Raw genomic sequence first — 55,741 nt, 5'->3', positions numbered from 1 at the left:
CCTCGAACGCCGCGTAGGCGAAGATCAGCGGAACGCTCGGCGTCTTCTTGAACGCGTTCACGAGGCCGAGGATGCCGCCGCCGATCATGCCGATGATCCACGGCATCATCGACGCGTTGGCGAGGTTGTTGGTCGCGATCGCCGGCGCGAAGGTCCAGAAGTAGCCGATCGTCGCGAGCACGAGCATGACCGCGAAGAGGCCCACGGTCTTCCAGATCGTGTCCTCGACCGTCATGCGGCCGGTCTCGCGCGCGCCGGCCGGCGGCGCGGCGAGCATGCCCTCCATCTTGGCGTTCGCCGCGGCGTCGACGCCCATGTGGGCGAACTGCCCGGCCTGGACGCCGGCGGGCGGCGGGGTGGTGGGCGTTCCGTACTGCGCGGCCTGCGGGCCACCGGGGTAGCTCTGAACCGCGCGCGGATCGGGGGAGAAGACGGGATTGTTGAAACCGGGGCTGGCCATGATGCGGTCACTCCTATGGTCTGCTGACGGCGCGGTCTCATCGTCGAGCTTCGCGGAAGCCCCACGATGATGCTGTCCCTCCAGAGTAGTCACGCGATGCTATGGGAGGGCTGTGATTCGGAAAGCGTTCACGCGCGGCGAAATCCCGGTTCCCACGCGCTGGCTAGCCTTCTCGTATGCCCCGTCGCCATCCGCTCGTCATCGGCCACCGCGGAGCACCGGGGTATCGGCCCGAGCACTCGCGCTCGTCCTACGCCCTCGCCTTCGCGATGGGCGTCGACGCCGTCGAGCCCGATGTCGTCGCCACGCGCGACGGCGTGCTCGTGGTCCGGCACGAGAACGAGATCTCCGGCACGACCGATGTCGCCGACCATCCCGAGTTCGCCGATCGTCGGACGGTGAAGGCCGTCGACGGCGAGCGGCTCGACGGCTGGTTCACGGAGGACTTCACGTGGGACGAGCTCGCGACGCTGCGCACGCGCGAGCGGATCCCCGACCTGCGGCCCGCGAGCGCGACGTTCGATGGGGCCGAGCCCATCCTGCGGCTGGACGAGCTGCTCGAGCTCGTCCGCGCGGCGTCCGCCGAGTACGGGCGCGAGATCGGCGTCGTGCTCGAGATCAAGCACGCGACGTACTTCGAGCGGCTCGGCCTCGATCTCGTGCCCCTCATCGAGCGCGACCTCGCCACCGCGGGCTGGCTGGACGGGTCGCTCCCTCTCATCGTCGAGGCGTTCGAGGAGACGGTGCTGCGGCGGCTGCGTGCGCGCGGCGTGCCCGGGACCTACATCCACCTGCTCGAAGCCCGGGGGACGGCCTTCGACCTCCTCGTGCGCGATGGCGATGCGGCGCGAAGCTACGCGCAGACCGCGACGCCGGCCGGTCTCGACGAGCTCGTCGGCGTGGTCGACGGCATCAGCGTCGACAAGCGCATAATCCTCCGCCCCGACGGCGCGGGGCGCGCGACCGGGCCGGGTCGGCTCGTCGCCGACGCGCACGACCGCGGGCTGCAGGTGTTCACCTGGACCTGCCGCCCCGAGAACGCCTTCCTCGTTCCGGAGTTCCGCGGCGCGGGCGGGCGCGCGGCGTTCGGCGACTACGCGGCCGAGTGGGAGCTCGTGCGCGCGAGCGGAGTGGACGGCGTGTTCGTCGACCATCCCGATCTGGGGGCGGACGTGTTCCGCGCCCCCGTCGTCAGCTGACGGAGGAGCTCATGTCGGCCCGGAAGATCCGACCGAGGCACCGCTCTGCGGTGCGGGCGTCGGACGCCTGGATGGCCGTGGCGACCTCGCGCGCGCGTGCCGCGATGAACTCCGGAGGGTTCAGCAGCGGATGGCCGCCCCGCGTGCTGCGCATGAGCTCACCCCATGCGCGGTCGAAGGACACGCGCAGGAACGGGTTGCCTGCGGCCTCGATGGTCGCATCGAAGGCCACCCGCGCGGCCCCGTAGAGCACCTCCGGCGTGTGCTGGCCCTCGTCGCACAGTGCGGCGAGCGCGCGGAACAGCTGCGCCAGGCGGACCCGCGCGGCGCTGTCGACGCGCGCGAGCGCGAGATGGAGGCCGATCCCGACCTCGATCCCCAGGCACTCCATCGCGATGTGGAAGCGGTCGGGGGCGTGCTCGGCGACACGGTAGAAGCGGCTGCGGGTCTCGCGGACGAGCCCCACGCGCTCCAGCTCGCGCAGCGCGACGCGCACGATCGCGCGCGGGATCCCGAGCTCGTCGGCGATCACCGCGTCGCGGATCCGTGCCCCCGGCGGCAGCGCTCCTGTCCTGATCGCCTCGCGCACGTGCTCCGACGTGCGCTTCATCTCCCCGGCGTGCTCGACGACACGCACCTGCCCCCTGTATCGCTGCATGGCAGACCCCCTTGGACACACGGTAGCGCCAGAGGCGCTTCGTGCAACAGGGTGTCGTGGGGTCAGTCGCGCGAGGTCGTGGCGTCGAACAGCTCGAGGATGCTCTGCTCGGCCCGCAGCGCGTCCGCGCTCTCGATCGCGTCGCGCAGCTCGTCGAAGAGCGCCGACACCGCGTCGTCCACGGCGATCGCGAAGCTGCCGCTGCGGATGTTGCGCTCGAGTGCGAACCGCGCGTCCATCGTGACGGAGCGGAAGACCGGGTTCTCCGTCTGGTCGACGAGGAACAGGAAGCACGCGAAGTAGCTCTCGCGCGCGCGGTCGCGATCGCCGGCGGCGAGTGCCGTTCGCAGGTCCTCGAGCAGCTCGAGGCTGCGCCTGCGCGCGGCGTCGTCCATCCGCTCCACGGCCATCCGCGCGGCCACGCCGGTCTGGTAGCGCGCGAACTCGATGCTCGCGGTCACCATCTCGGGCGTGATCTCGGTCACGCGCGTGAAGCGGCTCGCCGACATCTCGATGAGCCCCTCCCGCTCGAGGCGCTGCAGAGCCTCGCGGACCGGCATGCGCGAGACCCCCAGGCTCTCGGCGATGTCGAGGTCGCGGATGCGCTCTCCGGGCGCGAAGGAGCCGTCGACGATGGCCGCCGCGATCCTGTCGTACACGGCGTCGCCCAGTCGTGTCGGCGATAGGTCGAGTTTCCCAGTGAAATTCGGCATCGTAACCTCCCCAGTCGATGCGAACGGATGAACACTACTCCTCGCACCTGCGATATGTCGCTCTCACCAGCTGTGTTGTTCCTCCGGAATACGGGTACATCTGCCCTTGTCAGGGGCCCGCCCTACACTCGAAGGGACATGACAGACGCGCTCTTCCCCCTCTCCGCCGCCGCCGACGACGATCTGCTGAAGGGGCTCAATCCGCCGCAGCGCGAGGCCGTCGAGTACCGCGGCCCCGCTCTGCTCATCGTGGCGGGTGCCGGGTCGGGCAAGACGCGGGTCCTCACGCACCGCATCGCCTCGCTCCTGCGCAGTCGGGAGGCATGGCCGAGCCAGATCCTCGCGATCACCTTCACGAACAAGGCCGCGGGCGAGATGCGCGAGCGCGTCGAGCAGATCGTGGGCGACAGCGCGCGCGGCATGTGGATCTCGACGTTCCACTCGGCGTGCGTGCGCATCCTGCGCCGCGAGGCCGAGCAGTTCGGCTTCACGAAGGCGTTCACGATCTACGACTCCGGCGACTCGCGCGCGCTCCTCAAGCGCCTCGTGCGCGAGCGCGAGGCCGACGCGCTCGGGCTCACCCCGGCCGGCGTGCAGTCGCGCATCTCCAAGCTCAAGAACGAGCTCGCCGACGCCGAGTCGTACGCGCGCGACGCCAACATGAACGACCCCGCCGAGCGGAAGTTCGTCGAGATCTTCGGCGACTACCAGCGCGAGCTGCAGAAGGCGAACGCCTTCGACTTCGACGACCTCATCGCGCAGACCGTCTTCCTCTTCCGTGCGTTCCCGCACGTCGCTGACGTCTACCGCAAGCGGTTCCGCCACATCCTCGTCGACGAGTACCAGGACACGAACCACGCGCAGTACCAGCTCATCCGCGAGCTGACGCGGCCCGTGCAGGCGGAAGCGGCCGGCGGCATGCTGTTCGAGGACGAGCCGGCGGCCTCCCTCACGGTCGTCGGCGACTCGGACCAGTCGATCTACGCGTTCCGCGGGGCGGACATCCGCAACATCACCGAGTTCGAGCGCGACTTCCCCGGCGCGAAGGTCGTCCTCCTCGAGCAGAACTACCGGTCGAGCCAGAACATCCTCGACGCGGCGAATGCGGTGATCCGCAACAACTTCGACCGCAAGGACAAGCGCCTCTGGAGCGACCAGGGCGAGGGCGAGAAGATCGTCGGCTTCACGGGCTACTCGCAGCACGACGAGGCGCAGTTCGTCGCCGACGAGATCGAGAAGCTGCGGCGCTCGGGCATCGACTATCAGCAGATGGCCGTGTTCTACCGCACGAACTCGCAGTCCCGTGCACTCGAGGAGATCTTCATCCGCGCCGCGGTGCCCTACAAGATCATGGGCGGCACGAAGTTCTACGACCGCGCCGAGATCAAGGACGCCCTGGCCTATCTCGTCGCCGTGGCGAACCCCGCCGACGAGATGGCCGTGCGGCGCATCCTGAACAAGCCCAAGCGCGGCATCGGCGACGTCACCGAGACGACGATCGCGCGATTCGCGGCCGACAACGGCCTGTCGTTCCGCGACGCGCTCGCGCACCCCGCGGAGATGGGGCTCGGCCCCAAGCTGCAGAAGGCGATCGCCCAGCTCGACGAGGTGCTCCGCGAGGCGAGCGGGATCCTCTTCCCCGCCTCGGGGGAGCAGGCGCCGCCATCCGCGGTCACGGAGGGCCTGCAGGTGCTCCTCAACAAGAGCGGCTACCTCGACACGCTGCGCATGAGCCGCGATCCGCAGGACGAGGCGCGCGTCGAGAACCTCGACGAGCTCGTCGCGGTCACGCGCGAGTTCGCGCGGAACAACCCCGAGGGCACGATCGTCGACTTCCTCACCGAGGTCGCGCTCGTCGCCGACACCGACGACCTCGACGACGAGTCGGGTGCCGTCTCGCTCATGACGCTGCACACGGCGAAGGGGCTCGAGTTCGACGCCGTGTTCGTCACGGGCGTCGAGGAGGACCTCATCCCGCACCGCATCTCGGCGGGCGAGCCGGGCGGCCCGCAGGAGGAGCGGCGCCTGTTCTACGTCGGGATCACGCGGGCCCGCAAGCGCCTCTACCTGTCGCTCGCGATGACCCGCGCGCAGTTCGGCGAGGTCACCGTCGCGATGCCGAGCCGGTTCCTGCAGGAGATCCCGGCGGCCCTCATCGACTGGAAGCAGTCTCCCGGCGACGTGAACTCCCGTGGCGGAACCCAGTCGCGCGCCCTCAACGCGCGCCGACCCGGCGGATCGAGCGACCGCTGGGGTGTGAAGCCGCTGCCGGCCGGCGGGGGCCTCAAGCCGAAGTCGACCGCGATGGACCGCTTCCCCGGGCTCGTCACGAACAAGGTGCGCGACAACGGAGACCTCGAGCTCGCCGCGGGCGACCGCATCCGCCACGACGACTTCGGCGAGGGGACCGTCGACGCGATCACGGGGGAGGGCGCCAAGCGCATCGCGCACGTGCGCTTCGACGAGGCCGGAGCCAAGAAGCTCCTCATCAAGGTCGCGCCGATCGCCAAGCTCTAGCCCGCGCTCGGCTCCGCGCCGCCGTCGACGATCGCCATCCCGCGGCCCCGCAGGCGGCGCCGCTCGCCCTCGAGGAAGCCGACGAGGCGCTCGCGTGTGCCGCGCGCGTGCGCTGCGACGAGCGCCGTCGCCGTCTCGGCCTCGCGCGCGAGGATCGCATCGAGGATGGCCGCATGCTCGTCGCGCGCGTGGGCACGCGCCTGCGGCGTGCGCACCTCGAGCCATCGCGTGCGGCTCAGACGCGTCATCACGTCGGCCAGCGCGTCGGCGAAGAACGCGTTGCCCGACAGGCGCGCGAGGGCGACGTGGAAGTCGCCGCCGTCGCGGACGCCCGCCTCCTCGTCGTCGTGCTCGGGTTCCTCGGCGAGCGCGCGGAGCGCCGCGAGGTCGTCGTCCGACGCCCGGTCGACGACGAGGGCGACGGCCCCGGTCTCCACGGCCTCGCGGAACTCCATGGCCGCGCGCACCTCGCTGAGGTCGATCGGCGCGACCCGCCACCCGCGACCATCCCGTCGCGTGAGCCCCTCGCCCTCGAGGCGGAGGAGGGCGGCGCGGATCGGCGTGCGCGATGCGCCGGTCAGCGGCTCCAGCCCGCGCTCGCTGAGGGACTCGCCGGGGAGCAGATCGAACGACAGGATGGCCGCGCGCAGGGTCGCATAGGGGGCGCGGTCGTCGGTGTGCGGCATGGCATCCTCCAGTGGTATACCAGTACGGTACACCGAGGAGGAGCCATGACCGACATCATCACCCGCGCACCTGTCAAGGCCTGGCGGATGCTCGTGCTCGGCGTGCTCGCGCAGGCGGCCGGGACCATGCTCGTCAGCACGCCCGCGTACCTCATCCCGCTGCTGCACCTCGAGCGCGGCATGTCGCTGGCCGAGGCCGGCGCGCTCGCCGCCGCGCCCACCCTCGGCATGGTGACGACGCTCGTGCTGTGGGGGCACCTCGCAGATCGCCACGGCGAGCGGTGGGTCATCGCCGGCGGGCTCGCCCTGACGGCGGTCTTCGCGCTCGCGGCTTCGGCCGTCTCCGACGTCCTCGGCTTCGGGGCCCTGCTCCTCCTCGGCGGGGCCGCCTCGGCGAGCGTGAACTCGGCGAGTGGACGGATCGTCGTCGGCTGGTTCCCGCGCCGCCGCCGGGGCACCGCCATGGGCATCCGCCAGATGTCGCAGCCGCTGGGCGTCGCGGTCGCCGCGCTCGTCGTGCCCGGGCTCGCCGACGTCGGCGGCATCGCGGCGCCGCTTCTCGTGTCGGCGGCCGCGACCGGCCTCCTCGCCGTGCTGTGCGCCCTGGGCGTCGAGAACCCGCCCCGGACCCCGGCCGTGCCAGGAGCGCCCGCGGGCGCGAACCCGTATCGCCGCAGCGGCTTCCTGGCCCGCGTGCACGCGGTGTCGCTGCTTCTCGTCTTCCCGCAGTTCCTCCTGTCGACGTTCGGGATGGTGTGGCTGATCGCGGGGCTCGGATGGGACGCCGCGGCGGCCGGCGCGCTCATCGCCGCGTCGCAGTTCGTCGGCGCGTTCGGGCGGATCGCGGTTGGCGCGCTGAGCGATCGGGTCGGCAGCCGCATGCGCGTCCTGCGCTGGGTCGCGGTGAGCGGCGTCGTCGTCATGGCCGCGCTCGCCCTCGTGGCGGCGCTCGAGGCGGGTGCCGCCGCGGCGGTCGTCCTCGTCATCGCCACGAGCGTCACGGTCGCCGACAACGGCCTCGCGTTCACCTCGGTCGCGGAGGCGGCCGGATCGGCGTGGTCGGGGAAGGCGCTCGGCATCCAGAACACGGGGCAGTTCGTCGCGGCATCCGCCGTCGGCCCCGCGATGGGCGCGCTCATCACGGCCGTCGGCTTCCCGCTCGCCTTCGCGCTCACGGCGCTCGTGCCGCTCGCGGCCTATCCGCTCATCCCGCGGCACGACGAGCACGCCGCCTGAGCAACGAGGATGCGCCGCGAGTGCGGATGCGCCACGCAACCTGGGCAGGGGGTGCGAAGCGGCCGGAGGGCCCGTCGGCGACCCGTAGGCTGGGCGCATGGGCCTGTTCTCGAGGAAGAAGAAGACCGACCCCGCGACGGAGGAGGCCGCTTCGACCCCGGTCGAAGGCGAGGGGGCCGCTGCGGCGGCCGACGCTCCCGCCGAGCCGGAGGCTCCCACCGAGCAGACACCCGAGGTCGGCATCTCGTTCTCCGCGTTCCGCGGCGTGGGAGCGCCCTCGGGGCCCGAGATCGCCCCGCCGTCCGACGAGCCCGCGCCCGCCCCGGCCGCGTCGTCTGCGCCCGCTCAGCCCGGGCCATCCATCACGCGCCGCCCGGCGCCCGAGCCGACCCCGCCCGCGCGCCCCGAGCTGCCCAAGGCGCCCGCCGCTCCGCCCACCCAGCTCGAGACCGTGCCGGGCCTGCGCGACAACGCTCTGCTGCGCGACGCGCTCGCGGCGCTCCCAGAGAAGCCGACCGGCCCGCAGGTCATGGGCGTGCTGCGGCAGATGCTGCAGGGCCACGTCTTCCTGCGTGTGAAGGGCGATGCGCGCCAGCAGATCGCGGAGGGGAAGCCCGTCACCTTCGGCATCGCGCGCGTGGGCGACCAGAACTTCATGGTCGCGTTCAGCTCGGGCAAGGCCCTGCGCGATGCCGTCCAGAGCGATGGCGACACGGAGACGTCGGCGGTCGCGCAGCCCGTCGCGGCGCTGCTCACGCAGCTGCTCAAGGGCGACTTCGGCGGCATCATCATCGACAACAACTCCGCACCGCACCGCGTCGTGCTGCCGCGCGACATCATCGAGCAGGCGATGAACCAGGCCGACCCGGAGTTCCGCCTCAAGGCGCTGCTCACGGCGCCGCGCGAGGCCGACACCCCGCACAAGGTCGCCGCGCTGCTCGCGGAGGCCCCGCCGCTCTGGGTCGCGGTCGGCTCGCTCGCGGAGGACCAGACGAAGATGGGGATCGCCGAGGCGCGCCTGGCCGACGGCACGCGCCTCGTGCAGCTGCACTCGCACCCCCTCGAGGTCGTCGCGCAGGGCCGCGGCGAGAAGGCGCTCCCGATCAAGGTCGTCAAGCTCGCGAAGATGCTCCGCGACCACGAGGAGCTCGGCGGCGTGCTCATCGACCCGGCGGGGCCGCTCATCACGCTCACGCGCGACGAGCTCGCCCCGGTGCTCGCCCTCGAGGAGGAGTAGGGGCGGGCTCAGTACTCCGCGCGCGCCGCGAACGTCTCGAGCAGGCGCTGCAGCGAGTCCAGGCGCGGCGCGGGCAGCCGGCGCTCCGCGACCGCCTCATTGAGCGCGCAGTCCGGCGCGTCGGGCAGGTGCGTGCACCCGCGCGGGCACTCCTCGGCGACCGCGTCGAGATCGGGGTACGCCCGGAGGATGTTCGCGGGGTCGACATGGCCGAGCCCGAACGAGCGCACGCCCGGGGTGTCGATCACCCATCCCTTGCCCCGTCGGCCCTCGTATCGCAGCGACACCGTGGAGGACGACGTGTGCCGGCCGCGGCCGGTCACCTCGTTCACATGCCCCGTCGCGCGGCCGGCGCCGGGCACGAGGGCGTTCACGAGCGTCGACTTGCCGACGCCGGAGTGCCCGACGAAGACCGTCGAATGGCCCACGAGCGCCGCTCCGATCTCGGCGACCGGCGTCTCGCCGCGCGCGCTGCGGAAGACGCGCAGGTCGGGAAGGCCCTCGAAGTGCGCGAGGAACCCCTCGGGGTCGGCGAGGTCGGTCTTCGTGACGACGAGGAGCGGCCGGATGCCGGCGTCGAGGGCCGCTACGAGGTAGCGGTCGACGAGGCGCGGGCGCGGCTCGGGATCGGCCGCGGCCACGACGACGAGCATCTGGTCGGCGTTCGCGACGACGACCCGCTCGACCTGGTCGGTGTCGTCGGCGCTGCGACGCAGGAGCGACGTGCGCTCCTCGATGCCGACGATGCGCCCCAGCGTGCCCTCACGGCCCGACGTGTCGCCCACGACGCGCGCGCGGTCGCCCGTGACGATCGGCGTGCGGCGCAGCTCGCGCGCGCGGGCGGCCGTCGCCTCGTGCTCGTCGGGGCCGTCCTCGTCGATGAGCAGGGTGTAGCGCCCGCGGTCGACGCCGAGCACCCGCGCGATGCGGGCGTCCTCGTGTGCGGGGCGCCGCTTCGTGCGCGGCCGGTTGGCCTTCGGGTTCGGCCGCACACGGACATCCGACTCGTCGAACTCGTCGTCGAGGTCGTCGGAGTCGCCGAGCCAGCTCACGCCGAGGTGCTCCTCGACCTCGTGCCGACGAGGCCCTCCCACAGCTGGGCGAACTCCGGCAGCGTCTTCGCCGTCGTGCCGATGTCGTCGACGACGACACCCGGGGTGCGCAGCCCGATGAGTGCGCCGGTGGTCGCGATGCGGTGGTCGTGGAACGCGCGCCACGTGCCCGCGCGGAGGGGCCGGGGGAACACGCGGATGCCGTCGGGAAGCTCCTCGGCCTCGCCGCCGACCGCGCGGAGGTTCTGGGCGAGCGCGGCCAGGCGATCGGTCTCGTGCCCGCGGATGTGCGCGATCCCGCGGAAGGTCGACGGTCCGTCCGCATACGCCGCGAGCCCGACGAGCGTCGGCGTGAGCTCGCTCACCGCCGAGAGGTCGAGGTCGACGCCGTGCAGGCCCTTGCCCGCGGAGACCGTGAGCGCGCCCGAGCGCCGCGTCACGCGCGCGCCCATGTGCGCGAGGATCTCGGTGAGGTGCGCTCCCGGCTGGGTCGAGTGCACGGGCCATCCGGTCACCGTCACGTGGCCGCCCGCGATCATGGCGGCCGCGAGGAACGGCGCGGCGTTCGACAGATCGGGCTCGATCGCGATGTCCTTGGCGCGCACGGGGCCGGCCGGCACGATCCACTCGCCGTGGCCCGAGCGCTCGACGAGCACGCCGCGCCGCGCGAGCGACTCGATCGTCATGTCGATGTGCGGGACGCTGGGCAGGCGGGCGCCGACATGGCGCAGGCGCAGGCCGACGTCGAAGCGCGGGGCGGCGAGCAGGAGGCCCGAGACGAACTGGCTCGACGCCGAGGCGTCGATGTCGATCTCCCCGCCGCGCAGATGGCCGTGTCCGTGCACGCGGAACGGGAGCGACCAGCGCCCCTCGTCGTCGATGTCGACGCCGAGGTCGCGCAGCGCCTTGATCATCTCGCCCATCGGACGGTGCAGCGCGCTCTCGTGAGCGGTCACGAGCACGTCGCCGTCGGCGAGGCCCGCGAGCGGGGCGACGAACCGCATCACCGTGCCGGCCTGGCCCGAGTCGACCGTGCCGCCGCCGCGCAGGGGAGCGGCAGGGGTCACGTGCAGGTCGGGCCCGAACGGGCTGTCGCCCTCGACCTCCTCGATCCCGACACCCAGCTGGGTGAGCGCCTCGATCATCCGGCGGGAGTCGTCCGAGTGCAGCGGCCGGTGCAGGGTGCTCGGCCCGTCTGCGATGGCCGCGAGCACGAGCTCGCGGTTCGTGAGCGACTTCGACCCGGGCACGGCCAGGGTCGCGTCCAGCGCACGCTCGGCGACGGGCGCCTCGTACGCGCCCTGCGGTCTGTTCACGGCGCCATGGCCGTCGGGGGAATACCCACGGGCAGTCATCGCGTTCCACCCTACTGAATGCACGAGAGGAGCCGGATGTTCGCCACCCTTGCGAATCCGCGTGAGGACGTCGACGCGGGGCCCTGCGGCGGCGCCGACGCGGCGCGCCTAGACTTGCCGATCATGAGCGACGCACAGCCCTCCCCGGCAGACGCGCGCGCGCAGTTCGAAGAGCAGGCGCTCCCCTTCATGGACCAGCTCTACGGCGCGGCGATGCGGATGACCCGGAACCCGCCGGATGCGGCGGACCTCGTCCAGGAGACGTTCGTCAAGGCGTTCGCGTCGTGGTCGTCGTTCACGCAGGGGACCAACCTCAAGGCGTGGCTGTACCGCATCCTCACGAACACCTACATCAACACGTACCGGAAGAAGCAGCGCGAGCCCTACCAGGGCACGATCGACGACCTCGAGGACTGGCAGCTCGGCGGCGCCGAGTCGACGACCGCGATGAGCAGCCGCTCGGCCGAGGCCGAGGCGATCGACCGCATGCCCGCCTCGGTCGTGAAGGACGCTCTGCAGTCCATCCCCGACGACTTCCGGATGGCGGTGTACCTCGCCGACGTCGAGGGCTTCGCCTACCAGGAGATCGCCGACATCATGAAGACCCCCATCGGCACCGTCATGAGCCGCCTGCACCGTGGCCGGCGGCTCCTGCGCGGGATGCTGACCGAGTATGCGGCCGAGCGCGGGATCTCGGCCGCCGAGACAGGAGCGAAGAAATGACCGACTGCGGCTGCGAGAAAGCACGGCGCGACCTCGAGGCGTACCTCCGAGGCGCGATCGAGCTGTGCCGGACCGAGCACTCCGACATCAAGGAGCACATCGACAGCTGCCCGAGCTGCCAGGGCGAGGTCCTCGTCGAGCGCACGCTCACCGAGGCCATCCAGCGCTCCTGCCGCGAGGAGGTCGCCCCCGAGGAGCTCCGCGACCACGTCCTCGCCCAGCTGCGCGCGGCGCAGGCGGCCCACACAGCGGTCTGAGACCGCCCCCTGAGACCGTGGCGTCGAGCACACAGTCTCGGGGTGGACAATAGACGTCGTGGAAGAGCTCTTCGTCCTCCTGCTGGTGGTCGTCACCGCCCTGGCATTCGACTTCACCAACGGGTTCCACGACACGGGCAACGCGATGGCCACGTCCATCGCGACCGGGGCTCTGAGACCGAAGGCGGCTGTCGCCCTGTCAGCCGTGCTCAACCTCGTCGGCGCGTTCCTCTCGATCGAGGTCGCGAAGACGGTCGGCGGAGACGTCGTGGACCTGAACCAGGCGCAGGGCGAGGAGCTGATGCTCATCGTCTTCTGCGGCCTCGTCGGCGCGATCATCTGGAATCTCGTGACCTGGCTCTTCGGCCTCCCGTCGTCGTCGAGCCACGCGCTCTTCGGCGGGCTCGTCGGCTCGGCGTTCGTCTGGGGCATCGCGAACGGCGCGAACGGCGTCGTGTGGGCCGGCATCGTCGGCAAGGTGCTCATCCCCGCCGTGCTGTCGCCGCTCATCGCGGCCCTCATCGCAGGCGTCGGCACCGTGCTCGTCTACCGCATCACCGCCCGCGTGCCGGCGGAGAAGTCCGAGCGCGGCTTCCGCTGGGGCCAGCTCGGCTCGGCGTCGCTCGTCTCGCTCGCGCACGGCACCAACGACGCCCAGAAGACGATGGGCGTCATCTTCCTCGCGCTCATCGCATACGGGGCGGTGAACCCCGAGGACGACGTCCCGTTCTGGGTGAAGCTGACGTGCGCCCTCGCGATCGCGCTCGGAACCTACCTGGGCGGATGGCGCATCATCCGCACGCTCGGAAAGGGCCTCGTCGAGCTGTCGGCGCCGCAGGGGATGGCCGCGGAGACGTCGAGCGCGGCGATCATCCTCACCTCGAGCCACCTCGGCCTCCCGCTGTCGACGACGCACGTCGCGACCGGATCCATCCTCGGCACCGGTCTGGGGCGCAAGGGCGCCGAGGTCCGCTGGAAGCTCGCGGGGCGGATGGGCATCGCGTGGATCATCACGCTGCCGGCCGCGGCCGCTGTCGGCGGCGTGTGCTGGTGGATCGGCTCCGCGTTCCCCGGCCTCATCGGCGTCCTCATCGTCTTCGCCCTGCTCATCGGGCTGTCCGGCTACATGTACTGGCGCTCCACGCACAATGAGGTGTCGCACCACAACGTCAACGACGACTGGAAGGACGACGGCGTCACGGTCGACACGTCGAACGTGACGAGCGTCGTGAAGGTGGTGCGCTGATGCCCATCGACGTCTCCGCGATCCTCGGCTCCGTCGGCCAGGTGCTCGTCGCCGGGCTCCTGCTCGGCGCCGGCCTCCCCGCGCTGTTCGCGCTCGGGGTCCGCCTCCTCGCGACGGCCCCCGAACCCGGAGCCGGCGGCTTCTCGGGTGCCCGCGTCGGCGCGTGGGCGTGCTTCGGGCTCTGCATCGCCGCCGCCCTGTTCGGGATCGTCGTCATCGTCTTCGGGAAGCAGATGTTCGGGGCCTGAGGCCCTCGGCAGCCATCCCGCTGGGCCCGCGCGTTCACGCGCACGTCACCCCCGCGCATCCCTCCGGCCACCGACGCGCGCGTGTCGCGTCATCCCGCCTCCGTACGGTCGCGCCTGCGCGCACCCGAGCGCGCTTCCCTGCCGCACCTTCCGGAGGTCCCCATGTCACCACGCCCTGCCCTCGCCGCCCTCGGCCTTCTCGCCGCGACGTCGCTCGCGCTCGCGGGCTGCGCCCCCGCCGGCTCCGACAACGCCGCTGCGTCCGACGGCATCGATGCGGCGTCCGCGACGAGCGTCGAGGACTTCGGATCGTTCGAGGCGCTCGAGGAAGCCGCGAAGGCGGAGGGCGCGCTCAACGTGATCGCCCTGCCGCGCGACTGGGCGAACTACGGCGAGATCCTCGACCTGTTCGCCGAGCGCTACCCCGAGATCGCGATCGAGGAGCAGTCGCCCGACGTCTCGAGCGCCGAGGAGATCCAGGCCGCCGAGGCGAACGCCGGGCTCGACACCGCACCCGATGTGTTCGATCTCGGCCTCACCGTCGCTCTGCAGAACACTGACGCGTTCGCGCCGTACCGCGTGCAGACGTGGGACGACATCCCCGACGAGCTCAAGCACCCGGAGGGCCTCTTCGTCGGCGACTACGGCGGGTACATGTCTATCGGGTACGACGCGTCGTCGTTCGACGCGCCGACCTCGCTCGACGACCTGCTCGGCTCGGAGTTCGCCGGCTCCGTCGCGATCAACGGCGACCCCACTCAGGCCGGCGCGGCGTTCGCCGCCGTGGGCCTCGCGACGGTCCAGTCGGGCGGCACGCTCGACGACTTCCAGCCCGGCATCGACTTCTTCTCGGAGCTCAACGCGGCGGGCAACCTCCTCAAGGTCGATGTCACCTCCGCGACCGTGGCCTCGGGCGAGACCCCCGTCGTGTTCGACTGGGACTACCTGAACGCCGCGCACAGCGCCGAGAACCCCGACTGGAAGACGGTCGTCCTCGATGGCGTCGGCTACGCGGGGTACTACAACCAGGCGATCAACGCCGACGCGCCGCACCCGGCCGCCGCGCGCCTGTGGCAGGAGTTCCTCTACAGCGACGAGGTCCAGAACCTGTGGCTGAAGGGCGGCGCTCGCCCGGTCCGCGCCGAGGCCATGGCCGCGGCGGGAACGATCGACGAAGAGCTCTACGCCGCGCTGCCCGAGGCGCCCGAGGAGACGGTCGTGCCGACGGAGGAGCAGTCGGAGGCCGCGGGCACCCTCCTCGGCGAGACCTGGGCCGCGGCCGTCGAGTGACGACCGCAGTCCTCGCGGAGGGGGCGTCCACCGTCGCGTCGGCGCCCCCTCCGTCCGCCCCTCGACGCCGGCGGTTCGACCCGGCTGCGCTCGGCCTGGTCCCCTTCGCGGCGTACGTCCTCGTGTTCCTCCTCCTCCCGACGGCGATCGCCATCGGGACGGGCTTCCTCGACAGCGACGGAGCGCTCACCCTCGACAACATCGCCGGCCTGCTCGAGCCGACGATCCTGCGGACCTTCGGCAACTCGATCTGGCTGTCCGCCCTCACGGCGATCGTCGGCGCTGTCCTCGGTGCGCTGGCCTGCTACGCGATGCTCGGCCTGCCCGAGGGCGGGCGAACGCGCACGACGGTCGACGCCGCGGCGAGCGTGCTCGCGCAGTTCGGCGGCGTCATGCTCGCGTTCGCGTTCATCGCGACACTCGGCGCGCAGGGGCTCATCACCCGGCTCATCCTCGACCTCGCGGGTGTCGACATCCACGCGGGCGGCAACTGGCTGTACGCCCTGCCCGGCCTCGTCCCGACGTACCTCTTCTTCCAGGTGCCGCTCATGGTCATCACGTTCATGCCCGCGATGAACGCGCTGCAGCCGGCCTGGGCCGAGGCGAACCTCACCCTCGGGGGCACGCGCTTCGGCTTCTGGCGCTGGATCGGCATCCCGGTTCTGTCGCCGGCGTTCCTCGCGAGCCTGCTTCTGCTGTTCGCCAACGCCTTCTCCTCGTACGCGACGGCGGCCGCGCTCGCCAGCCAGGGAGCGCAGATCGTGCCCCTGCAGATCCGCGCGGCCCTCACGAGCGAGACGGTCCTCGGCCGCGAGAACCTCGCGGGCGCCCTCGCGCTCGGCATGATCGCCGTCGTGTCCGCCTGCATGTGGGGCTACTCCGCGATCCAGCGCCGAGCGGCGAGGTGGCGGCGATGAGCGCCCCGCCCTTCGCTCCGAGTGCCGCGGCGCGCTGGATCATCGGCGTCGTGCTCCTCGCCGTGTTCGCCATCCCGATCGCGTCGATGGTCGAGTACTCCCTGCGCGACGGCGAGGGCTACTCGCTCGTGCACTGGACCGCCCTCTTCGACCCGGAGAACGCGGGGACCTATCGTCCGATCTGGACCGGACTCGGCAACTCGCTCCTCCTCGCCGCGGTCACCGTCGTCATCGTGCTCGCGCTCGTCGCGCCCACCGTCGTGCTCGTGAACCTCCGCTTCCCCCGCCTGCGACGGCTCTTCGAGTTCGTCGTGCTGCTGCCGATCTCCATCCCTGCGATCGTCGTGGTGGTCGGACTCGCTCCGATCTACCAGAGCATCGGACGTGCGATCGGCACGGGGGTGTGGACGCTGGCGTTCGCCTACGGCATCACGGTCCTGCCGTTCGCCTACCGCGCGATCCAGGCCTCCATCGACGCGGTGGACCTCCGGACCCTGTCCGAGGCGTCGCGCACACTCGGCTCGGGCTGGGGGACCACCCTCCTCCGGGTGATCGCGCCCAACCTGCGGCCGGGGCTCCTCGCCGCGTCGCTCATCTCCGTCGCCGTCGTGCTCGGCGAGTACACGATCGCCTCGATCCTCGGCCGTCAGAACCTCCAGACCGCCCTCGTCGTGGTCGGCAAGCAGGACCCGTGGGCGCCGGTCATCCTCTCACTGCTGTCGCTCGTCTTCGCGTTCGCACTGCTCATCGTCATCGGGCGCGCGGGGCGCGCCCGCTCCGGAAGGACCTCTGCATGACCATCGACGCGATCGACACCGACGAGAACGCGCTGCTCGCGGCCCGAGGGCAGGGCGTCCCGGTCGCCTTCCAGGGCGTGGTGAAGGAGTTCGGGTCGACGCGCGTTCTCCACGGCGTCGACCTCGACATCCGCCCCGGCGAGTTCCTGTCCCTGCTCGGTCCATCCGGCTGCGGCAAGACGACGCTCCTGCGCATCCTGGCGGGGCTCGAGCAGGCGACGAGCGGCCTCGTCCGCATCGACGGTGCCGACGTGTCGACCGTCCCGACCAATCGGCGCGACCTCGGCATGGTGTTCCAGGCGTACTCGCTCTTCCCTCACCTCACGGTGCAGCAGAACGCGGCTTTCGGGCTCGAGCGGCGCCGCGTCGCTAAGGTCGAGGCCGCGAGGCGCGCGCTCGACGCGCTGCGGCTCGTGGGGCTCGAGCATCTCGCCGATCGGTATCCGCACCAGCTGTCGGGTGGCCAGCAGCAGCGCGTCGCCCTCGCGAGGGCCATCGTCACCGAGCCCCGCGTGCTGCTGCTGGACGAGCCGCTCTCGGCACTCGACGCGAAGGTGCGGGTGCAGCTGCGAGACGAGATCCGTGCCCTGCAGCTGAGGCTCGGCATCACGACGGTGTTCGTCACCCACGATCAGGAGGAGGCGCTCGCCGTATCCGACCGGATCGCGGTCATGGACGCGGGGCGCATCGAGCAGATCGGCACGCCGGAAGATCTCTATCTGCGCCCCGCGACGCCCGGCGTCGCCGCGTTCGTCGGGCTCTCGTCCATCGTCCCCGCCGTCGCCCGGAGCGGGTTCGTCGAGGTGCTGGGCACGAGGGCGCCCATCCTGGGCGACGCCGTGGACGGGTCGGTCGAGGCGTTCGTGCGCCCCGAGAACGTGCGCCTGGGCGGGAGCGTGCTCGGCACGGTCGTCGAATCGACCTTCCTCGGCAGCATGCGCCGCTCGGTCGTGCGGGTGGAGACGGCGGACGGCGCGCCGGCGCTCGTCCGCGTGCAGCACGCCGCGTCCGAGCGGCTCGAGGTGGGCGAGCGGGTGACGCTGTCGGTCGACGCCGTGCCCGTCGTCGTGCGCCCGCGCGGGGCCTGACCCTCTTCGGGCGACGCACCGCGGGCCATCCTGCGCCGCTCCGCGCCTGCCGCCGCGGGCGGCGGCTCGGAACCGGCGTCCGCGCCCGCACGTAGGCTGGTGCGGTGAGCCCCATCGACGCACGCACTGTTCCCGCCGACCCGACCTCTCACGCGCGCCTCGCCGCCGCCGGCCTCGACTACCGGCTCGTCGACGGGGCGGACCGCGACGCACTGGGCCGCACGCTCCAAGCTGTGTCGCGCGGATTCCTCGGCCCGGAGGTGAACGATGAGTCGCTCACCGAGCAGCACACCCAGCTCGCCGACCGCCGGTACACGGCGGTGTTCGACGCGTCGATCGCCGAGCCGGAGATCCCGGTCGCGACGGTCGATTCGTGGGTCACGCCGCTGACGATCCCCGGCGGCGAGCTCGACATGTGGGCGATCAGCGGTGTGACCGTGTCGCCGACCCACCGGCGGCGCGGCATCGCGCGGGCCATGCTCGAGGGCGAGGTGCGCGCCGCGGCCGAGGCCGGCCTCGCGATGGCGGGGCTGACCGTGACCGAGACCACCATCTACGGCCGGTACGGCTTCGGATCCGCGATCCCCATGAGCCGGTGGACGATCGACGTGCGCCGGGCGGGATGGTCCGGCGGCGAGCCCGACGGCCGCGTCGAGTTCGTGAGCCGCGAGCAGCTCGCGCGCGACCTCGGGGAGGTGCACGACCGTCAGCGCACGCTGCGCGCGGGCGAGATCGCCGGATGGCCGCGGCGCTGGCGGCAGCACGCTGGCCTGTCCTCCTCGGTGAAGGACGGCGACAGCGTCCGCGGCGTGCGGTATGTCGACGCCGACGGCGCCGTGCGGGGCGCGATGGCCTACCGGATCGCCGAGGGCGAGAGCGACTTCGCGCTCGCGCGCCTGGACATCCGCCATCTCGCGGCCGAGACCGACGACGCGACCGCCGCCCTCCTGCGCTTCGCCCTCCAGCACGATCTCGTGGCCGAGGTCCGCACCGACCTGCGGCCCGTCGACGACCCGCTCCGCTGGCTCGTGAGCGACGAGCGCGGCGCCGTGCAGACCATCCGCGACCACGGCTGGCTGCGCATCCTCGACGTGCCGCGCGCGCTCGAGGCGCGCACGTACTCCGCACCGGCGACGGCGACGCTCGAGGTGACCGACCCGCTCGACCTCACGACGGGCACGTGGCGCCTCGAGATCGGCGCGGATGGCCGTGCGCACGTGGCGCCGACGGACGCGGCGCCCGACCTCCGGCTCGGGATCGCGCAGCTGTCCTCGATCTTCCTCGGGGGCGTGCCCGCCCTCGGTCTCCTCGCGGCACGTCGCATGGCGGGCGACCGCGCGGTCGCGGCGGCGCTCGACGTCGCGTTCCGGCCCGCCCAGCCGCCGTCGCTCAGCATCTGGTACTGAGCTCGCGGCATCCGCACCGCACGACGAAGCGGCCGGCCATCCCGAGGGATGACCGGCCGCTTCATCGTGCGGATCAGGCCAGCGCGCGGCCCATCAGCTCGGCCTGCTCGACCGCGTGGATCTTCGAGGACCCGGTCGACGGCGCGGCGGCAGCCGGTCGCGAGACGACCGAGATCGTGCGGCCGAGACGGCCGGCGACCTCGAGCGAGATGAACGGCCACGCGCCCTGGTTCTCGGGCTCGTCCTGGACCCAGACGATCTCCGCGTTCGGGTACTCCGCGAGCACGGCCTGCAGCGCCTCGACGGGCGCCGGGTAGAACTGCTCGAGGCGCACGAGCGCGATCGACGGGTTGGGGTTCTTCTCGAGCTCGCCGCGGAGATCCCAGTGGATCTTGCCCGAGTGCAGGAGCACCTTCGTGACGCCCGCCTTGTCGATCGGACGGTCGTCGGCGAGAACCGGCTGGAAGCGGCCCTGCGTGAAGTCCTGGATCTCGCTCGTCGCCCCGCGCAGACGCAGCATGGCCTTCGGCGTGAAGACGATGAGCGGCTTGCGCGGCCGTGCGTACGCCTGGCGGCGGAGGAGGTGGAAGTACGACGCGGGCGTCGACGGACGCGCGACCGTCATGTTGTCCTGCGCGCACAGCTGCAGGAAGCGCTCGATGCGCGCCGACGAGTGGTCGGGGCCCTGGCCCTCGTACCCGTGGGGGAGGAGGAGAACGACACCCGACTCCTGGCCCCACTTCTGCTCGGCCGACGAGACGTACTCGTCGATCACCGACTGCGCGCCGTTGACGAAGTCGCCGAACTGCGCCTCCCAGAGAACGAGCGCCTCCTCGGCCTCCACCGAGTAGCCGTACTCGTACGCGAGCGCCGCGTACTCGCTGAGGAGCGAGTCGTACACCCAGAAGCGGCCCTGGCTCTCCGAGAGGTTGACGAGCGGCAGCCACTCCTGGCCGTTCACGCGGTCGTGGAACGCCGCGTGGCGCTGCACGAACGTGCCGCGACGCGAGTCCTGGCCCGCGAGGCGGACGTTCGTGCCCTCGAGCAGGAGCGATCCGAACGCGAGGAGCTCGCCGAACGCCCAGTCGATCTTGCCCTCGCGGCTCATCTGCACGCGCTTGTCGAGCAGCTGCTGCAGCTTCTGATGCACCGTGAAGCCCTCGGGCTTGTTCGCGTGCGCATCGCCGATCTGGTGGATCACCTCGACCGGGACGCCGGTGACGTCGGGCTCCCCGACGACCGGGTCCTGCTCGACCTCGGGCGTGACGACGGGGTTCGCCCCCGTCTCGACCGCGTGCGTCTCGGCGAACGCGACCTCGAGGCGGTTCTGGAAGTCGGCCTTCGCCTGCTCGTACTCCTCCTCGGTGATGTCGCCGCGGCCGACGAGGGCCTCGGTGTACAGGCGGCGCACGGAGCGCTTCGCCTCGATGAGGTCGGTCATGAGCGGCTGCGTCATCGACGGGTCGTCGCCCTCGTTGTGACCGCGGCGGCGGTAGCAGACGAGGTCGATGACGATGTCGCGGTGGAAGCGCTCGCGGTACTCGAAGGCGAGCTCCGCGGCGCGCACGACGGCCTCCGGGTCGTCGCCGTTCACGTGGAGGATCGGCGCCTGGATGGTCTTGGCCGCGTCGCTCGCGTAGTACGAGGTCCGCGAGTCCTGCGGCAGCGTGGTGAAGCCGACCTGGTTGTTCACGATGATGTGCACCGTGCCGCCGGTCCGGTAGCCGCGCAGCTGCGACATCTGCAGGGTCTCGACGACGACGCCCTGGCCCGCGAAGGCCGCGTCGCCGTGGATGAGGACGGGCAGCCACGAGAACGACGCGATCGGGCCGCGGTCCTGCTTGGCGCGCGCGATGCCCTCGAGCACGCCGTCGACGGTCTCGAGGTGCGACGGGTTCGCGGCGAGGAGCACCTCGAGCGAGGAGCCGCCGTCCGACGTGAAGGTGCCCTGGGTGCCGAGGTGGTACTTGACGTCGCCCGAGCCGCGCTTGTTGCCGGGCAGGGCGCCCTCGAACTCCTGGAAGACCTCGCCGTACGCCTTGCCGGCGATGTTCGTCAGCACGTTGAGGCGGCCGCGGTGCGGCATGCCGATCGCGGCGCCCTCGAGCCCGCCGTCGGCCGCGCCCTGCAGGATGCGGTCGAGGAGCGGGATGAGCGACTCGCCGCCCTCGAGCGAGAAGCGCTTCTGGCCGACGTACTTCGTCTGGAGGAAGGTCTCGAACGCCTCGGCCTCGTTGAGCTTGCGGAGAATGCGCAGCTGCTCGTCGTGGTCCGGCTTGACGTACTTGACCTCGAGCTTCCGCTGGAACCACTCGCGCTGCTCGTGGTCGGCGATGTGCATGTACTCGATGCCGACGGTGCGGCAGTACGTGTCGCGCAGCACGCCGAGCACGTCGCGCAGCTTCATCTGGCGCTTGCCGCCGAAGCCGTTCGTGACGAACTCGCGGTCGAGATCCCAGAACGACAGCCCGTGCGACTCGATGTCGAGGTCGTGGTGCTCGCGCTGGACGTACTCGAGCGGGTCGACGTCGGCCATGAGGTGCCCGCGCACGCGGTAGGAGTTGATGATCTCCTGCACGCGCGCGGTCTTGTCGATGCGCTCGGAGAGGTCGACGGCGACGTCGGGGTTCCAGTGGATCGGCGCGTACGGGATGCGCAGGGCCGCGAAGATCTCCTCGTAGAAGTCGCGCTCGCCGAGCAGCAGCTCGTGCACCTTCTTGAGGAACTCGCCCGACCCGGCGCCCTGGATGACCCGGTGGTCGTAGGTGCTCGTGAGGGTGATCGTCTTGCCGATCGCGAGCTCGTTGAGCGTCTTCGGGCTCGCGCCCTGGAACTCGGCCGGGTACTCCAGGGCGCCCGCGCCGATGATGCAGCCCTGGCCCTTCATGAGGCGGGGCACCGAGTGGACGGTGCCGATGCCGCCGGGGTTCGTGAGCGAGATCGTCGTGCCCGCGAAGTCGGCCGCGGTGAGCTTGTTCGCGCGAGCGCGCTTGACGAGGTCCTCGTAGGCGGCGAGGTACTCGTTGAAGGTCAGCGTGTCGGCCTTCTTGATGCTCGGCACCATGAGGGCGCGGGAGCCGTCGGGCTTGGGCAGGTCGATCGCGATGCCCAGGTTGATGTGCGCGGGGGCGACGACCGACGGCTTGCCGTCGATCTCGGCGTAGAAGACGTTCTGGCTCGGGAACTCCTTGAGCGCGCGGATGAGCGCCCACCCGATGAGGTGCGTGAAGCTCACCTTGCCGCCGCGTGCACGCGCCATGTGGTTGTTGATGACGATCCGGTTGTCGATCATCAGCTTCGCGGGGATGGTCCGCACGCTCGTCGCGGTCGGGACGGTCAGCGACTCGTCCATGTTCTTCGCGAGCGTCTTGGTCATGCCCTTGAGGACGGTGACCCTGTCCTCCTCGGCCTCGCGCTGGTCGTCGCCGTTCGCGGGCTTCGAGACGGGCTGGTCGGCCGGGATGGGCGCGGGCGCCGCGGGGCGCGCCGTCGTGCGCGCGACCGGCTGCTGCCCGACGACGGGGATCGGCGCCGTCGGCGGATGCGCGGGGCCGCCCGAGGGCGTCGCGGTCGGAGCAGCCGGAGCCGCGGGCGCGCCGGCGCCTGCGCCGTACGCCTCGAGGATCGGCCACCATTCCCTGTCGACCGCGTTGCGGTCGACCTTGAACTGCTCATAGAGCTCTTCGACGAGCCACTCGTTGGCACCGAACTCGTCTTCGCTCGAGGTACCGACGCCCGTCACACGGCTTGACACGGCAGGATCGCCCACTTTCGTCCCTGAATCGATGGCACGCATGCTCCGATGCGGAAAACCCCCGAACCGGACCTCCCGAGGCGGTCTCTTCGCACCGGGACGATGCGCGTGCGTTCAGGCATCCAGCCTAGCCCACTCGCCGCGCGGAACGCCCTGAGGCGACGCGCTCTGATGGCACGCACAGTCGCGCACCGCCGCGTTCCGACAGGGCGGCGCTACCGTGGGCGACATGGAATTCATCGGCGAGCCCCCGACGGTCGATCTCACCTACTCGGACGTCTTCCTCGCGCCGCGCAGATCGGCGGTCACGAGCCGCCTCCAGGTCGACCTCGCGCCGGGTGACGGCACGACCGCGACCATCCCGCTCGTGTCGAGCAACATGAACTCCGTGACGGGCCCGCGGCTCGCGGCGGCCCTCGCGCGCCGCGGCGGGCTCGGCGTGCTCCCGCAGGACATGCCCCTTCAGGCCCTCGATGCGGCCATCCGCTGGGTGAAGCGGCAGCCGGTGCACTGGGACACGCCGCTCATCCTCGCGCCGGAGACGACGGTCGAGGAGGCGCGTCGCGTGCTGCCGCCGCTCGAGGGGCACGGCATCGTCGTCGGTCGCGGCGAGGGAGCGGATGGCGAGCTCCCGCACGTGTCCGACATCCGCGGCATGCTGCCGGCGTCTCGGCTCGCTACCGCGCTTCCCGACGCCGCGCTCGGCGACCTCGTGCGCGGCCCCGTGCCGTCGATCGACGCCGACGACGTCACCGACGCGCGCCATGCGTTCGACCTGCTCGTGGACGCCGATGTCGAGATGATGACGGTCGTGCGCAAGGGCCGGCTCGTGGGCACCGCGACGCGCCGCAGCGCCCTCCGGTCGACGCTCTACCGCCCCGCGGTCGACGCCGGCGGCCGCCTCGTCGTCGCCGCGGCGATCGGCATCAACGGCGACGTCGAGGCGAAGGCCCGGGCGCTCGCGGCGGCGGGCGTCGACGTGCTCGTGGTCGACACCGCGCACGGGCATCAGGAGGGGATGCTGCGCGCGCTCGGCGTCGTCGCGGGTCTCGGCCTCGGCATCCCGGTCGTGGCCGGCAACATCGTCACGGCCGACGGCGTCCGCGACCTCGTGGCGGCCGGCGCGTCGATCCTCAAGGTCGGCGTGGGCCCCGGCGCGATGTGCACGACCCGAATGATGACCGCCGTCGGGCGGCCCCAGTTCTCGGCCGTGCTCGAGACGGCCGAGGCCGCGCGCGACCTCGGCGCGCACGTGTGGGCGGATGGCGGCGTCCGCTACCCGCGCGACGTCGCGCTCGCGCTCGCGGCGGGCGCCGCGAGCGTCATGATCGGCTCGTGGTTCGCCGGCACCATCGAGGCGCCGGGCTCGCTGCAGACGGACGCCGACGGCCGCATCTTCAAGGAGTCGTGGGGGATGGCCTCGACGAAGGCCGTGCAGGAGCGCTTCGGCCGACTCGACGCCTACGAGCGTGCACGCAAGGAGCTGTTCGCCGAGGGGATCTCGTCGTCGCGCATCTACCTCGACCCGCTCCGCCCGAGTGTCGAGGACCTCGTCGACATGATCACCTCGGGCGTGCGCTCGTCGTTCACGTATGCGGGCGCCGCGACCGTGGCGGAGTTCCACGACCGCGCCCGCGTCGGCCTGCAGTCCGCGGCGGGCTACGAGGAGGGGAAGGCGCTCCCCGTCAGCTGGTGACGGGGAGCGCCGGGGCGTCGCGTCAGCGCCGGCGGGAGCGCTCGGTCGCGTCGTGGACCTCGCCCACGAGCTCCTCGATGATGTCCTCGAGGAAGAGCACGGCTGTCGTCGTGCCCTCGGCGTCGCGCACCCGGGCCAGGTGGCGCCCGGCGCGGCGCATGATCGCCAGCGCGTCCTCGAGGTCGGTCGTCTCCTGAACCGGCACCATCGCGTGGATCCGCTTGGGCGGGATGGGGCGCGCGGCCTTCTCATCCGGGTCGTCGCCGTTCGCGGCGCGGAGGATGTCCTTGAGATGGACGTATCCGACCGGGTCGCCCGCATCGTCGACGATCACGTACCGCGAGTAGCCGTGCTTCGCCACCGCGCGCTCGACCTCGTCGGGCGTGACCTGCTCGGGAAGCGTCACGATCCGCGCGAGCGGCACCGCGACATCCTTCGCCTTCTTGTCGGTGAACTCCACCGCGGCCGCGACCGTGCCGGCGGTGTCGTCGAGGACGCCCTCGCGGCGCGACTGCGCGACGATCGTGGCGACCTCGTCGAGGGTGAAGGTCGATGCGGCCTCGTTCTTCGGCTCGACGCCGAAGAGGCGCAGCACCGCGTTCGCGAGCCAGTTCAGGGCCCAGATCACGGGATGGAAGACCTTCGACACCCACACGAGCGGCGGCGCGAGCAGGAGCACGGCGCGGTCGGGAACCGAGAACGCGATGTTCTTGGCGACCATCTCGCCGAACACGACGTGCAGGTAGGAGACGAACACGAGCGCGATCACGAACGCGATCGTGTCGACGGCCGCCTCGGCCATCCCGGTGAGCCCGAGCGGCACCGCGAGGAGGTGGTGCAGCGCCGGCTCCGAGACGTTCAGGATGAGCAGCGAGCAGATCGTGATGCCCAGCTGCGAGGTCGCGAGCATGAGCGTCGCGTGCTCCATCGCGAACAGCGCGGTGCGCGCCGCGCGCGAGCCCTTCTCGGCGAGCGGCTCGATCTGCGAGCGCCGCGCCGAGATGACGGCGAACTCGGCGCCGACGAAGAAGGCGTTCGCGAGCAGCAGCACCACGAGCCATGCTAGTCCGGCCCAGTCGCTCATCGCCGGCCCTCCTCGTCCTCAGCGCCCTCGGGGAGCGGGTCGGGGGTGAAGCGCACGCGGTCGACGCGGCGCCCGTCCATCCGCTCCACGGTGAGGGTGCCGTCGTCGACGCGCACGGCGTCTCCGACGACGGGCACGCGCTCGAGCACGCTCATGATGAATCCGCCGACCGTGTCGTACGCGTCGTCCTCCGGCACCTCGACGGCTGCGCGGTCGCGCAGCTCGTCGGGGCGGAGCTGACCGGGGAAGGTCACCGAGTCGCGGTGGCGCACGACCCCCGCGGGGCGGCGGTCGTGCTCGTCGGACACCTCGCCGACGATCTCCTCGACGAGGTCCTCGAGGGTCACGACGCCCGCCGTGCCGCCGTACTCGTCGACGACGACGGCCATCTGGTAGCCGCCGACCCGGAGCTCGGCGATGAGGGCGTCGAGGTGCACGGTCTCGGGAACGCGCAGCGGCTCGTTCGCGAGGGCGGCCGCCGGCACGTCGCCTCGCCGCTCGCGCGGAACGCTGACCGCGGCCTTGAGGTGCACGATGCCGACGATGTCGTCCATCGACTCGTCGTACACGGGGAACCGGCTGTGCCCGGTCTGCCGCGCGAGCTGGATCACCTCGTCGGCGGAGTCGCCGGCCGCGACCGCGTGGACGCGCGGCCGCGGCGTCATGACGTCGCCCGCGCTGAGTCGCGCGAACGTGAGGCTCCGGTCGAGCAGGGTCGCGGTGTCCTCCTCGAGGACGCCCGCGAGAGCGGAGCGCCGCACGAGGCTCGAGAGCTCCTCGGCCGAGCGGGCGCCCGAGAGCTCCTCCTTGGGCTCGATGCCCATCGCCCGCAGCACGGCGTTGGCGCTGCCGTTCAGCAGGGCGATCACCGGCCGGAACACGGCGGTGAACGCGATCTGGAACGGCGCGACCACCTTGGCCGTGGCCAGCGGCAGCGCGAGCGCGAAGTTCTTCGGCACGAGCTCGCCCAGGATCATCGAGAGGATGGTCGCGACGGCCATCGCCACGACGGTCGCGATGGGCGCGACGGCCGGCTCGGCGACGCCCCAGCCGATGAGGACCGGCCGCAGCAGGTTCGAGAACGCGGGCTCGAGCGTGTAGCCCGTGAGCAGGGTCGTCAGCGTGATGCCGAGCTGGGCGCTCGACAGGTGCGTCGAGGTGTGCCGCAGCGCGCGGATCGTGAGCGACAGGCGGCTCTCGCCGCGCGACTGGCGCGCCTCGAGCTCGGCGCGGTCGAGGTTCACGAGCGCGAACTCGCTCGCGACGAACAGACCGGTTCCGATCGTCAGGATGAGCCCCACGCCCAGGAAGACGTAATCCATCATTCGTCACCTCCGAGGGGCTCGGAGGGCGGGCAGTGGGGCGATCGTCTGTAACTCGGAGGGTCGTCCATCGTGCCGCTCATGATACGGCACGCCTCTGGACGCGCGTCTCGCTCAGCGTCGTGCCGCCACGCGCTCGCGGTGCGCGCGCAGGTACTGCGGCGGCCACAGCGCGTCGGCCGGCTCGCCGAGCTCGGCCGCCGCACGGAGCGCGAAGTGCGGATCCCGCAGGAACTCGCGACCCGCGAAGACGGCGTCGGCTGCGCCTTCGGCGAGCACCTCCTCGGCCTGCTCTCCCGACGTGATGATCCCCACGGCCGCCGTGGGGAGGCCCGTGAGCTCGCGGATGCGGGCGGCGTGCGGAACCTGGTAGCCCGGTCCCGGCTCGATGCGCTGGTGGCGCACGAGACCCCCGGTGGAGATGTCGAAGAGGTCGGCGCCGGCCTCGTGCGCCCAGGTCGCCGCGGTCGCGACGTCCTCGACCTCGAGCCCGCCCGGGGCCCAGTCCGTCGCGGAGAAGCGCACGAAGACGGGCACGCCGTCGCCCACCTCGGCGCGCACGGCGCGGACGACCTCGAGCAGGAGCCGTGCCCGGCCCTCCGGCGAGCCGCCCCATCCGTCCGTGCGCTGATTCGACAGCGGCGAGAGGAACTCGTGCAGGAGGTAGCCGTGCGCCGCGTGCACCTCGACGACGTCGAAGCCGGCATCGAGGGCGCGCCGGGCGGCGGCGCGGAAGTCCGAGATCACCTGCGCGATGCCCGCCTCGTCGAGCTCCTGCGGGACCGCGTAGCCGTCGAACGCGACCGGAGACGGGGCGACCGTGGGCCATCCGCCCTCCTCGATCGGAACGCTGCCCTCCGCGTCGGCGAACGGCCACCAGGTCGAGCCCTTGCGACCCGCGTGCGCGAGCTGCACGGCCGCGAGCGCGCCCCGCGCGTGGATCGCGGCGACGACCTCGGCCCACGCGTCGCGCTGGGCGTCGTTCCAGATGCCCGCGTCGCGCGGCGAGATCCGGCCCTCGGGCGAGACGGCCGCGGCCTCGCTCATGACCAGGCCCGCGCCGCCCGATGCGAACTGCGCGAGGTGCACGTGGTGCCAGTCGTTCACGACGCCGTCCTCGGCGCTGTACATGCACATCGGCGACACCCACAGGCGGTTGCGGAACGTCGTCTCGCGGACGGTCAGGGGGCTGAACAGCTGGCTCACAGTGCTCCGATCCGGCGGCGCTCGTCGGCGCCGCGCACAGCGCGAGTAGGGTGGCGGCATGCCGGGAGGACACGCATGGCACTCGGATGAGTGGACCGCCCAGGACGCGGTCCGCGTCCTGCGAGTGCCAACCGCAGACGACCACAAGTATTCCCGAGGCGTCGTCGCCCTGCGCACGGGGTCGCTCGCGTACCCGGGCGCGGCGGTGCTCTCGACGGAGGGCGCATGGCGCGCGGGCGTCGGGATGGTCCGGTGGGACGGCCCCGAGGACGTCGCGGGCCTCGTGCTGCAGCGCCGACCCGAGACCGTGCTCGGCGCGGGGCGCGCCGACGCCTGGGTCATCGGCTCCGGTGTGGACGCGCGCGGACGCGGCGAGGATGAGACGCGGCTGCTGCGCGGCATCCTGCGCGACCGGCCGCTGCCCGTCGTCGTCGACGCGGGGGCGCTCGACCTCGCCGCGGAGGCCACGGGCCCGCTCATCGTGACGCCGCACGAGGGGGAGCTGCGCGAGGTGCGCATTCCGCTCGGCTTCGGCATCGACGACGTCGAGGAGGATCCGCTCGCCCCGCGCCTGAGCGGCCCGTTCCGAGAGCGCGTGCTCGTCGTCCGCGAGACCGCGGTCGCGCTCGGCGGCGTCGTGCTCCTCAAGGGCGCCGCGACGATCGTGGCGACGCCGGGAGGATGGTGGACGGTCGTCCGCTCCGGCACGCCCTGGCTCGCGTCGGCGGGCACGGGCGACGTCCTGGCCGGAGCGGCGGGCGCTCTGCTCGCGGGAGCAGCGGCGGCCGCCCGCGTCGCGGGGCGCGAGCTCGACGTCGAGGAGCTCGGCCCGATCGCCGCGACCGCTGCCTGGCTCCATGGGACCGCCGGACGCATCGCCTCCGGCCGCGGCCATCCGATCGCCGCGATCGACGTGGCCGAGGCGCTTCCGGCCGCCTTCGCCGCCGCGCTCGCCGCCTGAGCCGGCGCGGGCGTGTTCGGGGGCGGTTCGGGCTGGTGCGGGGGCTGGTGCGGCGGCCGGGGCGGGGCGGCCGGGCGGAGCCAGCATGTCTCACCAGGGTGGGGATAGGGATGCCGAAAGGGTGTATTTTCGAGACATCCGACCGGGGTGCGGCCAGGGCCCGACGTAGCGTGTCTCACCGGTGCAGGGATTGGCACGCTGAAACCGTGCTTTTTCGAGACATGCGACCGGGCCCGGGCCGGCATGTCTCACCCGGGTAGGGATTGGCACGCCGAAACCGTGCCTTTTCGAGACATGCGACCGGGCCCGGGCCGGCATGTCTCACCCGGGTAGGGATTGGCACGCCGAAACGGTGCCTTTTCGAGACATGCGACCGGGCCCGGGCCGGCATGTCTCACCCGCGTAGGGATTGGCACGCCGAAACGGTGCACTTTCGAGACATGCGCCAGGGCCACGCGCCAAGGCCCGACCCGGCATGTCTCACCCGGGTAGGGATTGGCGCGCCGAAACCGTGCCTTTTCGAGACATGCGCCAGGGCCACGCGCAAGCGCCCGACCCGGCATGTCTCGCCCGGGTAGGGATAGGCACCCCGAATCCGTGCCCTTTCGAGACATGCACGGGGCGGATGGCCGGAGGGGCGGTCCGTAGGATGGGGGCGTGCCGAGGCGGATGCTGCTGTGGATCGCGTTCACGCTCGTGCACGTCTGGGTCGCGGCGGCCGGGTGGTGGATGCCCAACCAGCCGATGGGCGACGTCCACCTCGTGTACGAGCCGTGGTCGGCGCGCGCCCTCGCGGGCAACGGCATCGTCGGCGTCACCGAGGCGTGGGTCTACCCGCAGCTGGCCCTCGCGCCGATGCTGCTCGCACACGCGCTCGCCGGGATCGGCGGATACGACCTCGCGTGGGCGATCCTCGTCACGCTGTGCGACGCGGTCGCCTTCTGGCTCCTCGTCGGAGACGGACGATCACGCGGTCGCCGCACGGCCGCGTGGTTCTGGCTCGGCTTCGCGCTCCTCCTCGGGCCGGTCGGGATGTTCCGGCTCGACGCGATCACGGTGCCGATCGCGATCGTCGGGCTGCTCCTCCTCGCGACGCGGCCGATCGTCGCCTCCGCCCTCCTCACGGCCGCCGCCTGGATCAAGGTGTGGCCGGCTGCGCTCGTGGCCACGGCCGTGGTCGCGATGCGCCGCCGAGGGGCCGTGCTCGTCGGCGCTGCCGTCGCCTCCGCCCTCGTCGTCGCGGTCGTCGTGGTGAGCGGGGGAGCGGCCCACCTGCTCGGATTCGTCACGATGCAGACGGGGCGCGGCCTGCAACTCGAGGCGCCCGTGAGCACGTTCTACCTCTGGGGCGCCGCGCTGCACATCCCGGACTGGTGGATCTTCTACGACCGCGACATCCTCACGTTCCAGGTGACGGGACCGCAGGTCGATGCCGTCATCGCCGCGATGACCCCGCTGCTCGGTGCCGCGGTCGCCGCGATCGCCGTGCTCGGCGTCGTCCAGGCGCGCCGGGGCGCCGCGTACCGCTCGCTCGTGCCGCCGCTCGCGCTGGCCCTCGTTCTCGCGTTCATGGTGTTCAACAAGGTCGGCTCCCCTCAGTTCCACGACTGGCTCATCGCGCCGATCGCGCTGTGGCTCGTCGTCGACCGGCGACGTGCTCGGGGGCCGGCTCTCCTCGCGCTGGCCTGCGCGCTCCTCACCCAGCTCGTGTACCCCCTCCTCTACATGGGGGTCATGCTCGCCGAGCCGTTCGCCGTGTCGGTCCTGACGGCACGCAACGCACTGCTCGTCGTCCTCCTCGTCTGGGCGGTCGCGCGCGTGGCGCGCGTGCCCGTCCGCGTCCGCTCGCGCGCCGTCGCGCTCGCGGAGTCCTGACCGTCCTTCGAAAGGGGAATCCCATGCTCGTCGCCTTCTCCGTCGCTCCCTCGGGAGACGGCAGCGCCGACGGCTCCGTGCACGACGCGGTCGCCGCGGCCGTCAAGGTCGTCCGCGAATCGGGCCTCGCGCACCGCACGACGTCGATGTTCACCGAGATCGAGGGCGAGACCTGGGACGAGGTGATGGATGTCGTGCGCCGCGCGACCGAGGCCGTCATGCCGTTCGGCTCCCGCGTCTCCCTCGTGCTGAAGGCCGACATCCGCCCGGGATACCACGGCGAGATCGACGGCAAGATCGACCGCCTCGAGAGCGCGATCGGAGAGCTGGACTGAGGCTTCCGTGAGAGCGGCGCCGCGCACGGCCCGTAGACTCTCCTGGTGACCACCTCGACCACCACGTCGAGGGGTGCGGCGATGTGGGCGCTCCTCTCGCTCGCCATCGGCGCCTTCGGCATCGGCATGACCGAGTTCGTCTCGATGGGCCTCCTCCCGCGCATCGCGGGCGACCTCCTGCCGGCCGTCCACGCCGCGAGCCCCGAGGACGCCGTCGCGCAGGCGGGCGTGCTGATCAGCCTCTACGCGCTCGGCGTCGTCATCGGAGCGCCGACGATCGCGGCGTTCGTGTCGCGGTTCCCGCGGCACCGCGTGCTCATCGCCCTCGCCCTCGCGCTCCTCGTCTTCAACGCGCTCACCGTCATCATGCCGACGTTCGAGCTCGTCGGCCTCTCGCGCTTCCTGTCGGGGCTGCCGCACGGCGCCTACTTCGGCATGGCCGCCGTCGTCGCGGCCGACCTGTTCGGCCCCGAGAAGCGCGGCCGCGCGATCTCGATCGTCATGAGCGGCCTCATGATCGCGAACGTGGTCGGCGTGCCCGGCGGCACGCTCCTCGGTCAGCAGCTCGGATGGCGCGCAGCCTACGTCGTCGTCGGGGCGGTCTTCCTGCTCGCCCTGCTCATGATCGCCTTCTTCGTGCCCGCGCAGCCCGGTGACGCGGGTCGCACGGTCCGCCACGAGCTCGGCATCTTCCGCATCCCCCAGGTCTGGCTCACGGTCGCGATCGGGTCGATCGGCTTCGGCGCGTTCTTCGCGGTGTACAGCTACGTCGCGACCCTCGTGACCGAGGTCGCCGGGGCAGAGGAGTGGGTCGTGTCGATCGCGCTCGTCGCCATCGGGCTCGGCATGACGATCGGCAACCTGCTCGGCGGCCTGCTCGCCGACATCAGCGTGCGCCGCACCCTCGTCTACGGTCTGCTCGCGCTCGCCGGTGCGTCGGCCCTCGTCGGCGTCGTCGCCCACCTCACCGTCGCGCTCGTCATCGGCCTGTTCGTCTTCGCGACCGTCTCGGCGACCGCCACGCCGACCGTGCAGCTGCGCCTGCTCGATGTCGCGCGCGATCACCAGGCGATCGGCGCCGCCCTCAACCACTCGGCGCTCAATGTCGGCAACAGCCTCGGAGCGGCGCTCGGCGGCGCCGTGATCGCCGCCGGATGGGGATACGTCGCCCCGGTGTGGGTCGGCGTCGTCCTGTCACTCGTCGGGATGGCCATCGCGCTCGTCGCCTTCGCGGCCGAACGGCGCTCCGACGCGCGGATGCTCGCATCCTTCTCCTCGGAGGACACCGGCACCTCGCCCATCCCCACGGTCTGAGCCCGGGCCATCCGCTCGCGGCGCAGGACGCCGCGTAGGGTCGAAGGCGTGACCGACCGATGCACCTGGGTGCGCGACGCCATCCGCCTGCTCGAGGCCGACGCGAACCGCAGCGCCGACACGCACCTGCACGTCTTCCCGCTTCCACCCGAGTGGGGCATCGACCTGTACCTCAAGGACGAGTCCGTGCACCCGACCGGCTCGCTCAAGCACCGCCTCGCGCGATCGCTCATCCTCTACGGGCTCGTGAACGGGCGCATCGACGAGGGGACGACGCTCGTCGAGGCGTCGAGCGGATCGACCGCCGTGTCGGAGGCGTACTTCGCGCGCATGCTCGGGCTCGACTTCGTGACGGTCGTGCCGCGGGCGACGAGCCCCGAGAAGATCGAGCTCATCGAGTTCTACGGAGGGCGCTGCCACTTCGTCGACGTCCCCGGCGACATGTACGCCGAGGCGGAGCGCCTGGCGGCGGAGAGCGGCGGGTACTACCTCGACCAGTTCACGTACGCCGAGCGCGCGACCGACTGGCGCGGCAACAACAACATCGCCGAGAGCGTGTTCGAGCAGCTCGCCGCCGAGCGCTATCCCGTCCCCGCGTGGATCGTCGTGGGCGCGGGAACCGGCGGCACGAGCGCGACGTTCGGCCGCTATGTGCGCTACCGCCGCCATCCGACCCGGATCGCGGTCGTCGACCCGGAGAACTCCGCGTACTACGGCGGATGGCGCACCGGGCGCTCCGACCACACGACGGGCATGCCGAGCCGCATCGAGGGCATCGGGCGCCCGCGCGTCGAGCCGTCGTTCGTGCCTGGAGTGATCGACGAGGTGCTCCCGATCCCCGACGCGGCGTCGCTCGCGGCCATCCGCCTCCTCAGGGAGCGCACGCTGCACTGGGCGGGCGGGTCGACCGGCACCAACCTCGTCGGCGCGTTCCAGCTCATCGCCCGGATGATCGCGGCGGGGGAGCGGGGCGGCGTCGTCACCCTCATCTGCGACGGCGGCGCGCGCTACGCTCACACCTACCACGACGACGCGTGGGTCGCCGCGCAGGGGCACGACCTCGCGCCGCACCGCGAGCGGATGGACCGCTTCCTCGCGACCGGCGTCTGGGACTGACCCGCGCTACGCCGCGAACAGGCGGCCGAGGTGGTGGGCGACGGCCTCGGTCTCGATGAGGAACCCGTCGTGGCCGAAGTCGCTGTGCAGCACCACCGACTCCTGCCCGTCGAGCGTGTTCGGGATGCTCCGCGCGATGCGGTGCTGCCCGTCGACGGGGAAGAGCCGGTCGCTGTCGATCCCCAGCACGAGCGTCGTCGCGGTGACCTCCGACAGGGCCTCCTCGACACCGCCGCGGCCGCGGCCGACGTCGTGCGAGTCCATCGCCTCCACGAGCCGGATGTACGTGTTCGCGTCGAAGCGGCGCGTGAACTTGTTGCCGTGGAAGTCGAGGTACGACTCCACCGCGAAGCGGCCGCCGAAGCCGAGGGGGCTGACGTCGGACTGCCACGACCGCTGGAACCGCTGGTTGAGCTCGGTGGGGCTGCGGTAGTTCAGCAGGGCCATCCGACGGGCGAGCGCGAGACCGCGGTGCGGCCCCTCACCGGGTGCCGCGTCGTAGTAGTCGCCGCCCGCGAACCGGGGATCGATCTCGATCGCCTCGAGCTGAACGGAGTTCAGGGCGATCTGGTCGGCCGTGTTGATCGGGGGCGAGGAGAGGATGGCCAGCCGCTCGACGCGGTCGGGCAGCCCGACGGCCCATTCGAGCGCGTGCATGCCGCCCATCGAGCCGCCGATCACGGCGGCCCAGCGGTCGATGCCCAGGGCGTCGGCGAGTCGGACCTGCGCGGCGACCTGGTCGCGGATGGTGAGATACGGGAAGCGCGAGCCCCAGGCCTCGCCGTCGGGATGGATGCTCGCCGGCCCGGTCGAGCCCTGACATCCGCCGAGGACGTTCGGGGCGATGACGAACCACCGGTCGGTGTCGATCGCGAGACCCGGCCCGACGAGCGCGTCCCACCATCCCGCGGTCGGATGCCCGGGGCCGGCGGGGCCGCGGACATGGCTGTCGCCGGTCAGAGCGTGCAGGATGAGCACCGCGTTGTCGCGGGCGGGGCTCAGCTCGCCCCACGTCTCGTACGCGAGGCGGAACCCTGGCAGCTCCGCGCCGCTCTCGGTCGTGAGCGGTCCGAACGCGGCGAACCGGCGATCCCCCACGGGATCGCCGTCGAGCCACGCTCCCGTCGCGGGCGGACGGCCGGCCATCGAGCGGGCGTCGGCCTCCGTGACGGGAGCAGACGGCACCGTGTCCTCGGAGATCTGCCAGTCCATCCGTCCATTCTCCCGTGCTCTGCGGGGCGCCCCCGCCACTGTTACGCGTCGCCGGATACGGCGGATGCCCCGGGCGCGCGCCCGGGGCATCCATCGTGTTCGCGGGTCAGGCCCGAGCGGCCGCCGCCGTCTCGCGGGCCGCGACGAGCGCCTGCTCGAGGTCGGCCTTGAGGTCGTCGACGTTCTCGAGGCCGATCGACAGGCGCACGAGTCCCGGCGTCACGCCGCTCGTGAGCTGCTGCTCGGGGGTGAGCTGCGAGTGCGTCGTCGATGCGGGGTGGATGACGAGCGAGCGCACGTCGCCGATGTTGGCGAGGTGGCTGAACAGGCCGAGCGAGTTGACGAACGCGCGGCCCGCGTCGACGCCGCCCTTGAGCTCGAACGACAGCACGGCGCCGACGCCCTTCGGCGCATAGCGGTTCGCGTTCGCGTACCACGGCGACGACGGGAGACCCGCGTAGTTGACCGTCGCGACGTCGGGGTGGTTCTCGAGCCACTCCGCGATCTCCTGGGCGTTCTGCACGTGGCGCTCGATCCGCAGCGACAGCGTCTCGATGCCCTGGATGAGCTGCCACGCGCTCTGCGGGGCGATGGCCGAGCCGAGGTCGCGCAGCAGCTGCACGCGCGCCTTGATGATGTACGCGAGCTCGTCGCCCACGGCGGTCGTGTAGCTCGCGCCGTGGTACGACGGGTCGGGTTCGGTGAGACCCGGGAACCTCTCGACGTTCTGCGACCACGCGAAGCGGCCGCCGTCGACGATCGCACCGCCGAGGACCGTGCCGTGCCCGCCGAGGAACTTCGTCGCGGAGTGCACGACGATGTCGGCGCCGTGCTCGAACGGGCGGATGAGGTACGGCGTCGCGATCGTGTTGTCCACGATGAGCGGCACGCCGTTCTCGTGCGCGATGTCGGCGACCGTGCGGATGTCGAGGACGTTGATGGCGGGGTTGCCGATCGTCTCCGCGAAGAACAGCTTCGTGTTCGGGCGGACCGCTGAACGCCACTGCTCGGGGTCGTCCTGGTTCTCGACGAAGGTGACCTCGATGCCCAGCTTGCCGAGCGTGTACTTGAAGAGGTTGTAGGTGCCGCCGTAGATCGAGCTCGAGGACACGATGTGGTCGCCGGCCTGCGCGATGTTGAGCACGGCGAAGGTCTCGGCGGCCTGGCCGCTCGCCACGAGGAGCGCGCCCGTGCCGCCCTCGAGCGCCGCGATGCGCTGCTCGACGACATCCTGCGTCGGGTTCTGCAGGCGCGTGTAGATGTTGCCGAACTCGGCGAGCGCGAAGAGGTTCTTCGCGTGGTCCGCGTCGCGGAACACGTACGAGGTCGTGTTGTAGATCGGCGTCGCACGGGCCCCGGTCACGGGGTCGGGCTGCGCGCCCGCGTGGATCTGCGTGGTCTCGAAGCGCCAGTTCTCGCTCATGCGTGTCTCCTGCTCGAAGGATGGTCGTGGGATCTGCTCGGGGATGCCCGCCTTCGGGCATGACTGCGACAGTACGGAACCCGCGGTGCCCGGGCAACGCACGGGACACGCGGCGTCATATCGCGCGTCGCATGCCGTCGCGGCTCGTCACAGGCCGTCACGGTGCGCCCTCGGTCGGGGACGGCATACTGGACGGATGGCGAACAGGCGTGCGGTCGTGACGGGAGCGAGCTCGGGGATCGGCGCGGCGACGGTGCGCCTGCTGCGCTCGCGCGGATGGGACGTCACGGGCGTGGCCCGGCGGGCCGAGCGCCTCGAGGCGCTCGCCGCGGAGACGGGCGCCGACGTGTTCGCCGCCGACCTCACCCGGCAGGCCGACGTCGACGCCCTGGCCGCGCATCTCGCCGCGAGCGACGGCGTGCACGCGCTCGCGCACGTCGCGGGCGGCGCGCGCGGCACCGACCGTGTCGAGGACGGCGACGCCGACGAGTGGACGTGGATGTTCGAGGCGAACGTCCTGTCCGCGCAGCGGCTCGTGCGGGCTCTGCTGCCGCAGCTGCGCGACGCGGTGCGCGGGGGAGCGGGCCACGCCGACCTGCTCTTCGTCACGTCGACGGCTGCTCAGCGCGCGTATCCCGGTGGCGCCGGCTACAACGCCGCGAAGGCCGGGGAGTCGATGATCGTCGACGCCCTCCGGCTCGAGCTCAACGGCGAGCCGCTGCGCGTGATCGAGATCGCGCCGGGGATGGTGCGCACCGAGGAGTTCTCGCTCACGCGCCTCGGCGGCGACCGGGAGGCGGCGGACGCCGTGTACGCGGGCGTCGACAGCCCGCTCTCCGCCGAGGACGTGGCCGACGTGATCGCGTACGCCCTCGAGGCGCCCGGGCATGTGAACCTCGACCTCGTGACCGTGCGGCCCGTGGCCCAGGCGGCCGCGCATCTCCTGCACCGCGGCCCTCTCGCCGTCCGCGAGAGCTGATCCGCACCATCCGCATGTCTCGTTCTCCCCGGCTTTCCCGTCCGGATGGCGGCGGTTTTCGAGACATGCGGGATGGGTCTGACTTGCATGTCTCGTTCTCCCTGGTTTTCCGGCCCGGGAAGACGCGATGACTGAGACACGATCGAAAGGAACGCCCGTGACCGACACTCCGACCGAGCGCGAAGTCCTCACCTGGGACGGCTTCGGCGCCGCGACGCGCGATCTCGCCCGCACGATCCTCGACAGCGGCTTCGAGCCCGAGGTCGTCGTCGCGATCGCGCGCGGCGGACTCCTCCCCGCCGGCGCCATCGCCTACGGCCTCGGCGCGAAGAACTGCGGCGCCATCAACGTCGAGTTCTACACGGGCATCGGGACCGTCCTCGACGCGCCGGAGGTGCTCCCGCCGGCACTCGACATGGAGTACCTCGACGGGCGCCGCGTGCTCCTCGTCGACGACGTCGCCGACTCGGGGCGGACACTCGCGCTCGCCGTCCAGCTGCTCTCCGACAAGGGCGCCGACGTGCGGTCGGTCACGATCTTCACGAAGCCGTCGACGATCGTCCAGCCCGACTACGCGTGGAAGGACACCGACCTCTGGATCGACTTCCCCTGGTCGGCCAGGGGCACCGTGCGCGAGGAGGACCTCGGCCTCGCCCCGACCGCGTGAGCGCGCTCGACATGGCAGGGCGCTCCCTTCCCGAGCTCGCCGAGGCGGGCCTCATCGACGCCGGCTGGGCGCACGCGCTCGCACCCGTGGCCGCCGACATCGCCGCGCTCGGCGACCGGCTCCGCGCCGAGGTCGCGGCCGGGCGGCCGTATCTGCCCGCGGGGGACCGCGTGCTGCGGGCGTTCCAGCGCCCGCTCGCCGACGTCCGCGTGCTCATCGTCGGGCAGGACCCGTACCCGACCCCGGGCCATCCGATCGGCCTGTCGTTCGCGGTCGAGCGACACGTCCGGCCCATCCCGCGCAGCCTGCAGAACATCTACCGCGAGCTGCAGAGCGACCTCGGCGTCGCGCCCGCGCCCCACGGCGACCTCTCGGCGTGGAGCGACCAGGGCGTCATGCTCCTCAACCGCGTGCTCACGGTGAGCCCCGGTGCGCCCGCGTCGCACCGCGGATGGGGGTGGGAGCGGGTGACCGAGACCGCGATCCGCGCCCTCGCAGAGCGCGGCGGGCCGCTCGTGGCGATCCTGTGGGGGCGTGACGCCGCGAACCTCAAGCCGCTGCTGGGCGGCGTGCCGTCGATCGAGTCGCCCCACCCCTCGCCGCTCTCGGCGAGCCGCGGCTTCTTCGGATCGCGGCCGTTCTCACGAGCGAACGCGCTGCTCGCGCAGCAGGGCGCCGGCCCTGTCGACTGGACGATCCCCGCGTAGTCTGGACGCATGCTCGAGGAGGAATACCAGAAGCGCCGACGCCTTCCGCTGCACCTGCAGCGTCGGCCCGCCCCCGAGCGCCCGTTCTCGTACGAGATCCGCCCCGCCGAGATGCGCGACATCGAGGACATCCGCGAGATCTACAACTACTACGTGACGAACTCGGTCGTGACGTTCGACGAGAAGAAATGGACGCATCGGCAGTGGAAGGAGAAGTTCCTCCACCTGCAGAAGCTCGACCTCCCCTTCCTCGTCGCCGTCGCGCCGACCGGGCAGGTGCTGGGCTATGCGCTCGTGTCGCCGTGGTCGGGCAAGTCGTCGTACCGGTACACGGTCGAGAACTCCATCTACCTCGGGCACGCCGCGACGGGCAAGGGCCTCGGCACCGCGCTCCTGGCCGCCCTCATCGAGGCGTGCGAGGAGAAGGGGCTCCGTCAGATCGTCGCGGTGATCAGCGACAAGGGCGCCGAGGGGTCGCTCGCGCTGCACGAGCGCTTCGGCTTCGAGGAGGTCGGGCGGATGGGCAAGGTCGGCTTCAAGTTCGACCGCTGGCTCGGCACGGTGTACCTCCAGAAGTCGCTCACGCCGAAGCGGAAGCGCGGCGTGCTCTCGCGGGTCTTCGGCTCGGACGACTGACCGTCGTCAGGGCGCGATCGCGGTCCGCGGCGCGACGCTCGCGGGCTGCGCGAGGAGGAGCGCGAGGTGCTCGAGGCCCATCGCGGGCGCGACGAGCCGCTCCCACGGGTACCGCGTCCGCGTGGACGCGAGGAACGCGACCGCCTCGCGCAGGTGGCGGGGCTCGGAGCCGAGCACGCCGGTGATCACGAGCCCGCGGCGGACGACGCGGTCCAGGTCGACAGGGACCGCGGCGGATGTCGCGGCTGCGCGCGCGAGGACGAGCCGGCCGCCGATCGCGAGTGCCGCGAGCGCGCCCGGGGCCGCCTCGGCCGCTCCCGAGAGCTCCCACGCGAGATCCGCCTCGCCCGGGCGATCTCGCGGCGCCACGACCGCCGTCGCCCCGAAGGCGAGCGCGAGCGAGCGGCGCGACGCGTCGGTATCGAGGACGACCACCTCGGACGCCCCGCTCTCGCGGGCGACCGCCGTCGCCGTGAGGCCGAGCATCCCCGCGCCGCAGACGAGGACGCGCAGGCCCGTGAGGTCGCCCGACGCCTCGCGCACGGCCATCGCGGTCGCCGTGGCGCCGCCCGCGGGCGCCGCGACGGCATCGCACAGCTCGTCCGGCACCCGCTCCACGGTCGATCCGGACGGGAGGAGGATGTGCCGGGCGTAGGCGCCCGAGAGCGGCCACGGGCCGTCGATGGGCTCGCGCCCGATCTCGCGCAGCTTGCGGCAGCGCGCGACCCGTCCGTGTCGGCAGCGGTCGCACATCCCGCATCCGACGGATGGGGCCCAGACGACCCGATCGCCCTCGGCCGCCGGTGCGCCGACTCCGGCGGCGACGACGCGTCCGACCGCCTCGTGGCCGAGCACGGCAGCGGGTACGCGGTGCGCGTCCGACGCGGTGCGGCGGTCGTCGCCGCTGACGGTCGCGAGGTCGATCTCGACGACGAGCTCGCCGGGCCGCGGCGCGGGCACCGGCAGCTCCTCGATCCGGATGCCGTCGGCGCCCCGCCACACGGCGGCGAGGGTCGTGGGCGCGGCGCTCACAGCGCGGCCGCGGCGGTCGTCGCGGGGCTGCGGTGCGGTCCGGCTGCGGCGCGCTCGATCGACATGGGGCGAGCCTGACGCGCGCGCGTGAACGGACGGCAAACGGATGGCGACCGCCCCGTGCCGCGCGCGCGTGCGGATGCCCCGTGCCGGGTCAGGCGCGCGGCTGGTCGATCGTCGGGATGGCCGCGAGCAGCCGCCGGGTGTAGTCCTCGCGCGGGAAGAGGAGCACCTGCGGGGTCGGGCCGTGCTCGACGACGCGGCCGTCCTTCATGACGACGACCGTGTCGCAGAGGTTCTGCACGACGCCGATGTCGTGCGAGACGAGCACGAGGGTCATCCGCTCGCGCGCGCGCAGGTCGGCGAGGAGCGCGAGGATCTGCGCCCGCACCGTGACGTCGAGCGCCGACAGCGGCTCGTCGCCCACGAGCGTCTCCGGGCGGTGGACGATGGCCCTGGCGAGGGCGATGCGCTGACGCTGGCCTCCGGAGAACTCGTGCGGGTAGCGGTCGGCCATGTCGGGCTCGAGGCCGACCTGCCCGAGCACCTCGCGGACGCGCGCCGCGCGGTCTCCCGGGATGCCGAGCGCCCACAGCGGCTCCTCGACGATGCGCGCGACCGTCATTCGGGGGTCGAGCGAGGCGTACGGGTCCTGGAAGACGATGCCCGTCGCGCGCCGCAGCCCGTGCAGCGCCCGCGCCGGGGCGCGGGCGTCGACCGGCCGGCCGTCGTACTCCACGGTGCCCGCCGTCGGGACGTCGAGCCCGAGCAGGAGGCGCACGAGCGTGGATTTGCCCGACCCGGACTCTCCGATGATCCCGACGGCCTCGCCGCGGCGGATGTCGAGGTCGGTCGGGTGCAGCGCGACGGTCTCGCGCCGCCGCTCGAAGAGCGTCGTGCGCGGATGGAGGTGCCGCCGCTCGAGCGCGCGCGCTCGCAGGAGGATGTCAGCCACGGCCATCCGCCCCCTTCGCCGAGCCGTCATCTCGCGGGGCGTTCTCCGCGCCCGCGGGTCGCCAGAGCGTCGCGGTCGCGTCGCGCAGGAGGCCCTGCGTGACGGGGTGCTGCGGCGCGGAGAGCAGCCGCGACACGGGCGCATCCTCGACGACGCGGCCGTCCTCGAGCACGACGCCGTGGGTCGCGACCTGCGACAGCACCGCGAGATCGTGCGTGATGAACACGAGCGACATCCCGTCGTCCGCGACGAGCGACAGGAGCAGGCGCAGCACCTCGGCCTGGATCGTGACGTCGAGGGCCGTCGTGGGCTCATCGGCGATCAGCAGCCGCGGGCGGCATGCGAGCGCCATGGCGAGCGCGACCCGCTGGCGCTGCCCGCCCGAGAGCTGATGCGGGTAGCGGGCGACGATGCGCTCGGGGTCGGGCAGCGCGACGCGACGGGCCTCGGCGACGGCGATCTCCGCGGCCTCGCGCCGGGAGACGTCGCGGTGGATGCGCACGGCCTCCGAGATCTGGCGCCCCACGGTGCGGATCGGGTTGAGCGCGGTCTGCGGCTCCTGGAAGACCATGCCGATCTCGTCGCCCCGCAGCCGCGCCATCTCGCGGTCGGGGATGCCGAGGATCTCGGCGCCCTGCCAGCGGACGCTGCCGCTCGCGGTGGCGGCCGCGGGCAGGAGGCCCAGGATCGCGAGCGCCGTGAGCGACTTGCCCGATCCGGACTCGCCGATGAGCCCGAGCCGCGCGCCGTCGGGCACGGCGAACGAGACGTCGTCGACGACGCGGCGACCGCCGATCTCGATCGTGAGACCCGAGACCTCGAGGCTCATGAGACCACCACCGGCTGATGCGCCTGCGGCTTGGCCTCGCCGCGGCGCAGGGTCGGGTCGGTCGCCTCGCGCAGGGCGTCGCCGAGGAGGTTCAGCGCGAGCACGGTGACCGTGATCGCGAGTCCCGGCCACAGCACCGAGAGCGGGTGCAGCGAGATGTAGCGCTGCATGTCGCCGAGGAGCAGGCCCCAGCTCGGCTCGGTGACCGGGGCGCCGAAGCCGAGGTACGACAGCCCCGCCTCCGCCAGCACGGCAGCCGCCATGGACCACGACAGCTGCACGATGAACACCGGCAGCACGTTCGGGAGGAGGTGGCGCGTGAGCGTCTGCGCGGTCGTGAGCCCCGACGCGCGCGCCGCGAGCACGAAGTCGCTGCGCTGCACGCGGCGCAGCTCGGCGCGGGCGACCCGCGCGATGTTCACGCCGAACCCGATGCCGACCGACCACACGACGATCCACAGCGACGCACCCCACACGGCCGACAGCATCATGGCGATGAGGAGCACGGGGAAGGCGATGAGGATGTCGACGAGCACCGCCACGGCCTCGCGCACGGGCCGCGCGGTGAGGGCGCCGAGCGCGGCGAGCAGCACGCCGACGGCCGTCGCCACCGCGCCCGCGCCCGCCGCGACGAGCACGGTCGTGCGCGCGCCGACCATGAGCAGGCTGAGGATGTCGCGCCCGTTCGCGTCGCCGCCGAGGAGGTGCGGCCATCCGGGGCCCGTCCAGCGCGCCGCGAGGTCGACCGTGCGCGGATCGAACGGGGTCCAGAGCAGCGACACGAGGGCGACGATGCCGATCACGGCGACCGCGACGAGGCCGAATCGCCCCGTCCCCGTGCGCCACAGGCGCGAGAGCACGCGCGCGGGTGTCATGCGGCCTCCCTCTGCCGGGGGTCGATCACACGGTGCACGATGTCGACCGCGAACCCGATCGCGAGCACGAAGCCCGTGAGGACGAGCAGCTCGCCCTGCACCTTCACGAGGTCGCGCGCGCCGACATCCGCCACGAGCATCCGCCCGATGCCGGGGAGGTTGAACACCTGCTCGATGACGACAGCGCCGACGACGATGCCGGCGATCTGCAGGCCGAGCACCGTGATGATCGACAGGCCGACCGACGGCAGGCCGTGCCGGACGAGCGCCTGGGTGCGCGTGAGCCCCTTCGCCGCCGCCGTGCGCACGTGATCCTCGCCGACCGCCTGCAGCGTCGCGCTGCGCACGAAGCGGAGGAGGAGCGCGCCCTCGACGACGCCCACCGTGAGGGCGGGCAGCGTGAGCGCTCGCAGCGCGGCGGCCGGGTCGGACCAGCCCGCGCGCGGGAATCCCTGCGCGGGCAGCCAGCCCAGCGTGATCGCGAAGACGACGACGAGCATCATCCCGGCCCAGACGACGGGAACCGCGGCGAGCAGCTGCGCGACGACGCTGATCGAGGTGCCGACGGGGCGCCCGCGGTGGATGGCCGACAGGACGCCGAACGGGACGGCGATCGCGAGGGCGATGGCGAGTGAGAGCACGCCGAGCGGCACCGTCACCTGCGCCTTCGACGCGAGCTCGTCGGCGACCGGGGTGCCGGTCAGGAGCGACCGGCCCAGGTCGCCGCGCAGGATCCCGCCGATCCAGTCGGCGTACTGCACGAGGACGGGCCGGTCGAGGCCGAGGCGCTCGCGGATCGCCGCCACCTGGCCGGGGCGGCCCTCGGTGCCCGCGACGAGCTGCGCCACGTCGCCCGGCAGCACGCGCAGCGTCGCGAAGACGAGCGCGCTCGCGACGAGCAGCCCGAGCGCCAGCAGCGCGAGCCTCGTCAGCGTGTACCGGAGCACCGGCGGAGGGACCTCAGTCGGCCAGCGTCACGGACGCGAGGTCGAGGCGGGAGTTGATCGAGTCGACGGGGAAGCCCGCGACGCCCGGCCCCACCGCGACGATCGTCTCGCCCGTGTAGAGCCAGTCGGCGGCGTGGTCTTCGGCGACGATACGCGCGGCCTGCGCGAGCAGATCGGCGGACTCGTCCGGATCGATCGCGGCGATCGCCTGCGCGTAGAGCTCCTGGACCTCGGCGCTGTCGTGGTGGAAGTAGTAGTCGGGGTTCGCCCACGCTCCGAAGTCGCGCGGCTCGACGTGGTTCACGAAGCTCAGCTGGTAGTCGCCGTTCGTGTAGACGTCCTGCAGCCACGTCGAGAACTCGACGGGGTTCACGGTCAGCTCGACCCCGACGTCGTGGAACGCCGAGACGAGGAACGTCGACGCCGTCGTGCCGTAGAACGCGGGGATCGTGAGCTCGAGCTCGAGATCCTCCTGACCGGCCTCCGCGAGGAGCTGCCGTGCGCGGTCGGGGTCGAAGGGCGCCACGTCGGACAGGTCCTCGTAGCCCGGGTCGAGCTCGGGGATCGGGCCGTACTGGGTCACGCCGGCGCCCACGGCCTCGACGAGGGCGTCGTGGTCGATCGCGAGGCGCAGGGCCTCCCGCACGCGGGCGTCGTCGAGCGGCGCCTCGGCGCTGTTGAACGCGAGCACGTACTTGTCCGTGGTCCGACCGGTCGTGAGCGTGAAGCCGTTCGCGCCGTCGAGCTGCGGCGCGAGCTGGGGGTCGACGGCCGTGAGCACGTCGAGCGAGCCGTCGAGCGCCGCGTTCACGCCCGCGGTGAAGTCCGGGATGTAGCTCGCGACGACCTCGGCCACGCCCGCAGCCTCGCCCCAGTACTCGTCGAAGCGCTCCAGCACGATGCTCTCGCCCTGGTTCCACTCCGCGAGGGTGAACGGGCCGGTGCCGTTCGCGTCGCTCTGGAGGTCGGTCTCGTCGCCCTCGTCGAACACGAGGCCGGCGGGGCCCGTGAGCGTGAAGAGGAGGTTCTGGTTCGGCTCCGTCAGCTCGACGACGACGGTGCGGTCGTCGGGAGCGGTCACGGACTTGACGTTCGCGAGGTCGTCGTGGCCGACGACGGACTCGTCGGAGACGACCTCCTCGAGCGACGCGACGGCATCCTGCGCGGTGAGCTCGCCGCCGTCGTGGAAGACGACCCCCTCCTCGAGCGTGAAGGTGTAGACGAGGCCGTCCTCCGACATCTCCCAGGAGCTCGCGAGCGCGGGCACGATCTCGTTCTCCTGCGTGCGGGTCACGAGGCCCTCGTACACGTTGTCGACGAGGATCTGCTCGAGCGCGGCGCCCGAGGTGCGGCGGATGTCGAGGTTCGTCGGCTCGAGGACGAGGCCCACGCGCAGACTCGCGTCGGGGTTGGGCTCGCCCGCGGGAGCGTCGGAGGGCGACGTCTGCCCGCCGCCGGCGCAGCCGGCGAGGAGCACGGCGGGCACGAGGAGCGCTGCGGCGGACGCCGGGCGCGCGGGGATGCGGATCATGCTGTCTGCCGTCCTTCCGGTGCCGCGCCCGCCGAGGCGGCGAGACGCGCGATGAGGGATGCGAGGTCGGCGAAGGCGACCTCCTGCACGTTGTGAGGGGCGTCGAGCGCGACGACGTCGGCGCCCGTGCGCCGGGCGAACTCGTCGGCGTCACCTGACGTGACGAACCCGGTGGTGCCGCGCACGAGGGCGATCGGGGCGGTCACGCCGGCGAGGTCCTCCCACCCGCTCTCGGGCGCAGCGGCGGGGGAGGGCGTCCCCGAGGACATGAGCTGGGCGAAGTGGTGGCGCCACTCCACCCGGCCGTCCTCGCGCACGCGGGAGTTGAGGAGGACGCCCCGCTCGGCCTGCGCGCGCGAGCCGCCGAGGCCGAACGCGAGCGCGCGCTCGATGAGCTCGTCGCGAGACGCGAAGACCGTCTCCTCGTAGAAGCGGCGGAGCATCGCCGGCCCGGCCGAGGTGTCGACGCCCGGCGTGATGTCGACGATGGCGAGGCGCGCGATGAGGTCGGGCCGTCGCGACGCCACAGCGGCCGCGGTGAGCCCGCCGAGGGACTGCCCGACGAGGACGACGGGAGCGTCCGCCCACGCCTCGATGCCGCGCACGACGTCATCGGCGATCGTGCGGGCGCGGTAGTCCGCGTCGGCACGCCACGACGAGTGCCCGTGGCCGGGAAGGTCGATCGCGAGCGCGGGGAGGCCGAGCGCGATCACGGTCTGGTCCCACGTGTGGGCGTTGAGGCCGGCCCCGTGGAGGAGCACGATCCTCGGACGTCCCTCGCCGTACGCGAGAGCGCTGAGAGCGCGTCCGTCGGGAAGGATGAGACGCTCGCGTCGGCCGATCGGGGCGGGGCGCCCCTGAGCGGCGGCCTGCTCCGGCAGGAACGAGAACTCGTCGAACGCGTCGTCGGCGGGGGATGCCGCGTTCGCGGGGGCGATGCTCACAGGACTCCTCGATGGGGACGCCGAGCGGGACGCACGGGAGGGCTCCCGACGCCTCCATTCTGGCGAGGTCGAGGCCCGCCCGGGAAATCGCGGATCGAACTGCTCGTCGCGCGGCGGCAGATCTGAGCATAAGGCACAGAGCGGGCGGGTGGCGCTGCGCGATCTGCCGCCGAGCCGGGTCCGCCTTCGCGCACTAGGGTCGAAGCATGACCGAGCAGCGCGTGCATCTGTCCAAGTCGGCGATCGAGGCCTACAAGGCGCTCGACGCGTTCTCGCAGACCGTCGGCCGCATCGCGCGCGAGTACGGCGTCGACGACCGGCTCAAGGAGCTCGTGCTCCTGCACTGCTCGCAGCTCAACGGCTGCGCCTACTGCGTCCGCGTGCACGTGGATCGGGCCGTCGCCGCGGGGCTCACGGTCGACGAGATCGCGCAGATCGCGGTGTGGCGCGAGTCGGGCGTCTTCTCCGAGCGTGAGCGCGCGGCCCTCGAGCTCGCCGAGGCGCACACGTTCATCCACCGTGCCGGCATCCCCGATGACCTGTACGACCGGGTCGGCGCGGTGCTCAGCGAGCAGGAGTACGTCGCCGTCAGCTGGCTCAGCGTCTCGATCAACGCGTTCAACCGCATCACCGTCGCCGGACGCTACCCCGTGCCGCCCCGCCCCGCGGAGAGCTGACCGTGCTGAGGTAAGGCAACCCTTCGCGCGGTGTAGACTGGCGTCGTCATGGAGAGCATCGAGACGACCCAGGAGCACGGCGACAAGGTCTGCCGTGCGTCGCGTCACGCGCGCGTGCAGCACCTCATCACGGCCGACGAGCGCTCGCTCGTCGACCTCGAGACGCTCGTCGCGACGCTGCCGATCTGCTCGACGGGCCGCATCTTCATCGAGGTCCCCGACGCGTCGTGGATCGGCGAGATCGCCGCACCCGCCCGGATGGTCGTGACCTGGCTCGACCGCTCCCGGCGTTCGGGCGCACCCGGCACCGGACGTGCCTGCGCGCCCGGCCAGGCGCTGTCCCGTGCGGTCACCGCGTGGGCCGACGAGATGATGTGCGCCGGCGACGACTCGACGCGCGTCGTGCTGCTCGGCGGCTTCCTCGGCACGGCCGACATCGTCGACCATCTGACGGGATCCCTCGGGACCCCGGCGGAGGCCATCCACGTGCCCGACGCCTTCGCGAGCCTCATCCGCTGACGTAGCCGCCCGCTTCCAGCCCGGCCTCGATCTCGAAGCGATTGCGCAGCGGGTTCCGTCCCGCGAGCAGGTACAGCACGGGCATGAGCACGCCGTAGCGGCGCCACTGCCGCAGGTGCACGGCCTCGTGCCGCAGGAGCCGGGTCGACACGCTGCGGTCGCCGGTCAGGAAGCACCCGCCCACGCACACGCCGCCGCGGGCGAAGGTCCACGCGGGCATCCCGCGGAAGACGAGCAGGCCCTCGCGGCGCTCGACGCGCCCGCGGCTCCACAGCGTGCCCCACAGCCATCCGAGCGCCGTCGCGGCCGCGCAGCCGACCGCGCTCACGGGGGAGTCGAGCAGCCATCGCGGGATGCGGGCGTCGATGCGCCGCCCGTGCTCGACCCGCAGCGCGGCGATCTCGCGCCAGTGGGCGGGAGCCGGATCGGCCGGGAAGCTGATGCGCATGACGCCATCCTGCCGCAGTCCGGGTGGGCGAGGGGCGGATGGCGCACGCGGGTCAGCGGAAGCGCGTGCGCAGCAGGGCGCCGGCGACCTCGATCTCGACGAGCGCTCCCTGCTCGACCGGGAACGCCGAGCGCGGCGCTCCCGTCATCACGACGTCGCCCGGCCCGAGCTCGATCCAGTGCGCGACGTACGCAAGGCAGTCCGCCACGGGCGCCGGGAGCTCGTGGGTGCCGGTCCGGACGCGCTCCACCCCGTCGACGCGGACGGCGAGGTCGACCTCGTCGAGGTCGATCGCGGTCTCGATCCACGGCCCGAGCGGGGTGTAGCCTGCTCCGCCCTTGACCTCGAAGTTGCGCGGATCGGAGCAGTCGGGGCTCGAGACGTCGTTCACGGCGGTCACGCCGAGCACGTACGACGCCGCGTTCTCGGGCGTGAGGCCGGCCGTGCTCCGCCCGATCACGACGGCGACCTCGCCCTCGATCACGGGGCGCCCGGCGTCGCGCCGCAGGGCGACCTCGGCGCCGCTCGCGACGACCGTGCGCGGGCTCTTGAGCCACGCGCCGACGGGTCCGCCCGGGTGCGCGGGCTGGGCGATCCCCACGACGACGCGGGGGTCGACGGGCGCCAGGAACACAGGGGAGTCGACGGGAGCGCCGAGCGGAACCGGCGCCGCGCCCGAGGCGAAGGCGGCGAACGGGTCGGACACGGGCTGCCAGCGCTCCCCGTCCGGCACCGCGTGCACGGCGCCGGACGGGGAGGCGATGCGGGCGATCCTCATCGCGCGTCGGCGATGACCACCGACACGAGGCCGGTGTCCTTCTCGTCGGTCGAGACGCGGACCGCGTCCTGGATGCGCAGGAGGTCGCGGCTGCGGGTCTCCGGGATGAGGAAGGTCGATGCCGTCGTGATCGCGGCGAGCGTGGCGAGGTAGAGGCCCATGACGACCCAGTTGCCGCCGGTCAGCGTGAGCAGCCACGTGCCGAGCACTCCCGCGAGGCCGCCCGCGAGCACCGCGGAGATCTCGCGCGCCATCGCGACGCCGAGGTACCGGTGGCGGTTGCCGAACATCTCGGGAAGGAGCGCGCACTGCGGGCCGAGCATCGAGGCGACGGCGACGCCGATGCCGATCGCGATGACGGCCACCGTGAGAACCGGGTCGCCGAGCGAGAGCATCCACCACGCCGGGAACGCGAAGAGCAGCATGAAGACGGCGCCGAAGCGGTACACCGGGCGACGGCCGAACCGGTCGGACAGCCAGCCGGTCAGCGGGACCGAGAAGATGCCGATGAGCGAGCCGATCGTCACGCCCCACGTCGCGATGCCGCGGTCGACGGGGTTCGCGATGAACGTGCCGGCGACGAACGCGAGCGCGACGTTCTGGAAGATGTACGAGCCGCCGTTCTCGGCCATCCGCAGGCCGATGCCCGTGATGACGCCCGGCATTCCGGTCGTGAAGATGTCGCGGAAGGGGTGCGTGGCGACCTGCTCGTGCTTCTCGAGCTCGACGAAGGTCGGCGTCTCGCGCAGCCGCATGCGGATGAACAGCGCGATGAGGATGAGGAGGAACGAGGCGAGGAACGGCACGCGCCATCCCCAGGCGAGGAACGCGTCCTCGGGCATGAGCGACAGCCCGGAGAAGACGAGGGCTGCGAGGAGCGTTCCCGCCTGGATGCCGATGAACGGCAGCGCCGCGAAGAACCCGCGCTGGCGCACCGGCGCGTACTCCGCCATGAGCACCGTGGCGCCGGCCTGCTCGGCTCCCGCGCCGAAGCCCTGCAGGAGGCGCATGATCACGAGCAGCACGGCTGCCCACACGCCCACGACCTCGTAGGTCGGCAGCAGGCCGATGGCCGTCGATGCGCCGCCCATGAGGAGGATCGTCACGACGAGGACCCACTTGCGGCCGAGCCGGTCGCCGATCGTCCCGAAGAAGAACCCGCCGAACGGGCGCGCGACGAAGCCCACGCCGTAGACCGCGAACGCGCCGATCACGCCCATCGCGGGATCGGCGGGGTCGAAGAACAGGCGGTTGAAGACGAGGGCCGTCATCAGGCCGTACAGCGCGAAGTCGAAGTACTCCAGCGCGCTGCCGACGCTCGAGGCGAGGGTGGCGCGCCGGAGGTTCGCGGCGTACTCGGGATCGTCGTACTGGGTCTTGGGGGCAGTCGGGGCTGCTGTGCTCACGTCATCTCCTTCGATGAGGGCGCTCGCGGGAGCGCGAGACGTGACCACCGTACCATAGATGGAACGGTGTGCAACAGGTTGAACGCTCAGTCCGAGCTGGAACCCCGGACGGCGAGCGGGTTCGTGAGGAGCGACGCCGCCGCGAGCAGCGCCTCGCCGACCTCGGCGACCCGCTCGGGAGTCGTCGCGTCGGCGGGCAGCGCCGCGCCCATGGCGAGCGGCGGGTCGCTCGGATTCCATGGCGACAGGGGCACGGCGACGCCCGTGATGCCCGCGAACGACCCGCTCTCGTCGAGCGCATAGCCGCGCTCCCGCGCTTCCGCGAGGAGCGCGAGGAGCGCGTCGAGGCTCGTGACGCTGCGCTCGGTCACGGCCGCGAACGCCGAGGGCGGCAGCTGGCGGGCGACGTCCTCGTCGTCGAGGGTCATGAGGATGGCCCTGCCGGTCGCGCTCTGCGCGGCCGGCAGGCGCGAGCCGAGGGGCGTGCCGAGGCGGTGCGGAGCGCGCCCCTCGTGGCGTGCGAGGTAGAGCACGTCGGCTCCGTCGAGCATGGCGATCTGCACGACCTCCCGGTGCAGCACCTCGGAGGCCGCGCAGATCGCGAAGAACTCGCGCACCTGGTTGAACTGCAGTGCGAACGCCCCGCCGAGCTCGGCGGTGCGCCGACCGAGCCGGAAGCCGCGCGCGTCGCGCTCGATCATGCCGCCCTCCTCGAGCGCCGCGCAGAGGTTCGCGGCGGAGGACTTCGCGATGCCGACCGCTCTGGCCAGCTCGCTGAGCGTCATCGGCGCTCCGCCGGAGTCGGCCAGCGCCGTGAGGATGCGCAGGGCGCGCGTGACGGCCGGCGCCGGGTCTCGATCGGGGGCAGTGGACATGGCGCTCCTTCGCGATGCCGGCGCTCGCGCGACCGGCCTAGTAGAACTCGACGGTGTCCACCACGTTACGCAGGGGCTCGCCGTCGAGCAGGCGACGCGCGTTGTCCGCGAAGAGGCGCATGATGCGCGCGTCCTCCTGCGTCGACAGCGCCGCGGTGTGCGGGCTCACGAGAACGCGCGGATGGTCCCACAGCGGGCTCCGGTCGGGAAGCGGCTCCACCTCGAACACGTCGAGCGCCGCGTACGACACCCGGCCGTCGTCGAGGGCGGCGAGAAGCGCCGCCTCGTCGATGACGCTGCCGCGCCCGACGTTGGTCACGATGACGCCCGGCTTGACCGCGCGGAGCACCTCCTCGCCGATGAGGTGCTCGGTCTGCGCGGTGCCGGGCAGGGTGACGACGATCGCGTCGACCTCGCCGACCGCGGATGCGAGCTCGTCCACGGGGACGATGCGCTCGACGCCGTCGACAGGGCGGCCCGATCGGCTCGTTCCCCACACCCGCGCGCCGAAGGCCGCGAACCGCGAGACGACGGCCTTGCCGATGCCGCCCAGGCCGACGACGAGCACGGTCATCTCGTCGAGGTGGCGCATCGTCCAGCGGTCGTCCCACGCGTGCTCGCGCTGCGCCTGCTGCAGGCGGGGAAGCTCCTTGGCGCCCGCGAGCACGCCGAAGACGGCGAACTCCGCGAGGGTCGAGCCGTGCACGCCCGCGCTCGTCGTGAAGACGACCCGGTCGAGCTCCTCCTCGGTGAGGCCCGCGGCCTTGACCTGGGCGCCGCCGCCGGCTGCCATGACGTGCACCCAGCGGAGCCGCGGATTCGCGCGCACCGTGCGGGCGAGGGCCGCCGGGTCGGTGTCGGGGATCGAGAAGAGGATGTCGGCCGAGTCGACGAGCGCGTCGAACGCCTCCTGCTCGGCGGGCGTGCGGACGTGGGCGGGGTCCCCGCCCCAGTCCGCGGGCCACCGCATGGGGCGGCACAGGCTCGGATCGCGGACGATCTCGAGTCGCGGCTCGCGCCGCTCGAGCTCGCGGCACAGCTGCTCCGACAGGTCGGTGGCGATGACGGCGCGCAGCCGTCCGGTGCTTTCGGTCATGACCATCCTCTTCGATGTGGGGTGGTGCCAGCATACCGGCTCGGCCAAAGTTCTGTACGACGTTCCATATTCTGGCCAAAACCCGTAGAGTCGGAGCATGACCGATGACGCTCATCCTCCTCTCCGTGTCGGCGTCGTGGGCCTCGGTGCGATGGGCCTGCCGATGGCCGAGCACCTCCTGGAGGCGCACGGCGCGCTCGCGATCACGGGCCGCACGCGCCGCCATCCGTCTCTCGAGAGCGCCGGCGCGACCTGGTGCGAGACGCCGCGCGCCCTCGCCGAGCGCAGCGACGCCGTGCTCGCGATGGTGCCCGACCTTCCCGAGCTCGAGGGCCTGCTCGAGGGCGACGACGGCCTGCTCGCGGGCGTCGCGCATCCCCTCCTCCTGCTCATCGGCTCGACGTCGTCGGCCACGCGCGTGCGCGCTCTGGCCGCGGACCTCGCCGAGCGGACGGATGGCCGGGTGCGCGTGGTCGACTGCCCGGTGTCGGGCGGGGAGGACGGGGCGAGGGCGGGGACGCTCTCGATCATGATGGGCGGCGACGAGGCCGACGCCGCGCTCGCGGCGCGCGTGCTCGCTCCCTGCGGGACGCCCGTGCGCCTCGGTCCGCTCGGAGCGGGGGAGGTCGCCAAGTCGTGCAATCAGCTCGTCGTGTCGGCGACGATGCTCGCGCTCGCCGAGGCCACCGTGCTCGCCGAGCGCAGCGGGATCGACCCCGGGCAGCTGTGGGAGCTGCTCGGCGGCGGCTACGCGGGATCGAACCTGCTCCGCAGCCGGCGCGAGAAGCTCGTGGCCCGCGACTACAGCCCCTCCGGAGTCGCGAAGTACATGGTGAAGGACCTCGCGTTCGCGGACGACGTGGCAGCGGAGACGCGCACGCACCCCGCGCTGCTTCCGGCGCTGCGCGCCGCGTTCGACGAGCTCGTCGAACGCGGCCTCGGGGACGACGATCTCGTCGTGACGCGCCGCCTCGTCGAGGAGCGCTGACCCGGGCTCAGCGCGCGAGGGCGCCGATGAGGCGCAGGATCGTGCCCATGTCGTCGACGGCGGCAGCGGGCGACGACGGCGCGAAGCCCGCGACCGATGCGCCCGCGAGCGGCAGCGCCGAGCGCAGAGCCCCGATCGCCGCGACGACCTGCGACGGCTCGAGGCCGAACGGCGTGGGGGCCGTGACCCCCGACATGTGCGCGGGGTCGAGGACGTCGAGATCGATGTGCACGTAGACGCGCGCCGCGCCCGTGGCGGCCGCGGCCTCGGCGAGGGCGTCGGGGGTGAACTCCGCGGCGGGCACGCGCCGGATCGCGCTCGTCTCCAGGAAGTCGGCCTCCTCGTCCTCGAGGATCCGGGCGCCCGCGAGGACGACGCGGTCGGGCGTCACGGCGCCGCGGGGGAGCGCGAGCGTGGGCTCGCCGCCGCCCAGGACGCCGCGCAGCGACATCCCCGAGAACGCGCCGGACGGAGACGAGGACGGCTCGTGCAGGTCGGCGTGCGCGTCGAGCCACACGACCGCGAGGTCGTCGGCCGCGACGCGGCCGATCGCGGGCACCGCGACGCCGCAGTCGCCGCCGACGACGATGACCGGCTCATCGTCGTGCTCGTCGAGCGCAGCGCCGATGCCGTCGCGCACGCGCTGGAGGGCGCTCGCTCTGAGGACCCCGGTGCCCAGGGTGTCGCCCGCCTCGAGCGGAACGTCGATGCCGGTGCACGCGGAGCGGGGCAGGTCGCCGGCGATGGCCTCGGCGCCGTCGATGAGCGCCATCGCCCTCGACGAGGGGGAGCCCTGCCACTGCGGGACCACGAGGAATCGTGCCATCCTCCCATCCTGCCCCTGCCGGAGGGCGCGCGCGAGTGCGCCCGCGGACACGACGACGCCGCCCTCCCCGGGGAGAGGGCGGCGTCGGAAGGGGTCAGGCGCCGAGCTGGCCCTGCGGCTGGCCGCCGGTCTTGAGCGCCGCGAGGCGCGCTTCGACCTCGGTCAGCTCGCCGACGTCCTCGAGCGACTCGAACTGCGCGTCGAGGCTCGATGCCGCGATCTCCGCCTTGCCCGCGGCGAGGGCCTCCTGGCGGCGGACCTTGTCCTCGAAGCGGCCGAGCTCGCTCGTCGGGTCGAGCACGTCGATCGACTTGACGGCGTCGTGCACCTTGTTCTGCGCCTCGGCCGTCTTGGCGCGCGCGAGGAGCTCGGCGCGCTTGCCCTTGAGCTGCTCGAGCTTGACCTTCATGCCGTTGAGCCCGTCCTTGAGCTTGTTCACGACCTCGGTCTGCTGCTGCAGCTGCGGCTCGACGGCCTTGATCTCGTTCTCGGTCGAGATCTGACGCTGCAGGGCGACCTTCGCGAGGTTGTCGAACTTGTCGGCGTCGGCGGTGTTGCCCGATGCGCGCAGCTCGTCGGCCTTGCGGCTCGCGGCGAGCGCCTTGTTGCCCCACTCGGCCGCGGTCTGGCGGTCCTCTGCGGTGTCGCGCTCGAGCAGGCGCAGGTTCCCGATCGTCTCGGCGATGGCGGCCTCGGCGTCGGCGATGTTGTTCGTGTAGTCGCGGACGAGCTGGTCGAGCATCTTCTGGGGGTCCTCGGCCTCGTCGATGAGGGCGTTGATGTTCGCCCGGATGAGGGTCGAGATGCGTCCGAAGATCGACTGCTTGGTCATCGGTGTTTCCCTTTCGGTTGGGGTCAGGAGCGGATGGCTGTCTCAGGGCAGGGAGGGACGGATCAGAAGCGACCACCTCCGCGGCGGCCCGAGCGGCCGCCTCCGCCGAAGCTCCGGCGGCCGGATCGTCCTCCGCCGAACGACCCGCCTCCGCGGCGCCCGGAGCGCGACGAGCCGCCTCCGCCGCCGAAGAGCCCGCCCCCGCCTCCGCCGAGGAGGCCGCCGCCCCATCCGGAGTTCGAGGAGCGCCCGCCGCCGAGGGAGCTGCCGATGAGGCCGCCCAGGAGCCCGCCGAGGAAGTCGTCCCCGCCCGAGGAGCGGCCCTGCGAGCGGTACGACGACTCGAACATGCTGAGGTCGCTCTGCGTGAGGGAGATCGCGTCGTTCGCGAGACGGAGCGCGGACTGCGCGTGGCCGAGCGCGCCCGCGGGGTCGCTCTGGCGCAGGCCCTCCGCGCGCGCGAGTTCGGCGCCGGCCTGCGCGAGCCGCGTGCGGGCGTCCGAACCCACTCCGCCGCGCCGCGCCGACACGTACTCCTCGGCCGCCGAGACCTGGCTGCGCGCCTGGAGGATGGTCTGCTCGAGCATCTGCTCGGACCGCCGTCGCCGCTCGACCGCGTCGCGACCGCCGGCGAGGGCGCGGTCGATCTCCTCGTCGGCCTTCTGGAGGGCCTCGAGCATCGCGAGCGGGCGGCGCCCGGAGCCGGCGAGGTTCTGCTTCGCGGTCTGCACCTGCTGCTCGGTGCGCGCGACGGCGGCCGCGACGGCCCCGTCCTCGTCGGGCAGCTGCCGGGCCGCGGCGACGTCGCCCT

Annotated in this window: 53 protein-coding genes (2 of these 53 running past the window's edge); 26 read left to right on the top strand and 27 right to left on the bottom strand. The window is 72.4% G+C overall.

Annotated features, from left to right (window positions below):
- Positions 1 to 460, bottom strand: the 5' portion of a protein-coding gene (locus tag ACWXWW_RS01035) for a Bax inhibitor-1/YccA family protein (RefSeq protein ID WP_455968257.1). It extends 452 nt beyond the left edge of the window; 460 of the gene's 912 nt are visible here — the first part of the coding sequence; the start codon lies at positions 458 to 460; its stop codon lies off the left edge, out of view.
- 176 nt (positions 461 to 636) lie between these two features.
- On the opposite strand from ACWXWW_RS01035, the gene ACWXWW_RS01030 reads away from it, so the two are divergent.
- Positions 637 to 1,659: a glycerophosphodiester phosphodiesterase family protein gene (locus ACWXWW_RS01030; protein WP_455968256.1), complete on the top strand. Its 1,023-nt coding sequence runs from the start codon at positions 637 to 639 to the stop codon at positions 1,657 to 1,659.
- On the opposite strand, the gene ACWXWW_RS01025 is transcribed toward ACWXWW_RS01030, so the two are convergent.
- Together ACWXWW_RS01025 and ACWXWW_RS01020 are read right to left on the bottom strand one after the other, a co-directional pair.
- The gene (locus ACWXWW_RS01025; protein ID WP_271172309.1) at positions 1,652 to 2,317 is read right to left on the bottom strand and encodes a GntR family transcriptional regulator; all 666 of its coding nucleotides are present in this window, start codon (positions 2,315 to 2,317) and stop codon (positions 1,652 to 1,654) included. The two genes, ACWXWW_RS01030 and ACWXWW_RS01025, sit on opposite strands and share 8 nt — an antisense overlap.
- A gap of 62 nt (positions 2,318 to 2,379) precedes the next feature.
- Entirely contained in the window at positions 2,380 to 2,976 is a 597-nt protein-coding gene (locus ACWXWW_RS01020) for a GntR family transcriptional regulator (RefSeq protein WP_324012119.1), read from the bottom strand.
- Positions 2,977 to 3,168: 192 nt separating this feature from the next.
- On the opposite strand from ACWXWW_RS01020, the gene ACWXWW_RS01015 reads away from it, so the two are divergent.
- On the top strand, positions 3,169 to 5,547 hold the full coding sequence (locus tag ACWXWW_RS01015) for an ATP-dependent helicase (protein ID WP_455968253.1): 2,379 nt from the start codon (positions 3,169 to 3,171) through the stop codon (positions 5,545 to 5,547).
- On the opposite strand, the gene ACWXWW_RS01010 is transcribed toward ACWXWW_RS01015, so the two are convergent.
- Entirely contained in the window at positions 5,544 to 6,233 is a 690-nt protein-coding gene (locus ACWXWW_RS01010) for a GntR family transcriptional regulator (protein WP_282978176.1), read from the bottom strand. The two genes, ACWXWW_RS01015 and ACWXWW_RS01010, sit on opposite strands and share 4 nt — an antisense overlap.
- A 45-nt stretch (positions 6,234 to 6,278) precedes the next feature.
- Between ACWXWW_RS01010 and ACWXWW_RS01005 the strand changes: the two genes are divergently transcribed.
- The gene (locus ACWXWW_RS01005; RefSeq protein ID WP_455968252.1) at positions 6,279 to 7,469 is read left to right on the top strand and encodes an MFS transporter; all 1,191 of its coding nucleotides are present in this window, start codon (positions 6,279 to 6,281) and stop codon (positions 7,467 to 7,469) included.
- A 97-nt stretch (positions 7,470 to 7,566) separates the two neighbouring features.
- Positions 7,567 to 8,706, top strand: coding sequence for an SseB family protein (locus ACWXWW_RS01000; protein ID WP_455968251.1), 1,140 nt, complete (start codon positions 7,567 to 7,569; stop codon positions 8,704 to 8,706).
- Between the two features lie 8 nt (positions 8,707 to 8,714).
- Here the strand turns inward: ACWXWW_RS01000 and rsgA are convergent, their stop codons facing one another.
- Positions 8,715 to 9,758 carry a ribosome small subunit-dependent GTPase A gene (rsgA, locus tag ACWXWW_RS00995; protein ID WP_271172303.1) on the bottom strand — a complete coding sequence of 348 codons (1,044 nt, stop codon included), beginning with the start codon at positions 9,756 to 9,758 and terminating at the stop codon, positions 8,715 to 8,717.
- Complete coding sequence (gene aroA, locus ACWXWW_RS00990; RefSeq protein WP_271172302.1) at positions 9,755 to 11,113, bottom strand: 3-phosphoshikimate 1-carboxyvinyltransferase; 1,359 nt, start codon at positions 11,111 to 11,113, stop codon at positions 9,755 to 9,757. Before aroA ends, rsgA begins: the two co-directional genes overlap by 4 nt.
- A gap of 123 nt (positions 11,114 to 11,236) precedes the next feature.
- Here aroA and ACWXWW_RS00985 point away from each other — a divergent pair, with 123 nt between their 5' ends.
- The 9 genes from ACWXWW_RS00985 to ACWXWW_RS00945 all read left to right on the top strand — a co-directional run bounded on the left by ACWXWW_RS00985 (position 11,237) and on the right by ACWXWW_RS00945 (position 19,085).
- Entirely contained in the window at positions 11,237 to 11,836 is a 600-nt protein-coding gene (locus ACWXWW_RS00985) for a sigma-70 family RNA polymerase sigma factor (protein WP_271172301.1), read from the top strand.
- Entirely contained in the window at positions 11,833 to 12,093 is a 261-nt protein-coding gene (locus ACWXWW_RS00980; protein WP_271172300.1) for an anti-sigma factor family protein, read from the top strand. Before ACWXWW_RS00985 ends, ACWXWW_RS00980 begins: the two co-directional genes overlap by 4 nt.
- Positions 12,094 to 12,151: 58 nt before the next feature.
- Positions 12,152 to 13,339, top strand: coding sequence for an anion permease (locus ACWXWW_RS00975; RefSeq protein ID WP_455968250.1), 1,188 nt, complete (start codon positions 12,152 to 12,154; stop codon positions 13,337 to 13,339).
- Positions 13,339 to 13,587 (top strand): hypothetical protein, encoded by a 249-nt coding sequence (locus ACWXWW_RS00970; protein ID WP_455968248.1) that lies wholly within the window; start codon positions 13,339 to 13,341, stop codon positions 13,585 to 13,587. The genes ACWXWW_RS00975 and ACWXWW_RS00970 overlap by 1 nt, the downstream gene beginning before the upstream one ends.
- Positions 13,588 to 13,749: 162 nt before the next feature.
- Entirely contained in the window at positions 13,750 to 14,877 is a 1,128-nt protein-coding gene (locus ACWXWW_RS00965; protein ID WP_455968246.1) for an ABC transporter substrate-binding protein, read from the top strand.
- Positions 14,874 to 15,794, top strand: coding sequence for an ABC transporter permease (locus ACWXWW_RS00960; RefSeq protein ID WP_374727722.1), 921 nt, complete (start codon positions 14,874 to 14,876; stop codon positions 15,792 to 15,794). The genes ACWXWW_RS00965 and ACWXWW_RS00960 overlap by 4 nt, the downstream gene beginning before the upstream one ends.
- Positions 15,791 to 16,591 carry an ABC transporter permease gene (locus tag ACWXWW_RS00955; RefSeq protein ID WP_455968244.1) on the top strand — a complete coding sequence of 267 codons (801 nt, stop codon included), beginning with the start codon at positions 15,791 to 15,793 and terminating at the stop codon, positions 16,589 to 16,591. Before ACWXWW_RS00960 ends, ACWXWW_RS00955 begins: the two co-directional genes overlap by 4 nt.
- Positions 16,588 to 17,679 carry an ABC transporter ATP-binding protein gene (locus tag ACWXWW_RS00950; RefSeq protein WP_455968243.1) on the top strand — a complete coding sequence of 364 codons (1,092 nt, stop codon included), beginning with the start codon at positions 16,588 to 16,590 and terminating at the stop codon, positions 17,677 to 17,679. Before ACWXWW_RS00955 ends, ACWXWW_RS00950 begins: the two co-directional genes overlap by 4 nt.
- A 104-nt stretch (positions 17,680 to 17,783) precedes the next feature.
- Complete coding sequence (locus ACWXWW_RS00945) at positions 17,784 to 19,085, top strand: GNAT family N-acetyltransferase (protein WP_455968242.1); 1,302 nt, start codon at positions 17,784 to 17,786, stop codon at positions 19,083 to 19,085.
- 73 nt (positions 19,086 to 19,158) lie between these two features.
- Here the strand turns inward: ACWXWW_RS00945 and ACWXWW_RS00940 are convergent, their stop codons facing one another.
- Positions 19,159 to 22,839 (bottom strand): multifunctional oxoglutarate decarboxylase/oxoglutarate dehydrogenase thiamine pyrophosphate-binding subunit/dihydrolipoyllysine-residue succinyltransferase subunit, encoded by a 3,681-nt coding sequence (locus ACWXWW_RS00940; RefSeq protein ID WP_271172293.1) that lies wholly within the window; start codon positions 22,837 to 22,839, stop codon positions 19,159 to 19,161.
- A gap of 229 nt (positions 22,840 to 23,068) precedes the next feature.
- On the opposite strand from ACWXWW_RS00940, the gene guaB1 reads away from it, so the two are divergent.
- A complete protein-coding gene (guaB1, locus tag ACWXWW_RS00935) occupies positions 23,069 to 24,535 on the top strand; it encodes a GMP reductase (protein ID WP_455968241.1) in 1,467 nt (488 codons plus the stop codon).
- Between the two features lie 22 nt (positions 24,536 to 24,557).
- Here the strand turns inward: guaB1 and ACWXWW_RS00930 are convergent, their stop codons facing one another.
- The 3 genes from ACWXWW_RS00930 to ACWXWW_RS00920 form a co-directional block, all read right to left on the bottom strand.
- Positions 24,558 to 25,619 (bottom strand): hemolysin family protein, encoded by a 1,062-nt coding sequence (locus ACWXWW_RS00930; RefSeq protein WP_271172291.1) that lies wholly within the window; start codon positions 25,617 to 25,619, stop codon positions 24,558 to 24,560.
- Positions 25,616 to 26,941: a hemolysin family protein gene (locus ACWXWW_RS00925; protein ID WP_271172290.1), complete on the bottom strand. Its 1,326-nt coding sequence runs from the start codon at positions 26,939 to 26,941 to the stop codon at positions 25,616 to 25,618. The genes ACWXWW_RS00930 and ACWXWW_RS00925 overlap by 4 nt, the downstream gene beginning before the upstream one ends.
- 114 nt (positions 26,942 to 27,055) lie before the next feature.
- Positions 27,056 to 28,147, bottom strand: a complete 1,092-nt coding sequence (locus ACWXWW_RS00920) for an NADH:flavin oxidoreductase/NADH oxidase (protein ID WP_421075596.1) — start codon at positions 28,145 to 28,147, stop codon at positions 27,056 to 27,058.
- A 58-nt stretch (positions 28,148 to 28,205) separates the two neighbouring features.
- Between ACWXWW_RS00920 and ACWXWW_RS00915 the strand changes: the two genes are divergently transcribed.
- The 5 genes from ACWXWW_RS00915 to cds1 all read left to right on the top strand — a co-directional run bounded on the left by ACWXWW_RS00915 (position 28,206) and on the right by cds1 (position 33,748).
- Positions 28,206 to 29,108 (top strand): ADP-dependent NAD(P)H-hydrate dehydratase, encoded by a 903-nt coding sequence (locus ACWXWW_RS00915; RefSeq protein WP_282978162.1) that lies wholly within the window; start codon positions 28,206 to 28,208, stop codon positions 29,106 to 29,108.
- A 657-nt stretch (positions 29,109 to 29,765) separates the two neighbouring features.
- The gene (locus ACWXWW_RS00910) at positions 29,766 to 30,983 is read left to right on the top strand and encodes a hypothetical protein (protein ID WP_455968239.1); all 1,218 of its coding nucleotides are present in this window, start codon (positions 29,766 to 29,768) and stop codon (positions 30,981 to 30,983) included.
- Between the two features lie 23 nt (positions 30,984 to 31,006).
- Positions 31,007 to 31,318: a thiamine-binding protein gene (locus ACWXWW_RS00905; RefSeq protein ID WP_455968238.1), complete on the top strand. Its 312-nt coding sequence runs from the start codon at positions 31,007 to 31,009 to the stop codon at positions 31,316 to 31,318.
- Between the two features lie 81 nt (positions 31,319 to 31,399).
- Positions 31,400 to 32,632, top strand: a complete 1,233-nt coding sequence (locus tag ACWXWW_RS00900; protein ID WP_282978263.1) for an MFS transporter — start codon at positions 31,400 to 31,402, stop codon at positions 32,630 to 32,632.
- Positions 32,633 to 32,680: 48 nt separating this feature from the next.
- Positions 32,681 to 33,748: an L-cysteine desulfhydrase Cds1 gene (gene cds1 / locus ACWXWW_RS00895; RefSeq protein ID WP_455968236.1), complete on the top strand. Its 1,068-nt coding sequence runs from the start codon at positions 32,681 to 32,683 to the stop codon at positions 33,746 to 33,748.
- Between the two features lie 6 nt (positions 33,749 to 33,754).
- On the opposite strand, the gene metX is transcribed toward cds1, so the two are convergent.
- Together metX and ACWXWW_RS00885 are read right to left on the bottom strand one after the other, a co-directional pair.
- A complete protein-coding gene (metX, locus tag ACWXWW_RS00890) occupies positions 33,755 to 34,960 on the bottom strand; it encodes a homoserine O-acetyltransferase MetX (protein WP_271172284.1) in 1,206 nt (401 codons plus the stop codon).
- A 106-nt stretch (positions 34,961 to 35,066) separates the two neighbouring features.
- Positions 35,067 to 36,383 (bottom strand): bifunctional o-acetylhomoserine/o-acetylserine sulfhydrylase, encoded by a 1,317-nt coding sequence (locus ACWXWW_RS00885; protein WP_374727723.1) that lies wholly within the window; start codon positions 36,381 to 36,383, stop codon positions 35,067 to 35,069.
- Positions 36,384 to 36,579: 196 nt separating this feature from the next.
- Here ACWXWW_RS00885 and ACWXWW_RS00880 point away from each other — a divergent pair, with 196 nt between their 5' ends.
- The 4 genes from ACWXWW_RS00880 (at position 36,580) to ACWXWW_RS00865 (ending at position 39,372) form a co-directional block, all read left to right on the top strand.
- Positions 36,580 to 37,362, top strand: a complete 783-nt coding sequence (locus ACWXWW_RS00880; RefSeq protein WP_455968235.1) for an SDR family oxidoreductase — start codon at positions 36,580 to 36,582, stop codon at positions 37,360 to 37,362.
- 127 nt (positions 37,363 to 37,489) lie between these two features.
- Positions 37,490 to 38,029 (top strand): phosphoribosyltransferase, encoded by a 540-nt coding sequence (locus tag ACWXWW_RS00875; protein ID WP_455968234.1) that lies wholly within the window; start codon positions 37,490 to 37,492, stop codon positions 38,027 to 38,029.
- An 11-nt stretch (positions 38,030 to 38,040) separates the two neighbouring features.
- Positions 38,041 to 38,736, top strand: coding sequence for a uracil-DNA glycosylase (locus ACWXWW_RS00870; protein ID WP_282978261.1), 696 nt, complete (start codon positions 38,041 to 38,043; stop codon positions 38,734 to 38,736).
- Positions 38,737 to 38,745: 9 nt separating this feature from the next.
- Positions 38,746 to 39,372: a GNAT family N-acetyltransferase gene (locus ACWXWW_RS00865; RefSeq protein ID WP_271172281.1), complete on the top strand. Its 627-nt coding sequence runs from the start codon at positions 38,746 to 38,748 to the stop codon at positions 39,370 to 39,372.
- A 6-nt stretch (positions 39,373 to 39,378) separates the two neighbouring features.
- Here the strand turns inward: ACWXWW_RS00865 and ACWXWW_RS00860 are convergent, their stop codons facing one another.
- From ACWXWW_RS00860 to ACWXWW_RS00830, 7 genes are all read right to left on the bottom strand, one after another.
- Positions 39,379 to 40,404, bottom strand: coding sequence for an alcohol dehydrogenase catalytic domain-containing protein (locus ACWXWW_RS00860; RefSeq protein WP_455968233.1), 1,026 nt, complete (start codon positions 40,402 to 40,404; stop codon positions 39,379 to 39,381).
- A 154-nt stretch (positions 40,405 to 40,558) separates the two neighbouring features.
- A complete protein-coding gene (locus tag ACWXWW_RS00855; RefSeq protein WP_455968231.1) occupies positions 40,559 to 41,365 on the bottom strand; it encodes an ATP-binding cassette domain-containing protein in 807 nt (268 codons plus the stop codon).
- On the bottom strand, positions 41,352 to 42,188 hold the full coding sequence (locus tag ACWXWW_RS00850; protein ID WP_455968229.1) for an ABC transporter ATP-binding protein: 837 nt from the start codon (positions 42,186 to 42,188) through the stop codon (positions 41,352 to 41,354). The genes ACWXWW_RS00855 and ACWXWW_RS00850 overlap by 14 nt, the downstream gene beginning before the upstream one ends.
- Positions 42,185 to 43,063 (bottom strand): ABC transporter permease, encoded by an 879-nt coding sequence (locus tag ACWXWW_RS00845; protein WP_282978150.1) that lies wholly within the window; start codon positions 43,061 to 43,063, stop codon positions 42,185 to 42,187. Before ACWXWW_RS00845 ends, ACWXWW_RS00850 begins: the two co-directional genes overlap by 4 nt.
- On the bottom strand, positions 43,060 to 44,010 hold the full coding sequence (locus ACWXWW_RS00840; protein ID WP_455968228.1) for an ABC transporter permease: 951 nt from the start codon (positions 44,008 to 44,010) through the stop codon (positions 43,060 to 43,062). The genes ACWXWW_RS00845 and ACWXWW_RS00840 overlap by 4 nt, the downstream gene beginning before the upstream one ends.
- 13 nt (positions 44,011 to 44,023) lie before the next feature.
- Positions 44,024 to 45,541, bottom strand: coding sequence for an ABC transporter substrate-binding protein (locus ACWXWW_RS00835; protein ID WP_455968227.1), 1,518 nt, complete (start codon positions 45,539 to 45,541; stop codon positions 44,024 to 44,026).
- Entirely contained in the window at positions 45,538 to 46,485 is a 948-nt protein-coding gene (locus tag ACWXWW_RS00830) for an alpha/beta fold hydrolase (RefSeq protein ID WP_455968226.1), read from the bottom strand. Before ACWXWW_RS00830 ends, ACWXWW_RS00835 begins: the two co-directional genes overlap by 4 nt.
- A 206-nt stretch (positions 46,486 to 46,691) precedes the next feature.
- On the opposite strand from ACWXWW_RS00830, the gene ACWXWW_RS00825 reads away from it, so the two are divergent.
- Together ACWXWW_RS00825 and ACWXWW_RS00820 are read left to right on the top strand one after the other, a co-directional pair.
- Positions 46,692 to 47,162, top strand: a complete 471-nt coding sequence (locus tag ACWXWW_RS00825) for a carboxymuconolactone decarboxylase family protein (RefSeq protein ID WP_282978144.1) — start codon at positions 46,692 to 46,694, stop codon at positions 47,160 to 47,162.
- Positions 47,163 to 47,210: 48 nt separating this feature from the next.
- Entirely contained in the window at positions 47,211 to 47,681 is a 471-nt protein-coding gene (locus ACWXWW_RS00820; protein ID WP_271172272.1) for an SIP domain-containing protein, read from the top strand.
- Here the strand turns inward: ACWXWW_RS00820 and ACWXWW_RS00815 are convergent.
- The 5 genes from ACWXWW_RS00815 to ACWXWW_RS00795 all read right to left on the bottom strand — a co-directional run bounded on the left by ACWXWW_RS00815 (position 47,671) and on the right by ACWXWW_RS00795 (position 52,284).
- Complete coding sequence (locus ACWXWW_RS00815; RefSeq protein ID WP_282978142.1) at positions 47,671 to 48,129, bottom strand: Fe-S oxidoreductase; 459 nt, start codon at positions 48,127 to 48,129, stop codon at positions 47,671 to 47,673. The genes ACWXWW_RS00820 and ACWXWW_RS00815 overlap by 11 nt on opposite strands.
- 52 nt (positions 48,130 to 48,181) lie before the next feature.
- On the bottom strand, positions 48,182 to 48,907 hold the full coding sequence (locus ACWXWW_RS00810) for a fumarylacetoacetate hydrolase family protein (protein WP_455968224.1): 726 nt from the start codon (positions 48,905 to 48,907) through the stop codon (positions 48,182 to 48,184).
- Complete coding sequence (locus ACWXWW_RS00805; protein WP_455968223.1) at positions 48,904 to 50,313, bottom strand: MFS transporter; 1,410 nt, start codon at positions 50,311 to 50,313, stop codon at positions 48,904 to 48,906. The genes ACWXWW_RS00810 and ACWXWW_RS00805 overlap by 4 nt, the downstream gene beginning before the upstream one ends.
- A gap of 86 nt (positions 50,314 to 50,399) precedes the next feature.
- Positions 50,400 to 51,188, bottom strand: coding sequence for an IclR family transcriptional regulator (locus ACWXWW_RS00800; protein ID WP_271172268.1), 789 nt, complete (start codon positions 51,186 to 51,188; stop codon positions 50,400 to 50,402).
- Between the two features lie 37 nt (positions 51,189 to 51,225).
- The gene (locus ACWXWW_RS00795) at positions 51,226 to 52,284 is read right to left on the bottom strand and encodes a D-2-hydroxyacid dehydrogenase (protein WP_455968221.1); all 1,059 of its coding nucleotides are present in this window, start codon (positions 52,282 to 52,284) and stop codon (positions 51,226 to 51,228) included.
- A 97-nt stretch (positions 52,285 to 52,381) separates the two neighbouring features.
- Here ACWXWW_RS00795 and ACWXWW_RS00790 point away from each other — a divergent pair, with 97 nt between their 5' ends.
- A complete protein-coding gene (locus ACWXWW_RS00790) occupies positions 52,382 to 53,272 on the top strand; it encodes an NAD(P)-dependent oxidoreductase (RefSeq protein ID WP_455968220.1) in 891 nt (296 codons plus the stop codon).
- Between the two features lie 7 nt (positions 53,273 to 53,279).
- Here the strand turns inward: ACWXWW_RS00790 and ACWXWW_RS00785 are convergent, their stop codons facing one another.
- From ACWXWW_RS00785 to ACWXWW_RS00775, 3 genes are all read right to left on the bottom strand, one after another.
- A complete protein-coding gene (locus tag ACWXWW_RS00785; protein ID WP_455968218.1) occupies positions 53,280 to 54,098 on the bottom strand; it encodes an arginase family protein in 819 nt (272 codons plus the stop codon).
- Positions 54,099 to 54,192: 94 nt separating this feature from the next.
- Positions 54,193 to 54,930: a PspA/IM30 family protein gene (locus ACWXWW_RS00780; RefSeq protein WP_271172264.1), complete on the bottom strand. Its 738-nt coding sequence runs from the start codon at positions 54,928 to 54,930 to the stop codon at positions 54,193 to 54,195.
- 62 nt (positions 54,931 to 54,992) lie between these two features.
- A protein-coding gene (locus ACWXWW_RS00775; protein WP_455968216.1) for a TPM domain-containing protein crosses the window boundary here: on the bottom strand, positions 54,993 to 55,741 show its final stretch. 1,282 nt of this gene lie beyond the right edge of the window; only the last 749 of its 2,031 coding nucleotides appear in the window; the start codon falls outside the window, past its right edge — the gene reads right to left on this strand; the stop codon is at positions 54,993 to 54,995.

This window comes from Microbacterium sp. KNMS, from assembly GCF_053851835.1.
Note: the sequence above shows the minus strand (reverse complement) of the source record. Positions and strands in the feature narration are given on the sequence as shown.

Bases quoted from the DNA above. Each gene is read 5' to 3' on its own strand.
- ACWXWW_RS01030 (WP_455968256.1), top strand. From the start codon at position 637: ATGCCCCGTCGCCATCCGCTCGTCATCGGCCACCGCGGAGCACCGGGG.
- ACWXWW_RS01025 (WP_271172309.1), bottom strand. From the start codon at position 2,317: ATGCAGCGATACAGGGGGCAGGTGCGTGTCGTCGAGCACGCCGGGGAG.
- ACWXWW_RS01015 (WP_455968253.1), top strand. From the start codon at position 3,169: ATGACAGACGCGCTCTTCCCCCTCTCCGCCGCCGCCGACGACGATCTG.
- ACWXWW_RS01010 (WP_282978176.1), bottom strand. From the start codon at position 6,233: ATGCCGCACACCGACGACCGCGCCCCCTATGCGACCCTGCGCGCGGCC.
- ACWXWW_RS01005 (WP_455968252.1), top strand. From the start codon at position 6,279: ATGACCGACATCATCACCCGCGCACCTGTCAAGGCCTGGCGGATGCTC.
- ACWXWW_RS01000 (WP_455968251.1), top strand. From the start codon at position 7,567: ATGGGCCTGTTCTCGAGGAAGAAGAAGACCGACCCCGCGACGGAGGAG.
- aroA (WP_271172302.1), bottom strand. From the start codon at position 11,113: ATGACTGCCCGTGGGTATTCCCCCGACGGCCATGGCGCCGTGAACAGA.
- ACWXWW_RS00985 (WP_271172301.1), top strand. From the start codon at position 11,237: ATGAGCGACGCACAGCCCTCCCCGGCAGACGCGCGCGCGCAGTTCGAA.
- ACWXWW_RS00980 (WP_271172300.1), top strand. From the start codon at position 11,833: ATGACCGACTGCGGCTGCGAGAAAGCACGGCGCGACCTCGAGGCGTAC.
- ACWXWW_RS00970 (WP_455968248.1), top strand. From the start codon at position 13,339: ATGCCCATCGACGTCTCCGCGATCCTCGGCTCCGTCGGCCAGGTGCTC.
- ACWXWW_RS00965 (WP_455968246.1), top strand. From the start codon at position 13,750: ATGTCACCACGCCCTGCCCTCGCCGCCCTCGGCCTTCTCGCCGCGACG.
- ACWXWW_RS00955 (WP_455968244.1), top strand. From the start codon at position 15,791: ATGAGCGCCCCGCCCTTCGCTCCGAGTGCCGCGGCGCGCTGGATCATC.
- ACWXWW_RS00950 (WP_455968243.1), top strand. From the start codon at position 16,588: ATGACCATCGACGCGATCGACACCGACGAGAACGCGCTGCTCGCGGCC.
- guaB1 (WP_455968241.1), top strand. From the start codon at position 23,069: ATGGAATTCATCGGCGAGCCCCCGACGGTCGATCTCACCTACTCGGAC.
- ACWXWW_RS00930 (WP_271172291.1), bottom strand. From the start codon at position 25,619: ATGAGCGACTGGGCCGGACTAGCATGGCTCGTGGTGCTGCTGCTCGCG.
- ACWXWW_RS00925 (WP_271172290.1), bottom strand. From the start codon at position 26,941: ATGGATTACGTCTTCCTGGGCGTGGGGCTCATCCTGACGATCGGAACC.
- ACWXWW_RS00915 (WP_282978162.1), top strand. From the start codon at position 28,206: ATGCCGGGAGGACACGCATGGCACTCGGATGAGTGGACCGCCCAGGAC.
- ACWXWW_RS00905 (WP_455968238.1), top strand. From the start codon at position 31,007: ATGCTCGTCGCCTTCTCCGTCGCTCCCTCGGGAGACGGCAGCGCCGAC.
- ACWXWW_RS00900 (WP_282978263.1), top strand. From the start codon at position 31,400: ATGTGGGCGCTCCTCTCGCTCGCCATCGGCGCCTTCGGCATCGGCATG.
- metX (WP_271172284.1), bottom strand. From the start codon at position 34,960: ATGGACTGGCAGATCTCCGAGGACACGGTGCCGTCTGCTCCCGTCACG.
- ACWXWW_RS00885 (WP_374727723.1), bottom strand. From the start codon at position 36,383: ATGAGCGAGAACTGGCGCTTCGAGACCACGCAGATCCACGCGGGCGCG.
- ACWXWW_RS00880 (WP_455968235.1), top strand. From the start codon at position 36,580: ATGGCGAACAGGCGTGCGGTCGTGACGGGAGCGAGCTCGGGGATCGGC.
- ACWXWW_RS00875 (WP_455968234.1), top strand. From the start codon at position 37,490: ATGACTGAGACACGATCGAAAGGAACGCCCGTGACCGACACTCCGACC.
- ACWXWW_RS00870 (WP_282978261.1), top strand. From the start codon at position 38,041: ATGGCAGGGCGCTCCCTTCCCGAGCTCGCCGAGGCGGGCCTCATCGAC.
- ACWXWW_RS00865 (WP_271172281.1), top strand. From the start codon at position 38,746: ATGCTCGAGGAGGAATACCAGAAGCGCCGACGCCTTCCGCTGCACCTG.
- ACWXWW_RS00855 (WP_455968231.1), bottom strand. From the start codon at position 41,365: ATGGCCGTGGCTGACATCCTCCTGCGAGCGCGCGCGCTCGAGCGGCGG.
- ACWXWW_RS00850 (WP_455968229.1), bottom strand. From the start codon at position 42,188: ATGAGCCTCGAGGTCTCGGGTCTCACGATCGAGATCGGCGGTCGCCGC.
- ACWXWW_RS00845 (WP_282978150.1), bottom strand. From the start codon at position 43,063: ATGACACCCGCGCGCGTGCTCTCGCGCCTGTGGCGCACGGGGACGGGG.
- ACWXWW_RS00835 (WP_455968227.1), bottom strand. From the start codon at position 45,541: ATGATCCGCATCCCCGCGCGCCCGGCGTCCGCCGCAGCGCTCCTCGTG.
- ACWXWW_RS00825 (WP_282978144.1), top strand. From the start codon at position 46,692: ATGACCGAGCAGCGCGTGCATCTGTCCAAGTCGGCGATCGAGGCCTAC.
- ACWXWW_RS00820 (WP_271172272.1), top strand. From the start codon at position 47,211: ATGGAGAGCATCGAGACGACCCAGGAGCACGGCGACAAGGTCTGCCGT.
- ACWXWW_RS00815 (WP_282978142.1), bottom strand. From the start codon at position 48,129: ATGCGCATCAGCTTCCCGGCCGATCCGGCTCCCGCCCACTGGCGCGAG.
- ACWXWW_RS00810 (WP_455968224.1), bottom strand. From the start codon at position 48,907: ATGAGGATCGCCCGCATCGCCTCCCCGTCCGGCGCCGTGCACGCGGTG.
- ACWXWW_RS00800 (WP_271172268.1), bottom strand. From the start codon at position 51,188: ATGTCCACTGCCCCCGATCGAGACCCGGCGCCGGCCGTCACGCGCGCC.
- ACWXWW_RS00795 (WP_455968221.1), bottom strand. From the start codon at position 52,284: ATGACCGAAAGCACCGGACGGCTGCGCGCCGTCATCGCCACCGACCTG.
- ACWXWW_RS00790 (WP_455968220.1), top strand. From the start codon at position 52,382: ATGACCGATGACGCTCATCCTCCTCTCCGTGTCGGCGTCGTGGGCCTC.
- ACWXWW_RS00785 (WP_455968218.1), bottom strand. From the start codon at position 54,098: ATGGCACGATTCCTCGTGGTCCCGCAGTGGCAGGGCTCCCCCTCGTCG.
- ACWXWW_RS00780 (WP_271172264.1), bottom strand. From the start codon at position 54,930: ATGACCAAGCAGTCGATCTTCGGACGCATCTCGACCCTCATCCGGGCG.